At 54.8% G+C, this 57413-nt stretch carries 59 protein-coding genes, 3 tRNA genes, 1 other RNA gene and 1 pseudogene (1 of these 64 running past the window's edge); 18 read left to right on the forward strand and 46 right to left on the reverse strand.

The genetic code is table 11. The annotated features are described in order from the left end of the window. Nucleotides 1-685 carry the 3' portion of a pyridoxal phosphate-dependent aminotransferase gene (locus THEVEDRAFT_RS05235; RefSeq protein ID WP_006583669.1) on the forward strand. It extends 479 nt beyond the left edge of the window, so only the last 685 of its 1164 coding nucleotides appear in the window; its start codon lies beyond the left edge, outside the window; the stop codon is at nt 683-685. 318 nt (nt 686-1003) lie between these two features. Here the strand turns inward: THEVEDRAFT_RS05235 and frr are convergent, their stop codons facing one another. The 4 genes from frr to rpsB all read right to left on the reverse strand — a co-directional run bounded on the left by frr (nt 1004) and on the right by rpsB (nt 3871). Then, nucleotides 1004-1561: a ribosome recycling factor gene (frr, locus tag THEVEDRAFT_RS05240; protein ID WP_006583670.1), complete on the reverse strand. Its 558-nt coding sequence runs from the start codon at nt 1559-1561 to the stop codon at nt 1004-1006. 29 nt (nt 1562-1590) lie between these two features. Then, entirely contained in the window at nt 1591-2319 is a 729-nt protein-coding gene (gene pyrH / locus THEVEDRAFT_RS05245; protein ID WP_006583671.1) for a UMP kinase, read from the reverse strand. A 113-nt stretch (nt 2320-2432) separates the two neighbouring features. Further along, nucleotides 2433-3026 (reverse strand): translation elongation factor Ts, encoded by a 594-nt coding sequence (gene tsf / locus THEVEDRAFT_RS05250; protein ID WP_006583672.1) that lies wholly within the window; start codon nt 3024-3026, stop codon nt 2433-2435. A 2-nt stretch (nt 3027-3028) separates the two neighbouring features. Further along, nucleotides 3029-3871, reverse strand: coding sequence for a 30S ribosomal protein S2 (rpsB, locus tag THEVEDRAFT_RS05255; RefSeq protein WP_006583673.1), 843 nt, complete (start codon nt 3869-3871; stop codon nt 3029-3031). Nucleotides 3872-4099: 228 nt separating this feature from the next. Between rpsB and THEVEDRAFT_RS05260 the strand changes: the two genes are divergently transcribed. Further along, entirely contained in the window at nt 4100-4405 is a 306-nt protein-coding gene (locus THEVEDRAFT_RS05260; RefSeq protein WP_006583674.1) for a metal-sensitive transcriptional regulator, read from the forward strand. On the opposite strand, the gene THEVEDRAFT_RS05265 is transcribed toward THEVEDRAFT_RS05260, so the two are convergent. The 7 genes from THEVEDRAFT_RS05265 to speD all read right to left on the reverse strand — a co-directional run bounded on the left by THEVEDRAFT_RS05265 (nt 4380) and on the right by speD (nt 7436). Next, nucleotides 4380-4754 (reverse strand): hypothetical protein, encoded by a 375-nt coding sequence (locus tag THEVEDRAFT_RS05265; protein ID WP_156787122.1) that lies wholly within the window; start codon nt 4752-4754, stop codon nt 4380-4382. The two genes, THEVEDRAFT_RS05260 and THEVEDRAFT_RS05265, sit on opposite strands and share 26 nt — an antisense overlap. A 148-nt stretch (nt 4755-4902) precedes the next feature. Continuing rightward, nucleotides 4903-5001, reverse strand: an RNA gene (ffs, locus tag THEVEDRAFT_RS09355) — signal recognition particle sRNA small type. A gap of 88 nt (nt 5002-5089) precedes the next feature. Further along, nucleotides 5090-5183, reverse strand: a tRNA-Ser gene (locus THEVEDRAFT_RS05270). Between the two features lie 101 nt (nt 5184-5284). Next, entirely contained in the window at nt 5285-5563 is a 279-nt protein-coding gene (locus tag THEVEDRAFT_RS05275) for a hypothetical protein (protein ID WP_006583676.1), read from the reverse strand. A 428-nt stretch (nt 5564-5991) separates the two neighbouring features. Next, nucleotides 5992-6084: transfer RNA gene (locus THEVEDRAFT_RS05280), tRNA-Ser, on the reverse strand. A gap of 39 nt (nt 6085-6123) precedes the next feature. Continuing rightward, nucleotides 6124-6582, reverse strand: a complete 459-nt coding sequence (locus THEVEDRAFT_RS05285) for a nucleoside deaminase (RefSeq protein WP_006583677.1) — start codon at nt 6580-6582, stop codon at nt 6124-6126. A 23-nt stretch (nt 6583-6605) separates the two neighbouring features. Further along, nucleotides 6606-7436, reverse strand: a complete 831-nt coding sequence (speD, locus tag THEVEDRAFT_RS05290) for an adenosylmethionine decarboxylase (RefSeq protein ID WP_040825784.1) — start codon at nt 7434-7436, stop codon at nt 6606-6608. A 153-nt stretch (nt 7437-7589) separates the two neighbouring features. Here speD and THEVEDRAFT_RS05295 point away from each other — a divergent pair, with 153 nt between their 5' ends. Further along, nucleotides 7590-8810, forward strand: coding sequence for an ArsB/NhaD family transporter (locus tag THEVEDRAFT_RS05295; RefSeq protein WP_425358275.1), 1221 nt, complete (start codon nt 7590-7592; stop codon nt 8808-8810). A gap of 64 nt (nt 8811-8874) precedes the next feature. Continuing rightward, complete coding sequence (locus THEVEDRAFT_RS05300; protein ID WP_006583680.1) at nt 8875-9351, forward strand: methylated-DNA--[protein]-cysteine S-methyltransferase; 477 nt, start codon at nt 8875-8877, stop codon at nt 9349-9351. A 173-nt stretch (nt 9352-9524) separates the two neighbouring features. On the opposite strand, the gene THEVEDRAFT_RS05305 is transcribed toward THEVEDRAFT_RS05300, so the two are convergent. The 14 genes from THEVEDRAFT_RS05305 to thrS form a co-directional block, all read right to left on the reverse strand. Then, nucleotides 9525-9601: transfer RNA gene (locus THEVEDRAFT_RS05305), tRNA-Arg, on the reverse strand. Between the two features lie 68 nt (nt 9602-9669). After that, on the reverse strand, nt 9670-12012 hold the full coding sequence (locus tag THEVEDRAFT_RS05310; protein ID WP_006583681.1) for an endonuclease MutS2: 2343 nt from the start codon (nt 12010-12012) through the stop codon (nt 9670-9672). Nucleotides 12013-12055: 43 nt separating this feature from the next. After that, nucleotides 12056-12574 carry a CvpA family protein gene (locus THEVEDRAFT_RS05315; RefSeq protein ID WP_245522771.1) on the reverse strand — a complete coding sequence of 173 codons (519 nt, stop codon included), beginning with the start codon at nt 12572-12574 and terminating at the stop codon, nt 12056-12058. 5 nt (nt 12575-12579) lie between these two features. Then, the gene (locus tag THEVEDRAFT_RS05320; RefSeq protein ID WP_006583683.1) at nt 12580-12810 is read right to left on the reverse strand and encodes a hypothetical protein; all 231 of its coding nucleotides are present in this window, start codon (nt 12808-12810) and stop codon (nt 12580-12582) included. Nucleotides 12811-12825: 15 nt separating this feature from the next. Continuing rightward, the gene (locus THEVEDRAFT_RS05325) at nt 12826-13122 is read right to left on the reverse strand and encodes a hypothetical protein (RefSeq protein WP_006583684.1); all 297 of its coding nucleotides are present in this window, start codon (nt 13120-13122) and stop codon (nt 12826-12828) included. Between the two features lie 25 nt (nt 13123-13147). Beyond that, on the reverse strand, nt 13148-13264 hold the full coding sequence (locus tag THEVEDRAFT_RS10115; RefSeq protein WP_281054532.1) for a hypothetical protein: 117 nt from the start codon (nt 13262-13264) through the stop codon (nt 13148-13150). A 13-nt stretch (nt 13265-13277) separates the two neighbouring features. Continuing rightward, nucleotides 13278-15518 carry a phenylalanine--tRNA ligase subunit beta gene (gene pheT, locus THEVEDRAFT_RS05330; RefSeq protein WP_281054533.1) on the reverse strand — a complete coding sequence of 747 codons (2241 nt, stop codon included), beginning with the start codon at nt 15516-15518 and terminating at the stop codon, nt 13278-13280. Then, complete coding sequence (gene pheS, locus THEVEDRAFT_RS05335) at nt 15515-16564, reverse strand: phenylalanine--tRNA ligase subunit alpha (protein ID WP_006583686.1); 1050 nt, start codon at nt 16562-16564, stop codon at nt 15515-15517. Before pheS ends, pheT begins: the two co-directional genes overlap by 4 nt. Then, nucleotides 16561-17223 carry a potassium channel family protein gene (locus THEVEDRAFT_RS05340; protein WP_006583687.1) on the reverse strand — a complete coding sequence of 221 codons (663 nt, stop codon included), beginning with the start codon at nt 17221-17223 and terminating at the stop codon, nt 16561-16563. Before THEVEDRAFT_RS05340 ends, pheS begins: the two co-directional genes overlap by 4 nt. A gap of 14 nt (nt 17224-17237) precedes the next feature. Continuing rightward, nucleotides 17238-18560, reverse strand: a complete 1323-nt coding sequence (locus tag THEVEDRAFT_RS05345) for a TrkH family potassium uptake protein (RefSeq protein ID WP_006583688.1) — start codon at nt 18558-18560, stop codon at nt 17238-17240. Between the two features lie 15 nt (nt 18561-18575). Next, nucleotides 18576-18932: a 50S ribosomal protein L20 gene (gene rplT, locus THEVEDRAFT_RS05350; protein WP_006583689.1), complete on the reverse strand. Its 357-nt coding sequence runs from the start codon at nt 18930-18932 to the stop codon at nt 18576-18578. Nucleotides 18933-18963: 31 nt separating this feature from the next. After that, nucleotides 18964-19161 (reverse strand): 50S ribosomal protein L35, encoded by a 198-nt coding sequence (gene rpmI / locus THEVEDRAFT_RS05355; RefSeq protein ID WP_006583690.1) that lies wholly within the window; start codon nt 19159-19161, stop codon nt 18964-18966. A gap of 12 nt (nt 19162-19173) precedes the next feature. After that, nucleotides 19174-20001: a translation initiation factor IF-3 gene (infC, locus tag THEVEDRAFT_RS05360; RefSeq protein WP_006583691.1), complete on the reverse strand. Its 828-nt coding sequence runs from the start codon at nt 19999-20001 to the stop codon at nt 19174-19176. 46 nt (nt 20002-20047) lie between these two features. Next, the gene (thrS, locus tag THEVEDRAFT_RS05365; RefSeq protein WP_245522609.1) at nt 20048-21892 is read right to left on the reverse strand and encodes a threonine--tRNA ligase; all 1845 of its coding nucleotides are present in this window, start codon (nt 21890-21892) and stop codon (nt 20048-20050) included. 345 nt (nt 21893-22237) lie between these two features. Between thrS and THEVEDRAFT_RS05370 the strand changes: the two genes are divergently transcribed. Next, nucleotides 22238-23716, forward strand: a complete 1479-nt coding sequence (locus tag THEVEDRAFT_RS05370) for a sodium-dependent transporter (protein ID WP_006583693.1) — start codon at nt 22238-22240, stop codon at nt 23714-23716. Nucleotides 23717-24023: 307 nt separating this feature from the next. Here THEVEDRAFT_RS05370 and dut read toward each other — a convergent pair whose 3' ends face one another. The 3 genes and pseudogenes from dut to rpsO all read right to left on the reverse strand — a co-directional run bounded on the left by dut (nt 24024) and on the right by rpsO (nt 27044). Beyond that, entirely contained in the window at nt 24024-24377 is a 354-nt protein-coding gene (gene dut, locus THEVEDRAFT_RS05375; protein WP_342610150.1) for a dUTP diphosphatase, read from the reverse strand. A gap of 29 nt (nt 24378-24406) precedes the next feature. Beyond that, a pseudogene (locus THEVEDRAFT_RS05380) lies at nt 24407-26669 on the reverse strand (polyribonucleotide nucleotidyltransferase). Nucleotides 26670-26777: 108 nt separating this feature from the next. Further along, nucleotides 26778-27044, reverse strand: a complete 267-nt coding sequence (gene rpsO / locus THEVEDRAFT_RS05385; protein ID WP_006583697.1) for a 30S ribosomal protein S15 — start codon at nt 27042-27044, stop codon at nt 26778-26780. 223 nt (nt 27045-27267) lie between these two features. Here rpsO and THEVEDRAFT_RS05390 point away from each other — a divergent pair, with 223 nt between their 5' ends. Both THEVEDRAFT_RS05390 and THEVEDRAFT_RS05395 read left to right on the forward strand, forming a co-directional pair. Beyond that, complete coding sequence (locus THEVEDRAFT_RS05390; protein ID WP_006583698.1) at nt 27268-27948, forward strand: response regulator transcription factor; 681 nt, start codon at nt 27268-27270, stop codon at nt 27946-27948. 29 nt (nt 27949-27977) lie between these two features. Next, entirely contained in the window at nt 27978-29096 is a 1119-nt protein-coding gene (locus tag THEVEDRAFT_RS05395) for a sensor histidine kinase (protein WP_006583699.1), read from the forward strand. Between the two features lie 97 nt (nt 29097-29193). On the opposite strand, the gene THEVEDRAFT_RS05400 is transcribed toward THEVEDRAFT_RS05395, so the two are convergent. Then, nucleotides 29194-30714: a Do family serine endopeptidase gene (locus THEVEDRAFT_RS05400; RefSeq protein WP_006583700.1), complete on the reverse strand. Its 1521-nt coding sequence runs from the start codon at nt 30712-30714 to the stop codon at nt 29194-29196. A gap of 181 nt (nt 30715-30895) precedes the next feature. On the opposite strand from THEVEDRAFT_RS05400, the gene THEVEDRAFT_RS05405 reads away from it, so the two are divergent. The 9 genes from THEVEDRAFT_RS05405 (at nt 30896) to THEVEDRAFT_RS05445 (ending at nt 41211) form a co-directional block, all read left to right on the forward strand. Continuing rightward, a complete protein-coding gene (locus THEVEDRAFT_RS05405) occupies nt 30896-32344 on the forward strand; it encodes a sodium:solute symporter family protein (protein ID WP_172634033.1) in 1449 nt (482 codons plus the stop codon). A 20-nt stretch (nt 32345-32364) separates the two neighbouring features. Next, the gene (locus THEVEDRAFT_RS05410) at nt 32365-33615 is read left to right on the forward strand and encodes a sensor histidine kinase (RefSeq protein WP_172634034.1); all 1251 of its coding nucleotides are present in this window, start codon (nt 32365-32367) and stop codon (nt 33613-33615) included. A 2-nt stretch (nt 33616-33617) separates the two neighbouring features. Beyond that, nucleotides 33618-34964 carry a sigma-54-dependent transcriptional regulator gene (locus THEVEDRAFT_RS05415; RefSeq protein ID WP_006583703.1) on the forward strand — a complete coding sequence of 449 codons (1347 nt, stop codon included), beginning with the start codon at nt 33618-33620 and terminating at the stop codon, nt 34962-34964. Then, nucleotides 34951-36132, forward strand: a complete 1182-nt coding sequence (locus THEVEDRAFT_RS05420; protein WP_006583704.1) for an RNA polymerase factor sigma-54 — start codon at nt 34951-34953, stop codon at nt 36130-36132. The genes THEVEDRAFT_RS05415 and THEVEDRAFT_RS05420 overlap by 14 nt, the downstream gene beginning before the upstream one ends. A 288-nt stretch (nt 36133-36420) precedes the next feature. After that, a complete protein-coding gene (locus THEVEDRAFT_RS05425; RefSeq protein WP_006583705.1) occupies nt 36421-37638 on the forward strand; it encodes an NRAMP family divalent metal transporter in 1218 nt (405 codons plus the stop codon). 116 nt (nt 37639-37754) lie between these two features. Continuing rightward, a complete protein-coding gene (pxpB, locus tag THEVEDRAFT_RS05430; RefSeq protein ID WP_006583706.1) occupies nt 37755-38507 on the forward strand; it encodes a 5-oxoprolinase subunit PxpB in 753 nt (250 codons plus the stop codon). Next, nucleotides 38482-39582, forward strand: a complete 1101-nt coding sequence (locus THEVEDRAFT_RS05435) for a 5-oxoprolinase subunit C family protein (protein ID WP_425358252.1) — start codon at nt 38482-38484, stop codon at nt 39580-39582. Before pxpB ends, THEVEDRAFT_RS05435 begins: the two co-directional genes overlap by 26 nt. 34 nt (nt 39583-39616) lie before the next feature. Next, nucleotides 39617-40402, forward strand: a complete 786-nt coding sequence (locus THEVEDRAFT_RS05440) for a LamB/YcsF family protein (protein ID WP_006583708.1) — start codon at nt 39617-39619, stop codon at nt 40400-40402. Beyond that, a complete protein-coding gene (locus tag THEVEDRAFT_RS05445; protein WP_006583709.1) occupies nt 40399-41211 on the forward strand; it encodes a putative hydro-lyase in 813 nt (270 codons plus the stop codon). Before THEVEDRAFT_RS05440 ends, THEVEDRAFT_RS05445 begins: the two co-directional genes overlap by 4 nt. 107 nt (nt 41212-41318) lie before the next feature. On the opposite strand, the gene jag is transcribed toward THEVEDRAFT_RS05445, so the two are convergent. The 5 genes from jag to rpmH form a co-directional block, all read right to left on the reverse strand. Beyond that, on the reverse strand, nt 41319-41990 hold the full coding sequence (jag, locus tag THEVEDRAFT_RS05450; RefSeq protein WP_006583710.1) for an RNA-binding cell elongation regulator Jag/EloR: 672 nt from the start codon (nt 41988-41990) through the stop codon (nt 41319-41321). An 86-nt stretch (nt 41991-42076) separates the two neighbouring features. Beyond that, nucleotides 42077-42880: a YidC/Oxa1 family membrane protein insertase gene (locus tag THEVEDRAFT_RS05455; RefSeq protein WP_006583711.1), complete on the reverse strand. Its 804-nt coding sequence runs from the start codon at nt 42878-42880 to the stop codon at nt 42077-42079. 130 nt (nt 42881-43010) lie between these two features. Beyond that, nucleotides 43011-43268: a membrane protein insertion efficiency factor YidD gene (yidD, locus tag THEVEDRAFT_RS09360; RefSeq protein ID WP_425358253.1), complete on the reverse strand. Its 258-nt coding sequence runs from the start codon at nt 43266-43268 to the stop codon at nt 43011-43013. Then, nucleotides 43234-43662 carry a ribonuclease P protein component gene (rnpA, locus tag THEVEDRAFT_RS05460; RefSeq protein ID WP_006583713.1) on the reverse strand — a complete coding sequence of 143 codons (429 nt, stop codon included), beginning with the start codon at nt 43660-43662 and terminating at the stop codon, nt 43234-43236. The genes yidD and rnpA overlap by 35 nt, the downstream gene beginning before the upstream one ends. Before the next feature lie 6 nt (nt 43663-43668). Continuing rightward, nucleotides 43669-43803 (reverse strand): 50S ribosomal protein L34, encoded by a 135-nt coding sequence (rpmH, locus tag THEVEDRAFT_RS09365; protein WP_006583714.1) that lies wholly within the window; start codon nt 43801-43803, stop codon nt 43669-43671. Between the two features lie 167 nt (nt 43804-43970). On the opposite strand from rpmH, the gene rpsT reads away from it, so the two are divergent. Next, nucleotides 43971-44249, forward strand: coding sequence for a 30S ribosomal protein S20 (rpsT, locus tag THEVEDRAFT_RS05465; RefSeq protein ID WP_006583715.1), 279 nt, complete (start codon nt 43971-43973; stop codon nt 44247-44249). 148 nt (nt 44250-44397) lie between these two features. On the opposite strand, the gene THEVEDRAFT_RS05470 is transcribed toward rpsT, so the two are convergent. From THEVEDRAFT_RS05470 to THEVEDRAFT_RS05520, 11 genes are all read right to left on the reverse strand, one after another. Next, a complete protein-coding gene (locus THEVEDRAFT_RS05470) occupies nt 44398-45300 on the reverse strand; it encodes a DNA polymerase III subunit delta (protein ID WP_245522774.1) in 903 nt (300 codons plus the stop codon). 14 nt (nt 45301-45314) lie between these two features. Then, nucleotides 45315-47804: a leucine--tRNA ligase gene (gene leuS / locus THEVEDRAFT_RS05475; RefSeq protein ID WP_006583717.1), complete on the reverse strand. Its 2490-nt coding sequence runs from the start codon at nt 47802-47804 to the stop codon at nt 45315-45317. 227 nt (nt 47805-48031) lie between these two features. Further along, nucleotides 48032-48778 (reverse strand): slipin family protein, encoded by a 747-nt coding sequence (locus THEVEDRAFT_RS05480; RefSeq protein ID WP_040825792.1) that lies wholly within the window; start codon nt 48776-48778, stop codon nt 48032-48034. Nucleotides 48779-48808: 30 nt separating this feature from the next. Next, nucleotides 48809-49144 carry an NfeD family protein gene (locus THEVEDRAFT_RS05485; protein WP_245522610.1) on the reverse strand — a complete coding sequence of 112 codons (336 nt, stop codon included), beginning with the start codon at nt 49142-49144 and terminating at the stop codon, nt 48809-48811. 38 nt (nt 49145-49182) lie between these two features. Then, nucleotides 49183-50550, reverse strand: a complete 1368-nt coding sequence (radA, locus tag THEVEDRAFT_RS05490; RefSeq protein WP_006583720.1) for a DNA repair protein RadA — start codon at nt 50548-50550, stop codon at nt 49183-49185. Beyond that, nucleotides 50550-51350, reverse strand: coding sequence for a PHP domain-containing protein (locus THEVEDRAFT_RS05495; RefSeq protein WP_006583721.1), 801 nt, complete (start codon nt 51348-51350; stop codon nt 50550-50552). Before THEVEDRAFT_RS05495 ends, radA begins: the two co-directional genes overlap by 1 nt. Next, nucleotides 51350-51685: a hypothetical protein gene (locus THEVEDRAFT_RS05500; protein WP_006583722.1), complete on the reverse strand. Its 336-nt coding sequence runs from the start codon at nt 51683-51685 to the stop codon at nt 51350-51352. The genes THEVEDRAFT_RS05495 and THEVEDRAFT_RS05500 overlap by 1 nt, the downstream gene beginning before the upstream one ends. A gap of 7 nt (nt 51686-51692) precedes the next feature. Further along, nucleotides 51693-52997: a [Fe-Fe] hydrogenase large subunit C-terminal domain-containing protein gene (locus tag THEVEDRAFT_RS05505; protein WP_006583723.1), complete on the reverse strand. Its 1305-nt coding sequence runs from the start codon at nt 52995-52997 to the stop codon at nt 51693-51695. A 47-nt stretch (nt 52998-53044) separates the two neighbouring features. Next, nucleotides 53045-53479: an ATP-binding protein gene (locus THEVEDRAFT_RS05510; protein WP_006583724.1), complete on the reverse strand. Its 435-nt coding sequence runs from the start codon at nt 53477-53479 to the stop codon at nt 53045-53047. 6 nt (nt 53480-53485) lie between these two features. Further along, entirely contained in the window at nt 53486-53848 is a 363-nt protein-coding gene (locus tag THEVEDRAFT_RS05515; protein ID WP_006583725.1) for a DRTGG domain-containing protein, read from the reverse strand. A gap of 89 nt (nt 53849-53937) precedes the next feature. Next, nucleotides 53938-55161: an ABC transporter substrate-binding protein gene (locus THEVEDRAFT_RS05520; protein ID WP_006583726.1), complete on the reverse strand. Its 1224-nt coding sequence runs from the start codon at nt 55159-55161 to the stop codon at nt 53938-53940. A gap of 67 nt (nt 55162-55228) precedes the next feature. On the opposite strand from THEVEDRAFT_RS05520, the gene THEVEDRAFT_RS05525 reads away from it, so the two are divergent. After that, nucleotides 55229-56626, forward strand: a complete 1398-nt coding sequence (locus THEVEDRAFT_RS05525; RefSeq protein WP_006583727.1) for a sodium:solute symporter family protein — start codon at nt 55229-55231, stop codon at nt 56624-56626. Here the strand turns inward: THEVEDRAFT_RS05525 and THEVEDRAFT_RS05530 are convergent. Then, nucleotides 56614-57108: an adenosine-specific kinase gene (locus THEVEDRAFT_RS05530; protein WP_040825794.1), complete on the reverse strand. Its 495-nt coding sequence runs from the start codon at nt 57106-57108 to the stop codon at nt 56614-56616. The genes THEVEDRAFT_RS05525 and THEVEDRAFT_RS05530 overlap by 13 nt on opposite strands. Nucleotides 57109-57413 lie beyond the last annotated feature (305 nt).

Consider the following 57413-nt stretch of genomic DNA (forward strand, 5'->3'; position numbering starts at 1 on the left):
CCCCAACACCAAGGGGATGATCATCAACACCCCCTGCAATCCCACAGGGGCGGTTTGGGACTCCAAGGTGCTGGAGATGTTGGCTCAGGTAGCAAGAGAAAGGGATCTATGGATAATATTCGACGAGATGTATGAGCGGCTCGTCTACGGGGACGCAAAACACGTAAACATCCTCCAGGTGGCACCGGACATTAAGGACAGGACGCTAATCGTAAACGGGGCAAGCAAGGCCTATGCAATGACCGGATGGCGAATAGGTTACGCACTTGGCCCCTCCCAGTGGATAAGCGACATAAACGCCCTACAGGGACACCTGAACTCCAACGCCAGCTCCATAGCTCAATGGGCCGCCCTTGGGGCCATAAAGGACGGGGATGAGGCGGTTGAGTTCATGCGAAAGGCCTTCGAATCCAGAAGGAATAGAATGGTGGAGCTGCTAAACGATATGCCCCACGTCTCCTTCCACGTACCAGAGGGGGCTTTCTACGTCTTCCTTAACATATCCAACTCCCCTCTGAAGGACGATCAGGAGTTCTCATCAAGGCTGCTCGAGGAAAAATGGGTTGCAGCAGTTCCTGGCAGCGCATTCTTCGCCCCCGGATACATCAGGCTTTCCTACTCCAACTCCATGGAAGAGATCGAGGAAGGCATGGGACGTCTCAAGGAGTTCCTCTCCTCCATTTAGCCTCCTCCCAAAGCGCTTCAGCTCTTAAAAGATCGCTGGGGTAAGAAAAACAGCAAAACCACCCGATCCCGCCGGGGCCTTATCCCTGGCGGGATCTAACTTTTAAAAACCACGGCACCTATCCAGGGTTTCCGTACCAACGAATACACAACAAGACAACGGCACAGCCCCCAGCCCTTCTTTCAGCCATTTAAAAAAGGGGGGTTCAAAGAACTCAAACCTACGCATGGAGATGAAACAAACGGGGGACCCCAGGTCCCCCTCCTACCAAAACGCTCAAACTCACAAGGCAACGCCAAAGGGCAATTTAACAAAAGGTCAATCGTTAAGAATCTCTTTCTCCTTCTCCTGAGCCATCTGATCCACCTTTTTGATAGCCCCGTCTATGTGATCCTGAACTTCCTTCTGGAGCTTCTTGTGCTCATCCTCGCTTATGTCCCCCGCCTTCTCCATCTTCTTGAAGGCCTCCAGCACGTCCCTCCTTATGTTCCTTATGGCCACCCTGGCCTCCTCGGCGTACTTGTTAACGAGCTTAGAGAGCTCCTGACGGCGCTCCTTGGTCAGCTCCGGCAGGGTAACCCTAACCGAGTCCCCATCGGTCTTGGGGGTGACGCCAAGGGAGGAAGACTGTATGGCCTTTTCAATGGCCTTAAGGGCGGTCTTATCCCAAGGGGTGATGACCAGCTGGCGGGACTCAGGCACGGTTACCGTGGCCATCTGTTTGATTGGGGTAAGAGTACCGAAGTAGTCTACCTTTATATCCTCCACAAGGGCAGGATGGGCCCTACCGGTCCTTATGCCCTGCAAGGTGCCCCTAAGGTGTTCAATGGATTTCTCCGTCTTCTGCTTCATCTCCTTGATCTGGTTCTGCGGCATAGAAAGATCACTCCTTTCCCGTTTCTGCCCTAACAACCCACTGGATTAGAACAAACCACCGAACCCACAGGCTTATCGTCCACTAAGAGGGACCTTAGGTTACCCCTCTTAAGCACATCAAATACTATTATAGGAATGTTGTTCTCCTGGCAAAGCGCAAAGGCCGCGGCGTCCATGATCTTGAGGCCCTTTGTAAGGGCTTCCCTATAACTGACGGAAGACAACCTTTTGGCTTGCGGGTTTTTAGCGGGGTCGTCGTCGTATATGCCATCCACCTTGGTGGCCTTCAAAAGGCATGAGGCCCCTATCTCCGAGGCCCTGAGGGCCGCTGCGGTATCGGTAGAGAAATACGGCGAACCGGTGCCGGCGGCGAAGATTACGATTCGCCCCTTTTCCAAATGCCTTATGGCCCTCCGGCGGATGAACGGCTCAGCCACCTGCCTCATCTCCACCGCAGTCTGAACCCTTGTGCTCATCCCCATTCTCTCTAAAGAATCCTGAAGGGCCAAGGCATTTATGACCGTGGCGAGCATGCCCATGCTGTCCGCCTGAGCACGTTCCATTCCCTTCTGGACCGCCTGCTGTCCCCTCATTATGTTACCGCCGCCGACCACCATGGCCACCTGGATGCCCTCACGGGCCACATCAGCGATCTCGGCGCAGATGTTGCTCACTTCCTCCAGGTCAAGCCCAAATCCGCTTTTGCCAGCCAATATCTCGCCAGACAGCTTGAGAAGTACCCTATTGTATCGCCCCATGGCAAGCCTCCTGATGTCCACAGTTATAACAGACGTGCATTTTTACAACGGCCCGTTTAAGCCCAAGAAAAAGGCGAGGGACCATCCCTCGCCTCATAGATTCTGAGATCCTCTTACTCGGAGATGGCATACCTGGTGAACCTACGAACCACTATGTTCTCCCCTATCTTGGCTATGTTCTCCATCACCAGGTCCTTTATCTTCTTCTCCGGGTCCCTTATGTAGGGCTGCTCGAGCAGGCAGGTTTCCTCGTAAAACTTATTGACCCTGCCCTCTGCGATCTTGTCCACTATATGGGCCGGCTTGCCCTCTTCTAGGGCCTGCTTCCGATAGATCTCCTTCTCCCTTTCAAGGTCCTCAGAGGGGACATCCTCGGGGGATACGTATTGAGGATTGGCGGCGGCAATGTGCATGGCTATCTCATGCCCGAGCTTCTTAAACTCGTCGGTCCTGGCCACAAAATCGGTCTCACAGTTGATCTCCAACAGAACGCCTATCTTGCCGTTGGTATGGATGTAGCTGAAGACCAACCCCTCGGCGGCGGTACGACCAACCTTCTTGGCCGCCTTGGCAAGACCCTTCTCCCGAAGGTAGTCCACTGCCTTCTCGATGTTCCCTCCACACTCCGCCAACGCCTTCTTGCAATCCAAAACTCCAGCTCCGGTACGAGCCCTAAGGTCCTTCACCGCTTCCATATCCACAGACATCACTAGGCCTCCTTCCAGCCCTTGCGCTCCTCAAGCTCCTGGTTGACCAGTACCTCTGCGACATCCGAGTACTCATCGTGAAGCTTCTCCCGGACCTCGATGACGTCCTCCACCGACTCCTCCTCCGCAACGGCCTCGGCGGCAGGAGCAGGCATGCCGTCAACTCCCTGACGTCCCTCTATAAAGGCATTGGCCATCAGACCAGTGATGAGCTCAATAGCCCTTATGGCATCGTCGTTCCCGGGGATCGGATAATCGATGAGCTCGGGGTCACAGTTGGTATCAACTATGGCAACCACAGGGATTCCAAGCTTGGCAGCCTCAAGGACCGCTATGTTCTCCCTCCTGGGGTCGATCACGAAAAGCGCATCCGGCATATCCCTCATGTCCCTTATGCCGGAGAGGTACTTCTCCAGCTTCTCCCGCTCCTTGCGAAGCTGGATGATCTCCTTCTTGGGATAGCGGTTAATGGAACCATCCGCCTCCATCTTCTGAAGCTCGATCATGCGATTGATCCGGCGCCTTATGGTAGCAAAGTTGGTGAGAAGCCCGCCAAGCCAGCGCTGGTTTATGTAAAACTGGCCACAGCGAAGGGCCTCGTTCCGTATGGGCTCCTGGGCCTGCCGCTTGGTGCCCACGAAGAGCATGCTGCCCCCCTCCTTGGCCACCTCCCGAACGAAGCTGTAAGCCCTCTCAAGACCCTTCACCGTCTTCTGAAGATCAATGATGTAGATCCCGTTCCGCTCGGTGAATATGTATGGCTTCATCTTCGGGTTCCAGCGCCTGGTCTGGTGACCGAAGTGAACCCCACACTCCAACAACTGCTTCATGCTCACTACCGCCATGTGGTTTCCCTCCTTGTTTTTACCTCCACGGGCGTCATATCCCATGGGAACCCCGTACGTTCACAGGGCAACACCCAATAGATCCGCCCGTGTGCGGACTACCGCTGGGCAGTATATCACGATAGTCGTTGACCTTCAAGGCATGTCGGTATAGGATACATACCTACGGGGGGCATTAACCCCTGAGTTCTACGAGCATACCATATCGTTAGGAGCTGAAGAGTTGAAATGAACTCTAAGAAGACCAAGAACACCACAGGGAAAACCGCAGTGCTTAACCGGTTAAAGCGCTTAGAGGGACAGATACGAGGCATACAGAAGATGATAGAGGATGAAAAGCCCTGCAAAGATATACTTATCCAGCTGAACGCCGCGAGGAAGGCAATGCAGAACGCGTCCATCGCGGTGCTCAAGAACTACCTTAACCAGTGCATAAGCCAAGCGGCCTCAGAAGTCCCCAAGGAAAAAATGGACGAGCTGGAGAGGCTCATCAAGGCCATGATAGACCTCACCCCTCTGGACGGGGAGCAATGAACCCGAGGAGCAGCGGATCCGTACATTCTGCTCCGCAGAAGGGATCAAAGAGCTTGCCGTCTTCGATGCAATACTGCGCATAAAAGGGGGTGGTGGAAACGCTAGCCCCCTGTGTGACCGCTGCAAGCTTACCCCAAAACCCCACGTCAGAGATGGCCGCAAAAACCCTCCGTTCGGCCTCGTCCGGAGCAATGCGGAAGTCTAATACATGCTTAGCACCTGAAGCTTGGAGGGCCCCCTCCTCAAGCTCCAGCGGGCGCTTCGGGGCAACCTCCTCGAGGGAGCCGAATAGGCCGTTCAAGAGCCATAAACCTCTTACGTAGGATGGCCTAGCAAACATCCTACGCACCAAGTACTCCCCCCGAATCAAGTAAAAGGGGATCCACAGAGCCTCATCGCAACCCCGTCGATGGACGTCCAAGTATAACAAGGGCATAACACACACCCCCTAACCCATAAAGGGGACACACAGAAAAAAACGGGTGCGGCCCCCAGCGGGAGACCCAGCTTGCCGTGGCACCCGCAGCTCATCGTTTACCGTTGCTTCCTTCCGGACCTGGCGGGGTTCACGAGGCTGCGCCGCACGGGGCTAGGCCTCCCGCTGGAGGCCGCAACACTACCGATGGGCAAAAGTCCCAACACAAACGCGGGGCCCGTAGGGCCCCACACAACTCGCACAAACCATGGCGGAGAGGGAGGGATTTGAACCCTCGGGGCGGCTTTTATACCGCCCACTCGCTCTCCAGGCGAGCGCCTTCGACCACTCAGCCACCTCTCCGCATCCTCGATCGGTCACGCGGGGAATAATACCTAATCACAAGGAATATTTCAAGCCCCCTAGGGCATTTTCTTTATCATACACATCAATTCCGGGAGATGTTAGTCCTTGCCCATAAGCCTCCTCACAAACTGAAGCGCATAATCTTGCTCGGATATTATCCTACTGGACTCCGATGAATCCAGAGAAGAAAGGTCTTTCCCAACCGCCTTGAGAAAAGCATACCCCAGCGCCATTACCGTTTCCTGGTTTTTCTTCATCAGTCGCTTTTCAAGTTTTGCACGGCGCCTTTCAAGATCTGCCAAAAGCTCCTCAGGACTCCTTCTTGGCCTCCTGGCCCTTTTAGGCTTATCAGATCCAGAAGCGGACTTATCTACCACAATACAACACCTCCAAATATGAAGACTATGATTCAGGAAAACTATATCATTCAATAGAATATGTCAAGCACCACAAAAACAATAAAGCTACCAAATCCTCGAACTCCCGCAACTTTTAGGCTATTACGCCCCCTAAAATACACCAGATCTCATAAGAGGTTAGTCTAATCGCCAAGGCCAACGTTACAGGAGCTCAAAAGCGCGTGCACATCCTGATCCAAACAAGCAAGAGCACTATGTATAAAGATTAGGACCTCAACTTATGACTAAATAACCAAGGCAAGCAGGACATGCCGATTAAAAATGGCTGAATTGAGCTAGCAGCTCTAGAATGGAAATCGGTGAATCAAAGGCAGGGAATGACAAAAACACGCTAAAAACGACAACAAAAAAGCAGGGCCTAAGAATGGCCCTGCTGCTTACCCAAATGGCGGAGAGGGTGGGATTTGAACCCACGAGACGGCTCAGCACCGCCTAGACGATTTCGAGTCGCCCGCCTTCGACCACTCGGCCACCCCTCCACGCAAAACAACACAACGGAGAAACGATGAGAATTATATTCAACCCTCCGCGGATTGTCCAGCTCTAACACCCCTGCGGGATTTGAAAAAGGCCCACAGTAAACGCCGCGATTCCTCCGCCTTCTCTCCCTCGAACACCCTACATCGAAGAGGCTGCCTGGGATCCCTAAGGACATCATACAGGGATCCACATGCCCCAGCCTTGGGATCCCTTAGCGAAAAATGTACCTCCCCTATGCGGCTCTGCAATATGGCACCCGCACACATAACACAGGGCTCCAACGTCACATAGATGGAGGCCCCATCAAGCCGCCAGCGACCAAGCCGGGAACATGCATCCCTTATAGCCACCATTTCCGCATGCCCTAAAGGATCTTGGTCAACCTCCCTGACATTCCTGCCCCTACCTACAACCCGGCCCGCCACGACGATAACCGCCCCCACCGGCACGTCACCAGCCTCAAAGGCAGCTCGGGCCTCACTAAGGGCTTCTTCCATAAAGATACTGCTCATTCAGCCCCTTAAAACGATGGCAGGTTCCGGCCGGCGAAAATCTCCGCCATCTCCTTCTTGATCTCCTGCTTTATCCTCTTCTTCTCCCCAGGAAGAAGCGACTTCTTACCGGTACCAAAGAGATAGTTGTCCAGGTCGAAGTCCTTTATTATCATCTTTGTATTGAATATGTTCTCCTGATATATGTTAACATCAATGAACTGATAAAGTTCACGGGTATCCTTTGATATGAAGTTTTGTATGGAGTTTATCTTGTGGTCCAGGAAGAACTTCTCCCCCGATATGTCCCTCGTAAAGCCCCTCACCCTGTAGTCTATGATGGCGATGTCAGGCGAGAAAGTATGCAACAGGTAGTTAAGGGCCTTAAGTGGCGATATCCTGCCGCAGGTTGATACGTCTATATCAGCCCTGAAAGTACATACCCCTCGGTCCGGGTGGCTTTCCGGGTAGGTATGAACAGTTATATGGCTCTTATCCAAATGTGCGAGATACGTCTGGGGAAGGGGTCCGGGGCTCTCCCCTTCATCCTGCTCCTGACAGTGATCTGCCTGGCTCTCTCCTACCTTCTCCTCCGATATAAGCAGCGCCACGCTTGCCCCTTGGGGATCGTAATCCTGATAGGCTACGTTCAATATATTAGCTCCTATGATGTTGGCCACCTCCGTGAGTATGGTGGTCAACCTCGTGGCGTTGTACTCCTCGTCTATGTAGTCTATGTACGCGTTACGATGCTCAGGAGTCTTGGCGTAACATATATCGTAAAGATTGAAGCTCAAGGACTTAGTTAGGTTGTTGAAGCCATAAAGCTTCAGCTTCTTAAGCTTCTTGATCTTCTTCATCGGCTTGATTTCCAATGATCCATCCCCTTCCTGCAAAGCTCGTTTCCTGATAATCTAGAACCCAGAGAGTAAGAATAGCACATCTGCCAAGGGGCGCAAGGAGATTCATGATTAATTATCAAAAAAATACCCCCAAAGCAGTTGGACAAGGCGGTGCACCAGTTGGAACCATCGGTTTTGATATTCGCTGTTTCATATCTCATCCTAGCCATAGGACAGCCTCCCATCCTTCGCATAGACCGGACAGGGGCGGTCATAATCGGTGCCTCCCTTATGGTCTTCGTAGGAGCCATATCCATGGAGGATGCGTACAAATCCATAGATTACAGGACCTTGGCCACCCTCTTCGGTCTTATGGTCCTGGTGGCACACTTCAGACTCTCCGGGGCGGTAAACCTTCTATCCGCCTGGGTCCTGAAACGGGCAGGCACGCCTAACGGGCTTCTCATCTTCGTCATCGCCGCAGCGGGCGTACTTTCAGCCCTGTTCGTGAACGATACCATATGCCTCCTGTTCACACCGATGCTGCTGAGGTTGACCTACTCCATGGGCACCGACCCACGACCACACCTGCTGGCCCTTTGCATGGCGGCCAACGTGGGCAGCGCTGCCACGATAACCGGAAACCCCCAGAACCTGATAATAGGAATGGCTTCAGGGATCAATTATGGAAAGTTCTTCATAAACATGCTGGTCCCATCAGCAGCGGGGCTCCTTTTTACTTACGTGGCCATCAGGATCTTCTACAGGCACCAGTTGACCACACCAACGACACAGCACAAGGATTCCGGGAACTTCCCATATCACAAAGCCATGGTCATCAAGTTCATCTTTTTAAGCACCGCTTGCCTCGCGGGCTTCTTCTCCGGTTTACCCATAGAAGTGGTTGCAATGGCCATAGCCTCTTGTTTCCTTATTACAAGAAGGGTAAAGCCAGAAAAGGTGTACCAAATGATAGACTTCAAACTTCTCCTCCTTTTCATCGGATTGTTCGTGATAATGGGCGGCTTCCAGGGATCCAAGGCTTTTACCTGGCTATCCGACCTCAGCACCATTGCCTTAAGGGGGAGCATCTCCCTTTCTTTCGTGTCCGCAGGTCTTTCCAACTTGGTAAGCAACGTCCCTGCGGTGATGCTCCTTAAACCCCTCGTGAAAACCCTCGGGTTGGGTGACAGGGGATGGCTAATCCTTGCCATGAGCTCCACCTTCGCAGGGAACCTGACCATACTGGGATCCATAGCGAACATAATAGTCGTAGAAGGAGCATCCGGGAGGGTCAGGATATCATTCATGGAACACCTTAAGGTGGGCCTTCCTGTAACCCTCACCAGCATATCGTTCGGAATCTGGTGGCTAAACAACTTCTACATCTAAATTTCAATAGCTCACCCAGATCTAATTGATCGCTCAAAAACGCCTTTGTAATGGGGGGACGCCCATGTGCGGCAAATCCATCGGAACGATCTCAACCCCGATAGGCCCCATCATGGTGACGGCAGAGGGGGATGCGATCACAGGGATCAAGGTCATAGTAGGACAGGAGCCCAAAGGTTGTTGCCCATCTCCTGTGGTTCAAAACGCCATGGAACAACTTATCGAGTACTTTGAAGGGAAAAGAAGGGAATTTCATCTTAGGGTAGAGCCCAGGGGAACGACCTTCCAACGCCAAGTCTTTAATGCCTTGACAGGGATACCCTACGGTCAAACCCAAAGCTATGGAGACATCGCAAAATCCATGGGATCCCCAATGGCGGCAAGGGCCGTGGGAAGAGCCTGTGCCGCCAACCCAATAATCATAGTGATCCCATGCCATAGGGTCGTGGGACGCAACGGGCTCGGGGGATTCTCTGCTCCAGGCGGATCTGAGACCAAGGTGTTTCTCATAAACCTGGAGAGATCCAATCCGACTAAATAAGCTAAACAAAACAGCAACTACGGACTCCACTGGGCCGCCTTAAGCCCATAAGAAGCCGCAGGAGGGAAAAGCTAACCATACTTAAGCCCCTCTTCAAGAAGAAGTAGTAGAAAGAGGAAGGAAACGACAGGGCCGGATAAAACAAAAAAAGGCCCCTAAGGGCCTAAAAATCATGGCGTGCCCGCCGGGATTCGAACCCGGGACCTTTGGCTCCGGAGGCCAACACTCTATCCAGCTGAGCTACGGACACGCTTGACGGTGCATATATTACCACGGAGAAGGACGAAGCGCAACCTTATCCAGGCTTTAACTTTTAGATCACCTGGCGAAACGAACCACCGTTACGCCATGTCCCCCTTCTCCTGGCCCCCCAAGACGGAAGGACTCCACGAACGGCAGGCGCCTAAGCAGGTCATGGACCGCCCTTCTCAGTATGCCCTCACCGCGTCCGTGTATTATCTCCACTTCTCCGTAACCCACGCGGTAGGCTTGGTCTATATACCTCTCCACCAGGGGCATCGCTTCATCCAACGTCATGCCCCTTATCATGATAGAGCTCAAGACCTTCTCGGGGGTAGATACCGTAACCTTGGACTGGGGCACCTTGAGCGGAGATGCCGATAGGACCAGGTTTTTGAGGGGGACTCTTATCCTCATGGCCCCCGATACCACAACCCCATGATCTCCATCTATCTCCGCCAGCTCCCCCTTCACCGCACTCCCTCTTATCTCCACCACATCGCCCACCGACAATCCTCGATCCGAAACAGGAGACGGCAGATCAAGCACATCAGATCCAAGCTGATCCAGGGTGGCGGCGGCACGCCTGACCTTCTCCCTTCCCCTTTGGTAGGCCCTCTGGGCCTCCGCATGGGACTTGCTGCGAAGCTCCACCAAAAGGGCCTTGGCCTCTTCCTCCGCCCGATGCACCAACTGCTCCGCTTTAACCTTGGCTTCTCTTATTATCGACTCCGAATCCGACAGGACCTTGCCATACTTGGCCAAGTAATCCCGCTTCATCGCATCTAGCTCTGCTCTCAAGGCCTCCACTTCCTTAAGCCTCAAGTCTAAATCCCTTTGTCGATCCTCCAGCCCCTTTAGAAGGAGATCCACTCCCGTCGGAGACCTGCCCATCTCGTCCTTTGCCCTTCTTATAACCTCAGGGGGCATCTTAAGCCTCTCCGCTATGAGTATCGCATTGCTGCTGCCGGGTATACCCATAAGAAGCCTGTAAGTAGGGGACAACGTTACAGGGTCGAACTCCATAGACGCAGCCTCAACACGAGGCGTGGTCATGGCAAAATGTTTTATCCTGTTATGATGTGTCGTGGCTATCAGAAGGCACCGACGACCTAGGAAGTACTCCAACACCGCAACTCCCAGCGCAGAACCCTCCTCAGGATCCGTACCGGCTCCTAGCTCGTCCAGCAAGACCAATGACCTATCGGTCACCCGTTCCATTATGTTCCTAAGCTGATTTATATGGCCGCTGAACGTGGATAGGTTCTGTTCTATGCTCTGCTCATCCCCTATGTCGGCAAAGAGCTCCCCTATATCCCCCACCTTAGTGCCCTCGGAACAAGGAACCGGGAAACCCAACCAGGCGAGGTACACCACCACCCCCGAGGTCTTAAGCGCCACGGTCTTGCCTCCCGTGTTGGGACCGGTTATCACGAGCATCCTAAACCTTTCACCACAGGAGATATCCAGCGGCACCGCTCTATCATCCAAGAGGGGATGCTTCGCACCCTTAAGGCAAAAGCTTCTTTCCCCTGTTACCTCCGGTACCGTCCACTTTTTAGACCTCATCATGTCCACCTGGGCCCAGAGTAGATCAACGGTACCCAAGGCCTCATCGGTGTTCAACAAAGCCCCCTCTCGGGCCAGCAACATCTCCGTGAGCTCCTTAAGGATCCTCTCCTCCTCTTCCCGCTCATCATTGGTGAGCAATGACATGCGGTTGTTCAAGGGCAAAAGCTGAGAGGGTTCCACGTAGACGCTGTTACCAGAGGCAGACCGTTCGGTAACGATACCGGGAAATGTCCCGGCCATATCAGACCTCACCAGGGCACAAAACCTACCGTTCCGAAGAACGAGAACCTTGTCCTGCAGCATCGACGCCAAGTGAGAGCTGGACAATATGTCGTTCCATCGGCTCCTAACCTGATGGCGGAGGTCCCTCATCTTTTGGCGTATATCCTTAAGCCTGTCGGAAGCTCGATCATAGAGCCCCCCGTCATCGTCCAAAACGTCCAGGCTAGAGAGCTCCTCCTCCCAGTCCGGGAAGCACCGCATAAGATCCCGCAATGCCTCGTGCTCCGAAGCATCCTCCTTAAGCCTGGCCTTCACCCTTTGGGCCAACCAAAGGTTGATCCTAAAGCGAACCAGCTCTGCCCCACTCAACCAGCCATACGATTTTGCCTCCCTTATAAGACCATCAAGAGGGGCAGCCCTGTAGTCCCACGGGTAGTCACCTCTCCTTATAACCGAGGATTCAAAGGCCCTTAGGACCTCAAACCTCCTCTTGAGAGCCCCTACATCCCCCGCTGGAGGCAAGGACAACGCTCGCCTGACGCCAAGCTCCCCTCGGCAAAACCCGCTCACGATACCCAGGACCTTGTCTACCTCAAGGACCCTGTACGTATTGGCGTCACATATCAAAACATCTCACCTCTAAACTCTCTAGGAGAGCATCTGCGATCGATTAGCGATGTAACCCCGGCAACAAACCCCCATGCGGGACGATCTCAACGGCATCGAAAAGCCCCATAAGGAGATCCCGATGGGATGACACCAGGCTAAAAAACAAGCTCCGCTCCTCCCAACCAGGGGCTAGAAATGGAGACAAAGCCCTCCCAATTGCAAAAAATAGCAACACCAGGATGAGCAGTTTGGCAGCTCCAAATGCACCGCCAAGGAGCCTATCCAACAAGGACAGCTTGGCCTTGGAAACTATGGATCTAACAAGCCCCCCCAAGACCCGGCAAACCAAAACACATAAACCTACAACCCCGATGAAGGATAGGACCGGGCACACAAAAGGCGGGATGTCAAAACTAACCAACAGGGACACAACGGGTTTGGAAAAGCGAACCGCCAGGACAAAACCCAACAGCCATCCCAACAGCGAAGCCAGCTCCGCCACAAACCCCCTAAAAACACCCCTAAGTATCCAAAACCCCCCTACCAAGGCGAGGGCCCAGTCCAGGGGGGATGATAACATCACGGTCACTCCAAGTCCCCCTCCACCAACCTTTCAAGATCACCCAGAAGCTTCAACAGCTGGCTTGAAAGGGACATGGAGGCCAAGAAAAGCCTCTCGTCCTGACTAAGGGAGGGATCCAACGAGTCCACCAAGGATCTCACAAGCCCTGCCGCCTCCTGGACCTCCTCCTCTTCCAAGGACGTAACTATAGGGTACGACTTCTTTCCCACCAACAGGACGAGACGACGCTCCATGGTACCCCCTTGGGGCTACTGACGACCCGCAGGATCCTCGGGGAGCAAGGATCTTATCTTGCCGAACAAGTCACCCATCCTCTGCTCCTGCTGCTGAAGCTCCTTCTGAAGTGCCGTCTTTTCCCTTTCCAGCTGTTCTACCGTCCTCTGCATCTCCTTTTTAACCCTGATCAACTCAAGGTCCTTCTCCTGAAGCTGAGACTTAAGGGATGCCACCTCCGACAAAGCGGAATCCCTCTCCTTCTGCAGAAGGGATATCTTCGCCCCCAGGCGATCTACCAAACGCTCTATCTGCTCAAACTGCTGGCTCATGGCGAATAGTCCTCCTCCTTCCACTTTACCTCAGTGTATATCCCCTGTCCTGGAGCTTCTGCCTTAAGGTAAAATGAACCTGGTCTACCTCATCATCCCGCAGGGTACGCTCGGGGTGACGATAAACCACGGAAAAAGCCAAGCTCTTAGCCCCCTCAGGCCAACCCCTTACCCATGTAGACATCGAAAAGCTCCACCGCAACCGCCAGCTGAGGATCCATAAGCTGGCGGATCGCATTCTCAACCTGAACCGCTGGGACATCGGAGGCCACCATTATCGCCATATCCCTGCTAACCGAAGGGAACCTGGAGGAACCGCCAAACTTAGGCAGCTGGCCATTTAAAATGCCGTCCATGTTAAGCTCGAAGACAAAGGCCCCTTCATCCACCCCAAGCTCCCTTTCAATTGAGGGCTTCAACCTGCACAGGAAGCCCACCTTCACGCCGCCTACGATGATGTGAGCGGTCTGCCCAGCATGCCCAAACGGTTCCCTTCCCCTGATCCAACTCGCCTCTACCCCGCACAACTCCAGCATAGCAGCCACGTCGGACTTGACGGTAAAGAAATCCTCTCGAACCCTTTCCCCATGGACAGACCGGGTGTCCTTCCCCACAAACACCAAACCAGCTATGTGGTGATCCTCTCCCTGTGAAGAGAACACGTTACCCGTCTCAAACATCCTTATGGGTTTCCTCCACCCAGAGCTTAGGTTCCCCTTAAGGCCTCTTATCAAACCCACGACGATGAGCGGCCTCATCATTAGATGCTCCCTGCTTATAGGATTGACTATGCACGGAGATCCCTCGTGGGGAACACCCAACGCTCCCAACTCTTCAGGAGATGTAAAGCTGTACGTCACAACCTCTACATATCCCCTCGATATGGCTAACCTCCGCAGGGAGTTGGACAGCTCAAAATCCCGGGGGATAACACCCCTGCCCCTTAGGTTGCCGGGGATCCTGGGCTCCACCAAGTGGTACCCCCTAACTCTACCGACCTCCTCGATTAGATCTTCCTCCCCCTCCACATCGCTCCTCCAGGAGGGAACAGAGAAGACGGCGTGAGAGGGCGACAACTCCTCCCCTTTAAAACCAAGGGCCTCCAAGATGTCACAGGCCTGCTCCAGTGAATCCATAAGGAGAACCCTTTTAAGCGACGAAAGCCTAAGGGATATGCGGCGATCGATACGGAAATCCTCCTGGTGCTTAAGGAAGCCTCTCCCCACTACCACAGCCCCTCCCTGGGACATCTTCCCCAAAGCGTACAGGGCTGCAGCCTCGCTGGCTCCCCAGTCAACCGACCGGCTGTACCGAAACGCCGCCTGGCTGGTTATACCAAGCCTCCTGGATGTCACGCTGACCCGGGCAGGATCGAAGACCGCCGATTCCAGCAAGATCATCTTGGTGTCATGCTTAACCTCCGTCTCCTCCCCTCCCATGACACCGGCGATGGCGATGGGAATTCGGTTGCTGCAAATAAGGATGTCCTTATCCTGAAGCTCCCGATCCCTGCCATCCAGGGTCCTTATGGTTTCTCCGGAAACTGCTCCCCTCACTTCGACGGAGTTGGAGGGCAGACGGCCCGCATCGAAGGCGTGAAGCGGATGGCCGAACAACAACATCGCCAGGTTGGTGGGATCCACCACGTTGTTGAGGGGCCTCATGCCCGCCAGAACCAACTTGAGCCTGTCAAAGAACGGAGACTCCCCAACGAACTTGACTTCCCCAAAACCCAAAAGATACTTCCAGCAACCATCGTCAGAGACCTTGAGTTGAAACCTATTAGTCCAATCATCATCGGACCAGTTTATATCCGGCATCTCAACGGGCAAGAGATCAGCCCCTGTAAGGGCCGAAACCTCTCGGGCAACCCCAAGCATGGAACACAGGTCCCCCCTGTTAGGGGTTATAGAAAGGTCTAAGACCGGCTGATCCAGCTCGGCCCAATTGAGGAAATCCTCTCCCACCGGGGCATCCGAGGGCAGCCTAAGCAGCCCCCCTGATGAATCAAGCCCATCCAGCCCAAGCTCCTGGCAGGACAGCAACATCCCATGGCTATCAACCCCACCAAAGGGCCTGACCGAAAGCTCAGCCCCATCGAATATCCTAGCTCCAGGAGGGGCATAGGGGAAAAGCCCTCCAACCTCCACGTTGCGGGCACCCGTTACCACCGTGGCCTTACCAGAGCGATAGTTAACCGTCACCACCGAGAGGTTAGGCTTAGCTGGATGCGGCAAAACATCCTCCGCTTGAGCTATAAGGATACCGCTGGAAGCCCCTGCGGGGGCTATGACCTCCTCCACCTCCGTGCCAGTCATGGTGAGGCGATCCATCAGCATGTCCAGCGAAACGTCTATCCCCACAAGTTTTCTAAGCCATCCAAGATGTACTCTCATCGAACCATTCCCCCGCTTAAGTAAGAAAGATCCGCCTCAAAAAGGGGCCTCAAATCGGATAGGCCGTACTTCAGCATGGCTATCCTATCAACCCCCATGCCCCAGGCGAAACCACCGAACCTATCAGGGTCTACCCCACCACTCCTTAGAACGTTAGGATGGACCATGCCAGCACCCAGGATCTCAAGCCAACCGGTCCCCTTACAGACCCGGCATGACGGATTAGCTCCACCACAAACGACGCATTCCACGTCCATCTCTATAGATGGTTCAGTGAAGGGGAAATAACTGCCCCTGAATCGAGATTTAAGGGGCTTCCCAAATATGGAGTCCACGAATACCTGAAGGCACCCCTTTAGGTCCGCCACTGATACGTCCTCGTCAAGCAGGAGACCTTCAACCTGGTGGAACATGGGGGAGTGGGTAGGATCGCTATCCCTTCGGTAAACCCTTCCTGGTATCACTATCCTGAGGGGGGCTCCCATAGACAACATGGAGCGAACCTGCACCGGCGAGGTATGGGTTCGAAGAAGTCTGTTGTCCTCAAGGAAGAACGTATCCTGCATGTCCCTTGCGGGATGGTGAGCCTTAAAGTTGAGGGCTTCAAAGTTATAGAAGTCCGTCTCTATCTCCGGCCCCGTGGCCACCGAGAAACCAAGGGACACGAATATGGAGACGATCTCCTCCATAGTCTGAGCCACAGGATGGAACCGGCCAAAAGGACGTCCAGCACCAGGGAGGGAGACATCTAGGACGTTGCTCCCCTCTTCCTGAACTTCCCTTATCCTAACGAGGTCCTCCAGCCTCTCCTTAGCCTGGAGTTCGCACTTGTCCTTAATTACGTTTAACTCCCTACCAACTCTAGGCCTTTCATCCTTAGGCACATCCCCAAGGGACCTCATCAGAAGCGTGAGAGCACCCTTGCGCCCAAGGTACTTAACCATAACAGCCTCCACATCCTCTGGGGCCCTTGCTAAGGCCAGCTCATCTTCCAAGGCCATTTTAATCTCAAAGGCCTCGGCCACAAGATCCCTCACATCCCTCACCCTTCCCTGCTTAACGTGTTCATGAAACGGGCGACATCAGCATCCTTGCCAGCTATCCAAAGCTTGTCCATGGCTAGGACCTCGGTGTCTCCCCTTGGGACGTATCTCTTGCCATCCCGTTCAGCGAATAATACCAGAACTCCGTAGCGTTTTGTAAGGTCTAGGTCCCTCAAAGACTTTCCGGCCAGACGGGCTCCTTCGATCTGGGCTATGGTTATCTCCGAGTCACCCCCTACGTGGAAGTAGCTCATCCAAGGGCGTACTATCTGATCCGCTATGACTATACCCATCTCCTTCTCCGGGTAAAAGACCCTGGCCGCTCCTACCCTTTCCAATACCTTGGCGTGAAGTGCATTGGTCGCCCTGGCCCAAACCGGCACCCCGAGGTCCTTTAATATGGCAGTGGTTAGAACGCTGGCCTCAAGTCCCTCTCCTATTGCTACCACTGCAAGGTCCACTTCCTTGGCTCCGACCTTCATCAAGGCCTCTTCATCGGAGGAATCTAACTGGGCCACGTACTCCAGATCGTCTGCCAAGGCCTCAACCCTGGCCCGAACGCGGTCAACCCCTATGACCTTATGTCCTAGCTCAGTAAGCCTAAGGCACAGGGACTGCCCAAAACGTCCAAGCCCCACGACAAGAACTGTTTTCTTCTCCACCACAAGACCTCCCCTCAACCTATTGGCATGTTAATCCCAGGCAAAAGGACTCTGCCGGGGACATGCCGTCTAAAAAGGGAGTACATGAAGGTTACGATACCAACTCTACCCCAATACATCAGCAATATCAAAATAAGCTTCCCCTCCGGAGTTAGCTTTGATGTGATCCCAAGAGAGAGGCCCACTGTGCCCATGGCGGAGAACGCCTCGAAGATGAGGGTCGACGTGGGAAGCGGCTCAAAAACGGTCAGCAGGCACACTGCAATAAATATTGCCAATGTATAGAGCATTGATACGGTGAGGGCCTTCCTTTGAAGCCTCGAGTCCACGCTTCGCCCCTCCAGTCTCACCTCTCCAAGACCCCTTACCTCGGAAACGCAACTGGCCCATAGCACCGCCAAAGTAGTGGTCTTAACTCCACCTCCCGTGGAAGACGGACTAGCTCCCACCCACATGAGGAAAACGGTGAAAACCAAGGACAAACCGGAAAGGGACGTCATGGGCAACGAGTTAAACCCCGCAGTTCTTGGGGTCACGCTGTGAAAGACCGCGTTCATAACCTTCTCAGAGAAGGGCATCCCCCTCATGGCACCATTAAACTCACTCAAAAACAGCAAAAGGGATCCAAGGACTATGAGCCAAAAGGTGGACTTTAGCACCACCCTAGAGTAGGGGGATGGCCGCCATCTTCGGAGCTTTACGCACATTATGACATCATCAACCACGGGGAAGCCCATCCCCCCTACAACTATAAGCAAGGTTATTGGTATCATCACAAGGAAGTTGCTGGAGAAGTCCACAAGGCTGTTCGAATAAGGGGAGAAACCGGCATTACAGAAGGCGCTTATCGAATGAAACACCGCCATATAGGCAGCTCGGCCCACAGGCTCTGTTTGAAGAAACCCCAGGAACAGCGGAACGCTCATCAAGGCTTCAGCAAACAGGGATATCACAAACACCCTTATGAGCAGCTTGACCGCCCCTTGCGGTGTATCAAGGCCCATGCTGCCAGCCCATATCAACCTCCCCTTGATGCTTATCCTGGCCCCTAAAACCACGGCAAAGGCGGTGGTGGCGGTCATCACTCCAAGACCGCCTATCTGGATGAGCATCAATAAAACCACCTGGGAGGCCGTTGGAAGATCCCTCCCAATATCTATGGTAGAGAGTCCCGTAACACATACCGCAGACGTGGATGTAAAAAGGGCATCCAAAAAATCTATCGGCATGGACTTTAAAATGCCTATGCTCCAAAGAGCAAGGGCTCCTGCCGCTATAAGCGACAGGAACCCAAACACAAGCCACAGCTCTGGTCTGAAAGAGCTATAAGATCTCATAGCAAAAGACCGTCTTTAACGGCCCAACGCCTCCTTAGCCTTGGAAACCAAAGCACCGAAAGCGTTAGCATCGTTAACTGCAAGGTCCGCCAGCATCTTGCGGTTAATCTCAATGCCACCCTTCTTCAGACCCGCTATCAAGGAGTTATAGCTCATGCCATGCATCCTGGCAGCCGCGTTGATACGAATTATCCACAGCCTGCGGAAATCCCGCTTCTTCGCCCTGCGGTCATGGTAGGCCTTGGAAAGGGCGTGCAGGAACGCCTCCCTGGCCCTGCGATATACGTTCTTCTTCCTTCCCCAAAAACCCTTGGTTATGCTGAAAAGCTTCTTCTGCTTCCTGCGGCTTGCGCTGGAGCCTTTAACCCTCATTTAGAGTTCACCTCTTCCCGGATTTCTTAGCTTACGCGTAGGGGAGCAGCTTCTTGACGTTCTCTCCCAGGGTTCCGCCCAACACGCCCTTCTGACGAAGCCGACGGCGACGCTTGGCGTTCTTACACTCCAGAAGATGGCTCCTGCCACTCTTCTTGAACACAAGCTTCCCGGATCCACTTACGGAAAACCGCTTCTTCGCACCCGAATGAGTCTTAACCTTAGGCACCTTAGTCCCTCCTCAAGATTCTTCGGACGAAACGTCCGTTGAACTGGAATCAACGTTCTTTGGGTCCCGGGGGCGGACGGACTTAGAACCTTCGAGATCCTTAGATGAAGCCTGGGCCAACGGGGCTATCATCATCCTCATGTAGGATCCCTCCATCCTGGGCTCCATCTCAACCTTGCCCAGGTCTGCCACGTCCTTTCGGACCCTGTCAAGCACCTCACGCCCCTTGTCCAGAAAGGCCATCTCCCTGCCCCTAAAGAAAACCGAGACCTTAACCCTATGTCCATCCTCAAGAAAGTCCCTTACGGCCCTAACTTTAAAGGAGTAGTCATGGACGTCGATCTTCGGCCTCATCTTTATCTCCTTGAGGGCCTGGCTCTTTTGCTTCTTACGGGCGTCCTTGTCCCTCTTCTGCTGCTGGAACCGATACTTGCCGTAGTCCATGATCTTGCAGACCGGCGGCTTCGCAAGGGGGGCCACCTCCACCAAATCCAGCTCCCTCTCCTCTGCCATCCGCAAGGCCTCCTGGAGAGGTACCACCCCCACTTTCACGTTCTGATCATCGATCAGAAGCACCTCTGCCGCACGTATCTCCAGATTGACGCGGGGTTCATCATCCTTGAAGCTTATAGCACTCCACCTCCCGTGATTTAAACTGCTCTTCTCACCCAACAAAAAAAGCTGGGCGCAGACGGCGCCCAGCCCAAAAGGAATCTCCACTCCGAAACAGGCAACCCGACGCCTTTGGCGGCAGGTGAGAGGGCGCACATCCTCTTCTTGAAGACAGGCCGAAGGGTCTTTACCCACGGCCTCGAGAGCATACCACACCCTCACCGCCATTGCAAGGGATCCTACGGGACATCACCTATCCCCTGCATTCCGCCTACTACCTTGGGCGAAATTCCCGATCTAAAACCGCCTTTAGGGACTCAAGGGACATGGCCCCAAGATCTCCATTGACCCTATGTCGCACCGCCACCGTGGAGGATTCCGCCTCCTTACCGCCTATGACCAACATGTAGGGCACTTTTGAGACCTGGGCATCCCTTATCTTCCTGCCCAGCTTCTCGTCCCTCCAATCCATCTCGGTCCTTATACCCCACCCCTTGAGGACCTGATCCACGTTAGAGGCATAGTCCCCCAGCTCCGGCTTTACCGGGAGAATCTTCACCTGCACCGGGGCGAGCCAGAAAGGGAAGGCCCCGGCATAATGCTCTATAAGGATGCCGAGGAACCTTTCGAGGCTTCCAAAAACCGTGCGGTGGATCATGACAGGCCTATGCTCCATGCCATCAGCCCCCACGTAGGAAACGTCGAACTTCTCCGGCATCTGGAAGTCCAGCTGTATGGTGCCGCACTGCCAGGTCCTGCCTATGGAATCCTCAAGGTGAAAATCTATCTTGGGCCCGTAAAAAGCGCCATCCCCGGGGTTGACCTTGTACTCCGTCCCCGTAGCCTCCAGGGTCTCCCGGAGCTTATCCTCCGCAAGGTTCCACATATCCAGGCTCCCCATGTAGTTGTCAGGCCGAGTGGAAAGCTCAACCTTGTAGGGGAAGCCAAAAACGTCTTTGTAGACGTACCTCATAAGGTCTATTACCCCTGCGATCTCCTCCCCAACTTGCTCAGGAGTGCAGTATATATGGGCATCATCCTGCGTAAAGCACCGAACCCGCATGAGCCCATGAAGCACACCGGATCTCTCGTGCCGGTGGACCACACCCAGCTCTGACATCCTAAGGGGAAGGTCCCGGTAACTCCTGGTGGAGCTCTTAAAGACCAGTATGCCCCCCGGACAATTCATGGGCTTCACCGCAAAAGGCCTTTCATCAATGCTGGTAAAGTACATGTTCTCCCTGTAGTGATCCCAGTGCCCGGACCTCTCCCACAGGCTCCTATCAAGGATCAGGGGAGTGCGAATCTCAAGATATCCCCTGCGCTTGTGCTCCCTCTTCCAGAAGTCAACCAGCTCATTCAGGATCACCATACCCTTGGGGTGGAAAAAGGGGAAACCCGGCCCCTCTGGTTGAATGCTAAAGATGTCGAGCTCCCGGCCCAGCTTGCGATGATCCCGCTGCCTGGCCTCTTCTAACCTTGCAAGATAAAGATCAAGAGCCTCCTTGCTATGAAATGCAGTGCCGTATATGCGGGTAAGCATTACATTTTTCTCGTCCCCCCGCCAGTAGGCCCCCGCAAGGGAAAGCAGCTTAAAGTTTCTGAGAACCCCTGTGGACCTGACATGTGGGCCCCGGCAAAGATCAACGAACTCCCCCTGCCTATAGATCGATACGGTATCGTCTTGAATCTCCCCTATTAGCTCCACCTTGAACCGCTCTCCCCTATTGGAGAACAGCTCCACAGCTTCCCCCCTGGGGAGAACAACTCGCTCAACCGGCAGGTCCTCCTGGGATATACGGCGCATCTCTTCCTCTATTCGAGGCAGGTCTTCGTCGGTTATGGGAGATGGGAACAGGATGTCGTAGTAGAACCCGTCCTTTATGGCGGGGCCCACCCCAAGCTTAGCGCCCGGGAAAAGGCGCAAAACCGCCTGGGCCATCAGATGCGACGCAGAATGCCTTATGACCTCCAACCCCTCAGGGGAATCAGCCGTTATTGGCTCCACCACCCCGCCGCTCACCGTAGCCTCAAGGTCCACCGAAACGCCGTCCACCTTAGCGGCCACCACTCCATCGAGGGAAAAACCGAGGGCTTGAAGGGCCTCAAGGGCCTTCATAGGGGCTCCCTCCACACGCTTTTCGCCGGACACATCTACAAAAAATGTCATTTCAATCCCCCCGTAAAAGGGCCTACGCCCTATCCTTGCATCCTTAACCTGCATTGTACCACGCGATCCGTCACCAACAATAAAACAACGGAAACTAAAATAAACATAATGCATAAAAGTCGCAACTTTTGGTCTTGCGCTGAACATTGGTATGTATTATCCTGTATTCCGTAACCCCCATGGCGTCACCAAGGCGCCCATTTTTCTCTTTACCGAGAAGAAGGGAGGTGCTAGGGCGAGTTCCCCTAAGACCCTTACTTTCAACCACACCAGAGAAAAAGGAGGTTAAGGAGCATGGCGGAACAGATCAAGGGACAGAACGAACAATGGTCTAGCAGGTGGGGACTGGTCTTCGCTGCCATAGGAATGGCGGTGGGCACGGGGAACATATGGAGGTTCCCCCGAGTGGCCGCCACAAACGGCGGAGGGGCTTTCTACATAGCCTACTTCTTGGCTTTGTTCCTCTGGGCAATACCCCTCCTGTGCGCAGAGGCAGTTTGGGGGAAGGCCTCCAGGATGGGAGTTATAGGGTCTTGGAAGGAGATGCTTGGACGCAAATGGACCTGGGTGGGAGGCTTCATCGCCTGGGTGTGTCTAGCCATAACCTTTTATTACGCGGTAGTCATAGGCTGGTGCATTAGATACTTCATATACGCTGTGTCAGGGGTCATAAAACCCGGTTTGGACACGGAAGCCCTCTGGAAGAACTTCATCAACGACCCCATGGCGGGGCTCATATTCTTCGCCATAGCAGTGGCCATGTCCCTTTTCATCTGCCTTGCGGGGGTCCAGAACGGCCTTGAGAGGGCCAACAAGATAATGATACCCTCTATCTTCGTCCTCCTGATATTCCTAGCTGTAAGGGCGAACTTCCTCCCGAACTCCTGGAAGGGGCTTGAGTACCTCTTCACCATAAGGATGGAGGACGTGCTGAAAGCCAAGACATACCTGGAGGCTTTCACCCAGGTGGCTTGGTCCACCGGTGCGGGATGGGGGCTTTTCTTGACCTACTACGTCTACGCGGGCAAGAAAGAGGACATCCTTCTTAATTCCATAACCACCGGCTTTGCGGACACCACCGCAGCCTCGCTGGCCGCCCTGTGCGTCATACCAACCATCTTTGCCTTCTCTCCGGATCCCATGGCGGCGGTAAAATCCGGCAACAATGGAATAGCCTTCATCCACCTGACCAAGCTCTTCGCTGAGATACCCGGTGGGGTCATAATGGCCATAGCGTTCTTCCTAGCACTCATCATGGCAGCGCTGAGCTCCGAGATATCCATGATGGAGTTGGGTTGTCGTATACTGGCAGATGCAGGATGGGACAGGAAAAAGGCCGCGTGGACCGTGGGCATCGCATGTCTAATCTGCGGAGCTCCCTCTGCCATGAACAACAACTTCTTTGAGAACCAGGACTGGGTATGGGGAGTCGGGCTGCTCATATCTGGGCTTCTCTTCTCCATAGGAGCCATGAAGGTAGGGGTCAAGAAGCTCTGGGTGGAGTGGATCGAGCCCTGTTCGGACGTTAAGGTGGAGTGGATGTGGAACTTGGTTAAGCTCTTCCCCCTGTGGTTCGTGATAATCTTCGGTTGGTGGCTCAAGCAGTCCATAAGCTGGTACCCCGGCGAGTGGTACAAGTTCCTGCCGATATCAAAGTACACCTATACCCCTGGCACCATGTTCGTCCAGTGGGCTATCGCAGCGGCGGTATTCTTCGTTCTCAATAACTGGCTGGCAGACACCATGAAGTATAAGCTCCAGGCCAAGGACTAGGGGGGATTTGAAAATGTGGAAGCTCACCATGGTTGTTATACTAGGCCTTGTCTTTGGAGGGTTCGTATGGTGTCTTTGGTCTGCCATGAAGGCAGAGGAGAGGAAGAAGGGAGCATAGATCACAGGAGCTCCATTCCCTGAACCACGAAGGGCGCCGGGGTATTCCCTCGGCGCCCTTCGCTTTCCGCTACCTCAGCCCTCGCAAGTTACCCTGACATAAGCGAGCGGCTACTTAACCCCGGTGCTCCCAAAACCACCGGAGCTGCGATCCGTGTCAGAAAGATCATCCACCTCTAGGAAGACGGGCCTAAAAACCGGGACACAGCACCATCTGAGCTATCCTGTCTCCCCTTTTAACCTCGAACGGCTCAGACCCTGCGTTATAAAGGATCACCCTTATCTCTCCTCGGTAGTCCGCATCCACCGTTCCAGGGGAGTTGAGGACCATGACATGGTTCTTGAGCGCCAAGCCGCTCCTGCTGCGAACCTGGAACTCATATCCCGGGGGTATCTCCACAAAAAGCCCAGTACCAAAGGACCGAACTTCCCCGGGCATCAACACCCCCTCTTCAACGGAACGCAGATCCACCCCGGACGAATGGGGAGTACCCTGGGACGGGAGGGGCAGATCCTCCGCACCGTTGCCCCTCCTTATCCTCACCTCAACGGAAGGCATGTTCATGATGATCATCACCTATGGTGCTTGTCTCTCCGATCACCGGAGGGGGCACGCCTATCCCCTTCACGGCGCCCCCCTTGAGCGGGCCTCTGGGCATTACCATCGGACTTCAAGGCACCGTACCGGATCTCCCTGGCCCGTTCGACCTCCACCTGGGCAGAGAGAGCGGGATCCTTGGCAAGCTGGTCGTAGCGCTCTATCAGACGACGTCTGGACAGGTTGATCCTGTTCATGTCGTCTATCTCCCGCACCACCACCAACACCTCATCTCCTATGGAGAATGCGTCCTCTATCTTCGGTATGTGGTGTGTGCTTATCTCGCTCACGTGCAGCAAACCCTCTTTGCCCGGGAGAACCTCTATGAAGTAACCAAAACCCAGCATCCTAGTGACCTTGCCCACAAAGATCTCCCCCGCCTGAACCTCCCTGGTGAGGTCCGAGATCAGCTTTATGGCATGGCTGGCGGCCTCTTCAGTCTGGGCGGCCACACAAACCCTTCCGTCGTCCTGAACGTCAACCTTCGCTCCCGTCTGGGCTATTATGGACCTTATGGTCTTACCGCCAGGACCTATGACGTCTCTTATCTTGTCAGGATCTATGCTGATCGTCATTATCCTAGGAGCATTGGGGGAAATCTGGTCCCTGGGACTCTTTATAGCGGAGTCCATTATGTCCAATATCCGCATCCTCCCATCCCTAGCTTGCCCCAATGCCCGCTGCAGGATCTCCCTGGTTATCCCCCCCGCCTTATTGTCCATCTGCAGGGCGGTAACCCCATCCTTGGTCCCCGCCACCTTAAAGTCCATATCTCCATAGTGATCCTCGAGGCCCTGGATGTCCGTGAGTATGCAGACCCTGGAACCGTCGGTTACAAGCCCCATTGCCACACCCGCAACAGCCTTCTTTATGGGAACCCCAGCATCCATCATGGACAGGCTTCCACCGCATACGCTTGCCATAGAGCTGGAACCGTTGGATTCCAATATGTCAGACACGACCCTAACCACATAGGGGAAATCCTCTTCCGAGGGCAGAAGGGGCCTCAACGCCCTCTCCGCCAAGGCACCATGGCCTATCTCCCGGCGCCCCGGGCCGCGCATGGGGCGCACCTCCCCCACAGAATAGGGGGGGAAGTTGTAATGCAGGAGGAACCTCTTTGCGGGCTCATCGTGCTTCAGCCCATCCAATATCTGGTCATCCTCCCCCATCATGCCCAAGGTGGTAACCGCCAAGGCCTGGGTCTCTCCCCTGGTAAACAAGGCGGAACCATGAACCTTGGGCAGTATGCCTACCTCGCAGGTTATAGGTCGAAGCTGATCCATGGCCCGGCCGTCCGCCCTCTTCCCCTCGTCCAGGAGCAAACGGCGCAGACCCTTCTTGACCCACTCCTCCACGACCGATGACACGTAGGCACTACAATCTGGATAGACAGGCTCAAAATGCTCTACCGCCCTCTTGGTTAACTCTGCCAAGGCATCCTTACGCTCCACCTTACCGTGGATCTGAACTGCCCTATATATGTCCTCCCTAAGCTCCTGCTCTATCCAACGGTCTATCTCTTCGATCCTCAAGGGCTCAGGTATCTCCACCTTGGGTTTCCCAACCTGCTCCCTAAGCTCCCTTATGAAGGCCACTATTCGCTTGATCTCCTGATGAGCGAGCTCCATGGCATCCACCAGGAGATCCTCGGAAACCTCGTTGGCCCCGGCCTCCACCATAGTTATGCCACCGTCGTGTCCAGCCACCAGGAGGTCCAATGCGCTAACGCTCATCTGTGACTCCGTGGGGTTTACCACCAGCTCTCCATCGATAAACCCTATCCGGACCGCCCCTATGGGGCCATCCCAAGGGATGTCCGATATTGAGAGGGCTGCGGATGCGGCATTTATGGCGAGCACATTGGGGGGAGTTCTGCTGGTCCACCGATAAGACCGTGGCCACCACGTGCACATCGTTCCTCATGTGTTCCGGGAAGAGAGATCTTATGGACCTGTCCACCATTCTGCCGCTCAGTATGGCGGTCTCAGAAGGACGTCCCTCACGCTTTATGAACCCCCCGGGTATCTTCCCCGCCGAGTAAAACCTTTCCTCGTAGTCCACCAACAAGGGGAAGAAATCTAGTCCCTCCCTGGGCTTTTCCGACATGACGGAAGTCACCAGCACAACCGTATCTCCATAACGGGCAAGAACAGACCCGTTGGCCTGTTTGGCCATCCTGCCGGTTTCGAACGACAGGACCCGTCCCCCTATTTCCATTTCTGCAATCTTTGACATAAATAATCCTCCCTGTCTTCCCACTCAGTCTATGACGGTTAAGGATAGCACAAAATAAAAGGCGAGGCCAATTGGCCCCGCCTTAATCGCCAAGCTATAACACCCGGCTTAATGCCTAAGACCCAACCTCTGGACAAGACTCTTGTAACGGCCGAAGTCCTTCTCCTTCAGGTAGGCAAGCAGCTTGCGCCTCTTCCCAACCATAGCCAGAAGCCCCCTCCTGGAATGGAAGTCCTTCGGATGCTCCCGCATGTGCTCCGTGAGCTCCCTTATCCGGTGGGTTAAAATGGCCACCTGGACCTCCGGAGAACCGGTATCCGCCCCGTGAACCTTGAACTCCTCGATTATCTTCTGCTTCACTTCCTTGGATATCACGTACGCTCACTCCCCAATATATCGTCCCATAACCCAGGCCCAGGCTTATAACCTAGGTCCGCGTAAAGGGCATTGGTAAGTATATACCAGCAGTCCATGGTCATCAAGGCGGAGGCAAGGAATTTAATACTGGGACTCGACAAAGCCCACAGGGGTGTGCTAAGTTAATGAACAAGGTATAATTAAAAAACCAAGCGCCAAGGCGCAATAGGAGGTAACGAAGATGAGGCTTCTAATCGTTGAGGATAATGAGGACCTCTGTCAGCTTCTCAAAGAGGGCTTCGAGGAGGAAGGCCATTCGGTTGATACCGCAGGGGATGGTAAGACCGCGTTTGAAATGGCGGTAAACGGCGGTTACGACTGCATAGTCCTTGACGTGATGCTTCCGGAGATGGATGGATTTCAGGTGTTGGACCGGTTGCGGGACGAGGGTTGCAATACCCCAGTGATCATGCTTACCGCAAAGGATTCCATAGAGGACCGGGTTAGGGGATTGGAGCAGGGAGCGGATGATTACCTCACCAAGCCCTTTGATTTTAAGGAGCTCATGGCCAGGGTGAACGCATTGGTAAGGCGCAGTTCCGACCAGCGGAGGTCCATGCTAAAGTGCGGTCCGCTGACCTTGGATCCGGTGGCTAGGGAGTGCCGGGTGGGGGACATACGGATACCCCTTCGTCGCAGGGAGTTCGACATATTGGAGCTTCTGATGCGATACGAGAACCAAGTATTCAGCAGGGACAAGATAATATCCCACGTATGGCAGAAAGAGTACGACGGGACCAGCAATGTGGTGGACGTACACATAAAGTACCTCAGGGACAAGCTGCGTCCTTTCAACTTGGACATGATGGTGGTGACCGTGCGGGGAGTTGGTTACAAGGTCACCAATCCAGATGGTGATTAAACACCTAGCAAATCCCACAGAAGGGCCTAATGTTCGACAAGCTAGCCAGGTTTAATCCGTTAAAATCCCTCTCGGCGGTTCAGATCCGGTCCGCAGTCCTAAAAACCATCTTGGGCACTGCGCTGTTGTTGATGTTCTCAACCCTTCTCCTCCTGTTGGCATCTTTTATGTGGCAGAAGGAGACCGCCTTTCTCTCCATCGATCGGGTTGTGGTTTTCACCTTCTCCCAACCCGGGGTGGTAAGGGCAATCCTAGCCTCCATTGGGTTCTGCGTTCCGGTGATGTTCGTCTTAGCGGTCCTCGATGAGCTCCTATACGAAAACCGAATCAAACGGCTTTTCTGGGTGCTCAGGGACTTGGCAGATGGGGCTCGATCGAAGATGCCCTCACACATGTTGGGAGGATATGAGGAAGAGATCGGGGACCTGGTCCGCCGCTGCGCAGTGATAGCCAGAGAGAGCGGGGCAAGCTTGAGCAGCAGGTTTCTATCCGATGCGGGGCACGAGATCAGAACCCCCCTATCGATAATCAAGGGGCGCATAGAGTTGGCGCTGATGAAAGACCGCAACGCTTCCTACTATAAGGAGAAGCTGGAGGATGTCCTAAGGCAGGTGGGCTTCCTGGAAACCCTCGTGAAGGGGTTGATGGAGTTGTCCCGACTCGAGGGCACCGATGTGATAGATTTGCGGCCCACGGACCTGTCAATGGTGGCAGAGGAGGCCATAGATTCCCTATCGTCCCTCATATCCTCCAAATCTATGCGGATAAGAAGGTCCATGGAAGGGGCTCCTGTGATGGGGGATGCGGACCTATTGGTCAGTATGTGCCGTCAAATGATCGAGAACGCTTGCAGATACAGTCCTCCAGGTTCTTTCGTTGACGTCTCGGTAAGGATGGACCGAAGGGGAGGCAGGGCCATCGTATCCGTGAAAGATTACGGGATAGGGATGGACGAGGAGACCAGCATAAACTGCTTCCAGCCCTTTTGGAGAGCGGACGAATCGCGATCAACTGGGGGGCACGGCCTTGGGTTGACCATAGCTAAAAGGATAGCCTCTTTACATTCCGGCTACATATCTGTAAAGTCCGTTCCGGGCAAGGGTAGCACGTTCACCTTTTCAATGCCTCTGGATGACACCCTCATCTAAGTCGTTTGCTGTCCTGCCCCAGATCGGCTAAAAGCAAGGGAGAGATCAAGAGGCAGGGATCAGGCACACCCCCTCCCAGATCCCTGCCTCTTGATCATCAGCTCAGCGAAAGGAAAATCGTACTTCCCCTTCTCCAAACGAGCACTGCAACTGATTTAGGATCCCCTTTAGCGGCCATCTCAACGTCTGACGGGGAGTTTACCTTAACGCCGTTGAACTCCATTATCACGTCCCCCTTAGAAAGCCCAAGATATGCCGCCCGGGACTTGGGGTTTACATTGAGGACGATGACCCCTTGGATATCCGCCGGTACGCCAAAGTTCGAACGGAGGTCCGAATCTAGATCTCTGATCTCCGCCCCCATCACGTTAACCGCCGCGGACTTCTTGCCCGATGGAAGCAACTTGGGGATCCAAGACCTTCCAGACGAGGTGTCCCCAAGCACCACATCTGCCGACATCTTCTTATCCCGCCTGTAAAACTCTATCTTGACCTTTGTGCCAGCGCTGAAAGATCGAACCAGGAAGGTCAGTGATTTGTCGTTCAAAACCTTCTTCCCATCTATAGATACGATCACGTCTCCCCTGCGAAGACCCGCTGCGTCCGCTGGGGAACCGGGTTTTACATCCGCCACTATGGCGCCTTCTGAGGTGGGAACTTTATATGCCTTGGCAAAGGCAGGGCCATTGGGCTGAGCCATTACCCCCAACCATCCCCTCCGGACCTCCCCGTGCTTTATGAGGTCATCAAGCACCTGCTTGGCCATGTTTATGGGTACCGCAAAACCTATCCCCTGGGCGTAGGGCACTATGGCGGTGTTTATCCCCACCACCTCACCCCTTAGGTTGATGAGGGGACCTCCGCTGTTACCGGGGTTTATGGCCGCATCGGTCTGCAGGAAACCCTGGAAGTTCATGTTCTCCGCCTGTATGGTCCTGTTCTTCGCGGATATTACACCCACCGTGACGCTGTTCTCCAGTCCAAAGGGGTTACCTATTGCCACAACCCATTCCCCCACCTCCACGGTGTCCGAGTCTCCAAGCTTAAGGGCCGCTGCATCCTTGAGATCCACCTTTATTACCGCCAGGTCAAAGGTGGGATCACGCCCCACGAGCTTAGCGGGAAGCTGACGTCCGTCCAGCATGGTCACCGTTATCCTGTCAGCCCCCTCAACCACATGGTTGTTGGTTAGGATATACCCATCCTTGGTGACGATGAACCCGGACCCCTTCCCCTTCATTGGAACCACCCGGGTGAACTGCTTGAAGTGCTCCCCGAAGAAATGGTTGAAGAACGGATCATCCATCAGCTCATCCGGGAAGGGGCTGAACGACTGCTTAACCAACTTCTCGGTGTCTATGTTCACCACCGACGGGGCAGAGCTCTTGACCAAGGGTACTATTGGATTGCCAGTATACGGGTTAGATGGCCCGGACGACACATCCGCAGACGCCACAGAGACCCCCACCGGTGGATGTGCCGGATCGTTCAGAAGAGAATAGAGATACCCCCCAGCCATCCCTGCGCAGAACAGAACCGAAAGGGCAAGCATCGACATCATGAGTCTCTTAAGCCTGTCACGGGGCAACAAACTCCTTAAATATACTTTGGTCCTCATGTTCCACACCTCCCATTTGAGTTTCACGCTATCATCTCCCATGACGGGGCAAGGCTAACACGTTTGACAAATACTGACATCGTCAATTATACCTAAAATCCTACTTATGGGCACTAGGGAGGCAGGGTGATAAAATGTGGGCTAATCTTATCGTGTTCTGCATTCTCTTGGTAATACCTTTTTGCATGAGCATCATCCTAATAAGGCGGAGGAGAAAGACAAAATGCCCCCTTTAGCAATAAACCTCATCGCCTTTAGTGGGTACACTTTGGCAATAATCCTACTCACCGGGCAAACCTTCCCCTGGCGGGATAGCATTAGGAACTTCTACATAGGCGGGAGGAACATAGGTATATTCATGAGCACCATGACCTTCTGCGCCACCTGGTTAAGCGCCGCATCCATCGTTGGCTTCACTACCTGGATGGTATACGACGGGGCGGCAGCCTTTGCGGGTTCCGTGAACGGTTGGCTGCTGGGGCTCATACCTATGCCGCTGGCGGTCCTAAGGCTAAGGGCCTCAAAATGCGTAAGCGTACCAGAGTTTGTAGGCAAGTTTTATGGAGACAGCAGGTTGATGAGACTTGGCGGGGCGGTTTTACTCGCGTCGTACGTGCCATACATAGCGATACAGTTTAAAGCCTTTGGGCTGGTGGCGTCTCACATGCTAGGAATCCCCTACGGCTTCAGCTCCACCGCACTGGTGTATCTCTTCGTCCTCTACACCACCTTCGGGGGCTATCGATCGGTTGCAAAGAGCGATGCATTGAACCTTATAGTAATCCTGATCGGGGTCTTGGTGGCCGCATTAGAGTTAAATATAAATTTAAAGCCTATTTGGACCGCCATAAGGGATATCTCCACTTACTCCCCAAGCAAGCTCAACCTATCGAGATCCCCTGCCGAGTCACTTCAGATAATCAGCTCCGCGTTGGCATGGGGGCTTGGGGTTGCCGCCAACCCTCAATACGGGATAAGGATTATAGCATGCAGAAAACATAACGATGCTTTTGCCGTTCTTTCCATATCCCCCTTTCTGATAGGATTGGTATACCTGTTGCTATCCTCCATGGCCCTCATAATTTCGTCCATACCATCCATGTCGCTTCAAGGCGCAAATCCTGAAGGGCTGCTGAACCTTTTAGATTCCCAGTGTTCTAGTTTGGTTGCAAGTCTTTTCTCCGTATCGGTGATGGCCGCAGCGGTCAGCACTGCTAACTCTCAACTTCTACTAGCCGCATCTGCCATATGCCACGACATAGGAGGACTAGGCAGAGATAGCATATCTTCAATCCCAACAAAGGGTACCAACCAGGATCACTGGATGTTGTGGAACCGAGGAGCAATACTGATCATTGCCACAACAGCGCTTGTTATGAGTCATATCCCAAACTACGACATAATGTTCGTAGGCCGCCTAAGCTGGACCTTTGTGGCAGTTTCCTTCCTAACCCCCATATATCTCCCGAGAAAGCTTGGGAATAGAATGTCCTTCGCCATAATCAGCTGGTCGTTGATAATTCACACCATCCTTTGCGGGTTAAGGATACCACCGGAAGTGAGCATGCTCATTACCATGGGATTCCAGGGAATCGCGATAATTCCATGGGGGGAGATCCGAATACGATGAAAAACCCAAATAAGCCTTCCGTGGAGACGGTTTTAAAAACCATAGTTACCCTGGCGGTTGTTGGCGTGGCAGGGACCCTACTCGCCCTACAGATTAAAATCAGCACGGAGAAGGAAATCAAAAGGGCCTTTGATGACATCCGCCTAACCAGTGAGATAACCAGGAATCTGCAGTTCCATGAGGCCTTGGAGATAGCTAGGCGTCTTGCTCCAACGGTTATCCCATACCCCCAAGGAGAAATCATACTGAGGTCCAAGGATGGGGGCGTGATAAAGCTAGGTATAAATCGTTATGCAGTCATGAACAAGGTGGTAGAAGAAAACAGGATCCTCTTAGTGTGGGGGATAATAGCACTGCTAGTCTCGCTGGAACTGGCAATAATCCTAGCGTATATGATTACGTACCCAATAAGACGGCTATCCTGGGCTATGGAGGCCATCGCAAAGGGGGACCACCAAATTAAGGTCCCGATAAAAGGGGCTTTCGTGTGCGAACTGGAAAACCTCATAAGGGCATTCAATAATATGGCCATACAACTTCAGCAGTGGCGAAGGCTACAATCTCAAATAAGCCGGATGGACAGGCTGGCATCCATGGGAGAGATGGTCTCAGGAGTGGCCCATGAGATTCGCAATCCCCTTGCCGCCATGAGGATCCACTTGGAGCTGCTTATGGAGATGAGAGATAGTTTGCCAGCGGAGGCCCAAGAAAACCTGGAGTTCTTGTCGGGGGAGATTGACAGGATCACCGATACGGTGGAGCGATTCTTACTCTTCGCAAGACCTCACAGAGGAAGGATTGAGAACCTGCCCATCGGTCAAGTGATATCCTGGGCAACCCAGATGATTCGGTCCCTGGCTCCTTCTGGAGTAATTCATCTGGAAACTCGAGTTCAAAACCCTGATCAGTTGGTCGAGGCAGACCCAGGTAAGCTACGACAAGTTCTTCTAAACCTTATATCAAACGGGATTGATGCCATGCCTAACGGTGGCAAGCTCGTTATCTGGACTAAGATTGAGGGGGATAGGCTGGCAATAGGGGTAGATGACACTGGGGAACCCATACCGCTCGACATGGTGGACCGTATCTTTGAGCCCTTTGTCACCACCAAACCCAACGGAACCGGATTAGGGCTGGCCATCGTCAAAAAGCTGGTGGAAGAGATGGGGGGGTATATATCCCTTTCAACTGGAGATGGGGTTACCTCATTCAAGATATCGCTAAATACGGCGCCAAAAGGGACATCGTCCGTTTACGAGGAGGCCCATTGATCATGGCTGACATATGGATAGCAGAGGACGAATCAGCTCTTGCGGAGGGACTTAGGCGGGCATTTGAGAAGGATGGTCACCGGGTTATCACCTTCGGAACGCTGAAATCCCTGCTGTACTCCGCCCGGTCATTTTCACAAGTTCCACAGGTTATAATCCTTGATCACAAGTTACCAGACGGCCTTGGGGGAGACGCGATACCTCAAATCCTATCTGTAATCCCCCACGGAAGGATAATACTCATGACCGCGTACGGGGAAAGCCCGTTGATAGTAAAAGCAATAAGAAACGGGGCATTTGACTACATCGACAAACCGTTCTCTCTGGAGGCCTTAAGGAAAATGGTTCAGCGGGCCCTACTCCGCTACTCCGTAGAGGTAGCAGCCCGCGATGCCGCCATGGGGAACGCCCAACTCATAGGATCTTCCGCCCCAATGATGAGGTTAAGGGACACGGTAGATCGACTTAAGGGCCAAAGGGACCTTAACATACTGCTTACCGGAGAGAGCGGCACTGGCAAGGAGGTTGTATCAAGGATGATTCACGAGGTCACCTCTTGCGAAGGCAGCTTCGTGGCTATAAACTGCGGAGCAATCCCTGAAAACCTCCTGGAGGCGGAACTTTTCGGATATAAGAGAGGGGCCTACACAGGAGCTGCGGATGACAAGAAAGGCCTCTTGGAGTTAGGACACGGTGGCACCGTCATGCTAGATGAGATAGGAGATCTACCCCTGTCCCTTCAATCTAAACTTCTACGGTTTCTAGACAGCAGGCGCTTTAGACGGCTGGGTGACACGGCGGAACGGGAGGTATCCCTAAACTTGATATGCGCCACTCACAAGGACCTTAAAGAGATGTCCACACAAGGCTTGTTCAGGGAGGACCTCTTATACAGGATATCCACGATACCGATCAAGGTCCCCCCCTTAAGGGAGCGGGGATCCGACGTGATAGAACTGGCAGAATTCTTCTTAAAGACCTTCTCCATAAAGAGGGGACGGCCCCCTAAGGAATTGTCCCCCGAGGTGGAAGACCTTTTCCTAAACTACCATTGGCCGGGCAACGTGAGGGAGCTTAAGAACTTGATAGAGAGACTGGTTATACTCTCTGACCCGGGATCTCACGTAATATCCTTAAAGGACCTGCCGGAGGAGATGTTAACCTTACCGTTGGATGGGGAAGGCACCGTCACACCGAACTCCTTGGATGCCAAGCTGGCCAACAAGGAGCTTGAGCTGATCACGGAGGCCTTGGAAAGATGCGGGGACAACAAAACCCAAGCAGCAAAAGAACTCGGCATATCAAGGTTTTCCCTGTTAAGACGGCTTCAGCGCCATGGCCTTTCTTGAGGTAATTCTTTCAAACACTCCCAATGTAGCCCTAGGAGTTAAACCGTATCTGCTAAATGGTAAGAATTGGCTTTTCATATCCCCTGACGAGCTTGCGGAAGAGTTGCACAAAGCCTGTGAGGATCTGCCCTCTGTGAGCATAAAGCGCCCCGGTGGGAGATTGGAGCTGCCTTTGGACGAAAACCCGTGGGAAGAGGAATCAGACGATATAAGAGAGATAGAGTTCCAGCTAAGCCTTATAAAGGATCTTCCACAAGGCACGACCCCAGCGGACTGGGTAAGCTTGCTTGGTCCAAGGGGATATCTGAACGGGTCTACGGAAGAATGCGCTACCAGCCTTGGGATTTCTCAAGTACAGTTTCTTAAAACTCTTAAGGAGATCCAGGATCAGCTGGATCCCCCTGGGGTGTTTGCTCAGGACTTGCGAGACTGCCTCCTCATACAGTTAAGACGTCTTTCTATGGATAATTCCGATGGGGCAAGACTGCTCAAGGATTTTCACCGGGAGCTCGAATCATCAAGGCTAGACCTCATATCCAAAGCCACTGGATGGGACCTCAACCGCGTAAAGGAAGCCATAATGAGCTTGCGAAAGCTTGACCCATCCCCACTTGGGATAGTGTCAAAACCGGTAAGGCCGGAGATCTCCATGATCCCATATAAAGACGGGATCTCATTCAAGATATTAAGGGAAAACATGCCCTCCCTATCCTTAACCTATCCGTCAAAAATAAAGGGAAAGCTTCGCTCCATCCTGATGAGGATGTCTGGGCGGTACAGGACGCTGGCCACCATCGGGCTTGCGATAACCATGACCCAGCGGAACTTCCTATCCGGTAAGACCGAATACCTGGAACCACTTACGGTAAAAGATCTGGCGAGGATCACCAATTTATCACCCTCCACCGTTTCAAGGTGCACAAGGGGGACGTATGCTGTAACCCGATACGGTACGATAAGCCTAAGCCGTCTCCTATCAAAACCCCTTAGGTCAAACCCTAACCTTTCGATACATCGTCTAACCCTTGAAATATCAAAGTTAAAGTCCATGGGCCTGTCAGATCTTGAGATATCAAAAAGGCTAGGAGTTCCCCGGAGAACCCTGGCTTACCATAGGGAACGCCGAGATTTCACCTATCCAAAGCCATCATTGGCATCATTGGAATGACCAGAGGCATTAACCTTGGCAAAAACGGGACAACATCGCCACCGTAGAGAGTAGTAAAAAAACCCCGACACTACTTTCGCTCCTCCACACCGCGGAAGCGACTTAACAAGCAGACAGACAAAAGGCCTGCTATAAAGTCTCCGCACAGGACCGTGCGAGGAACGCACACATCATGGCGTGAAGTTGAAGGTATTTTTTGATGTTTCCAAAGCTTTCCAAGGGACAGTCTTTGGCAATTTTATTGCATGTATTTCCATCGAAGAAGATCTCACTTGGGAGGTGGCGCGTTTGAAGTCCAACGGTACAAACAGCAACGGAAGGTCCATCGGCATTAGCGGTAGTGTGTTGCTTGGGGCCGCATTCCTCATGGCAACATCCGCGATAGGGCCTGGTTTTCTGACCCAGACCGCGGTCTTCACCAACAAGCTCAAGGCGGCCTTCGGTTTTGCCATCTTGGCATCAGTCCTAATCGATGTAGTAGTTCAGCTCAACATATGGAGGATATTAGGCGTATCCGGCATGAGAGGACAAGACGTGGCAAACCGGGTACTACCCGGGTTAGGTTATTTCCTGGCCTTTGCGGTAGCCATGGGAGGTCTCGTCTTTAACGTAGGCAACGTGGCAGGGGCAGCCATGGGGCTTAACGTTATTTGCGGAGTGCCGATGACACCTGGTGCCATAATTTCCGCCGGCATAGCCATAGCCCTGTTCCTTAGCAAGGAAATGGGACGAGCCATGGACAACTTCACAAAAGTCCTAGGCATCCTAATGATCGCACTGGTACTCTTTGTGGCGGTTAAGACACACCCCCCCATAGGGCTCGCCCTTAAGGAGACCATCCTGCCTTCTACGATAGACTGGTTGACCGTTCTAACCCTGGTGGGTGGCACCGTGGGAGGATACATAACGTTTGCGGGGGCACACAGGATAATAGACGCGGGCATAACTGGGCAAGAACACATCGGAGAGATAAGCCGGGGATCGATAAATGCCATAGGGATAACCGCACTGATGAGGTATCTCCTGTTCCTTGCAATACTAGGAGTGGTGGCAGCAGGCAAACAACTAGACCCTAACAACCCTCCGGCATCTGCGTTCCTGCTAGGAGCAGGTAATTTGGGTTACCGCTTCTTTGGGGTTGTGCTATGGTCTGCAGCAGTTACATCCGTGGTGGGGGCCTCATACACATCCATATCATTCCTCAAGACCCTCTTCAAGTCCATTGAATCCAATCAGCGCTACTGGATAATCGGTTTCATCACCGTGTCCGCCTTGATATTCACCACCATAGGCAAGCCGGTGAAGCTGCTCATACTGGCAGGGGCGGTTAACGGACTTATACTGCCGCTGTCTCTAATCTCCATGCTGCTCGCGGCGCATAGGAAGGACGTGGTTGGAGACTACAAGCACCCAATGTTGCTAACCATTTTTGGATACGTGATGGTGGTGTTCACCGGATGGATGGGTATCAGCTCCCTCAGCAAGATCGCCGACCTGTTTAGATGATGCAGTATACTGCAAGTTAAGCAGAGCCCACGAGGGTCATGGGGCTCCATAAGATCTCTCTTCCTCGGGTTTCAAGGGGGACGAAGGGAAATAGGGGAACAAAGGGGGGACGTGCGTTGAGCTTCGCACCCAAGATATCCGCCCTGGGAGAAGGGGCAGTTCTGCTGGAACTGGGGGACAAGATAGACCGGGACGTCAATCTGCGGCTGCACCGGTTCAAAAAGATGCTATCGCAGGAAAGGACAACCGGAATTAAAGAGTGCATCGTGGCGTATTCCTCTATGGCGGTGTACTTCGATCCAATAACCGTGGACCACCAAAAGGTGATCCTCAAACTAAGGAGACTACTGGCAAGCGATCTGGACGCATCCCCGAAGCCACAGGACCTGGTTTTGATACCGGTGGCATACGGAGGTTCCATGGGGCCAGACCTTGGGAACGTGGCATCCCACGCGGGGATATCCGAGGAGGAGGTGATAAGGCGCCACTCCTCTAGGGACTATCACTGCTACATGTTGGGGTTTACACCTGGCTTCCCATACCTAGGCGGAATGGATGAGTCGATTGCGGCTCCAAGGTTATCCACCCCAAGGAAGGCTATACCCGCGGGAAGCGTTGGGATAGCGGGAAGTCAGACCGGCATATACCCCATAGAGAGTCCTGGAGGCTGGCAGCTTATAGGCAGGACCCCCCTTGCCTTGTTCGACCCCTCCAAGGAGGAAGACCCCACCTTAATAAAGGCCGGGGATCTGGTGCGATTCGTCCCCATAAGGGAGGATGAATTTCAGGACATCGCGGAACGATGGCGTAAGGGGACCTACGGTCCGGTAAGGATAAAAGGGGGTGGCGAGGTTGAAGCTGCTCGTTAAAGCCCCGGGCCTTTTGACCACCGTGCAGGACCTGGGCCGATGGGGGCATCAGGACAAAGGCGTCTCCGTAGGAGGGGCCATGGATCCATTCTCCCTCAGATTGGGCAATGTCATGTTGGGTAACTCACAAGAGGCCTCGGCCCTAGAGGTTACGATCTTAGGACCCTCACTGGATGTGCTGGAAGAGGGAGGTGCAATGCTCTTTGCCGGACCTGATTTGGGAATGATGGTAAGCGGTGAAATAATCCCCCCGTGGAAGATCGTCACACCCCGCAAGGGGGACGTGATCTCCTTCAGAGGACCGATTGGCCCCGGATGCAGGGGATACATATGCGTCAGCGGCGGCATCCAGGTCCCCCTCGTGATGGGCAGCCGTTCAACCCATGTAAGATCCAGGCTTGGCGGATTGGAAGGACGTCCATTGAAGGCGGGGGATATCATACCGTCCGGGGAAATGGATCCCCTATGGGAATCTGGTAAGGGGCTGGTGTTCAATGGCCCCACCCATTTGGATCAAATGCTGGGGGAACGGGTTCTGGAGGTCATCCCAGGCCCTCAGGAACACATGTTCACCCCGAAGGGGCTTGAGACGTTCTACTCCTCCGAGTACAGGGTATCCGACGAGGCAGACCGGATGGGGTATCGGCTAGAAGGCCCGGCGATCGAACATGCGGGCGGGGCAGACATCATATCGGATCCCATACCGCTTGGGGCAATACAGGTACCAGGAAACGGGACACCCATCGTAATGATGGCAGACCGACAGACCAGCGGGGGCTACACTAAAATAGGGGTTTTGACCACCTGGTCCTGCGCAAGGCTTTCCCAGGCGCTGCCAGGCGAGTCCTTCCGCTTCCGCCCCGTCAGGGTAGAAGAAGCCGTGGATCGTTTGAAGAAGTTTAATGAACTATTAAGGTATGCCAACCATCTTAGGGCACGATATCGAAGCAGACCTTACGAAGGTGGGTGTCATGAACTGGCTCGGCATCCTATTGAGCCTGTTTCATTCAAGATCCGAGTTCAGGAGAACTCTTTTTTGGTGACCGTGACCGAGGGAGCCAGGGAGAAGGGTTAGCATTTCTCAAAATAGCGATGGGGGGTTGATCACGTTGTCTTTGCAGATAGACCTTAACAGCGACCTTGGGGAGTCCTTCGGGGCCTACAAGATGGGTGACGACGAAGCGCTTCTCAAAGTTGTTAGTTCCGCCAACGTGGCCTGCGGATTTCATGGAGGGGATCCGTCGGTTATGAGGCAAACCGTTGGGCTGTGCTCAAATATGGCGGTAGCGGTCGGAGCCCACCCCTCCTACCAGGATCTTCAGGGGTTCGGACGTAGAAACGTTTCCATGACCCCCGACGAGGTTTACGAGATATGCATATATCAGGTGGGGGCCCTAATGGGGTTCTGTAAGGCCGCCGGCGTCCCCCTTGAGCATGTCAAACCCCACGGTGCCCTCTACAACCAGGCGGCAAAGGACCTCGACCTTGCGAAGGCCATAGCTGCGGCAATCAAAGACCTGAGCAAGGGAGACAGGGATCTTATACTGCTGGGGCTTGCGAACTCCAAGCTCCAAGAAGCCGCGGAGGAGTTATCGGTACCATTCGCTGGGGAGGCCTTTGCCGATCGGGCATACCAGCCGGATGGGACCCTGGTACCCCGCTCTCAAAAGGGGGCGGTGATACACGACCCAGCCATGGCATCCCAAAGGGCACTGGAGATGGCCCTTCACGGGAAGGTGGTCGCCCATGACGGCTCCGAGGTGGTGATAAACGCCCAATCCATATGTGTACACGGGGACACAAGGGGAGCGGTGGAGATGGCAGTTAAGATCAGGGAAGGCCTCCTTACCGCGGGGGTTAGGATAAGGCCCATAAGGGAGGTGCTTGGCCTATGACGAAAGACGAGATCCACTTGGAGGGACTCCGGGGGCTCTCCCCCAAAGAGGTACGGGGTATAATCCGGGCCGGGAGATGGGAAGGGCCCACCGCGGGGCTATGTGAGGGCTACGCCCAGGCAAATCTCGTGGCGTTACCCAAGGAATACGCCCTTGACTTCATGATCTTCTGTCAGCGCAACCCTAAGGCATGTCCCGTCTTGGACGTGACGGAGCCGGGCAAGCTGGAACCCACCTTGATGGCACCGGGGGCAGACGTGAGCACCGACATACCCCGTTACAGGGTCTATGAAAACGGGGGCTTGGCAAGGGAGGTAACGGACGCATCTCCTTTTTGGCGGGAGGACCTAGTGGCGTTTCTCCTTGGCTGCTCGTTCTCCTTTGAATGGGCCCTTATTGAGCAGGGGATACCGATAAGACATATCGAGGAGAACGTAAACGTGAGCATGTACGTTACCAACATCCCATGCAAGCCCGCCGGCCCGTTCAAAGGACCCATGGTGGTGAGCATGAGGCCTATACCGCACCATATGGTATCAAGGGCGGTTTTGTGCACAGGCCGCTTCCCCTCCGTTCACGGTTCTCCTGTGCACATAGGGGATCCTTGGGCCATCGGGATAAAAGACCTAGCTAAACCGGACTTTGGGGACCCGGTGACCATAAAGGACGGTGAGATCCCCGTCTTTTGGCCTTGCGGGGTAACTCCCCAGGCGGTAGCCATGGCCAGCGGCATACCCTTCATGATATCCCACTCCCCCGGTCACATGTTCATATGCGACGTTAAAAACTCGGAGCTAGCGACCTTCTAAGGGCTTTGCAACAAGGCATGGAGGGGACCTTAAAGCATTGAGGGCTCGGAACGCAGCAACCGAGCCCTCATGCTATTTTTTGATCGCGTAAATAAATAAACTATATCCTACTCCCTATTTCTACGGGATCTACCTGACCCAAGGGATCCCCTTCTATCCAAGCGCTTAGGCCAAACCACGACCTTGCGGAACGGTTCTTCCCCCACCGACTTCGTCTCCACTTGATCGTTCTCCTTAAGGGCCATGTGGATGACCCGTCTTTCCCAGCTGGACATGGGTTCCAGGCTAACGGGTCTGCCGCGCCTCACGGCGCTGGCCGCGGCAGACCTGGCGAGCCGTACGAGGTTAGCCTCCCGCTTCTCCCTGTAACCGCCGCAATCAAACCTCACCCTGGGGGAACCCGGTTGGTTATTGACCATCAGGTTGCAGAGATGCTCCAAGGCCCTAAGGGTTTCCCCGTAGCGGCCTATCACTATCCCTGAGTCGGGGCCTTCTAAATTAACAAGTCCTTCCTCCGAGATCGAAGCTTTTATATCCAGGTTCATCAGAGCCAACATATCCAAAGCACAACGCCTAACCCGGAGGATCTCCAACGGTCCCTTGGGGGCGACTTTTATCTTAAGCTTCTTGCCCAAAAGCCCGAAAAGACGCTTCTCCTCTCCCAGCACTTCAACATCCAGATCCGACGGATCCAGGCCCAACCTGACTGCCCCCTGCACCCTGGCCTCTTCGGTTGATGAGGCCTCCACCAGCAAGGAATCCTCCAAATCCAGGCTCACAAGAGATCACCTCACCATTCAAAAGAACCCCTATAGCGCAATCCATAAATCCAGCTAAGACATGCGGCGATACGGCGCTCTAACTCCTACCCCTGCTTTTCCACCTCGTGAACATCTTTGTGTTCCGGCTTGTTCTTGTGAAGCACCGGCTTTACCTTCATCTCCTCCTCGGTCCTCATCAAAACCCATTTCTGCTGGGCCACGCTTATCAGGGAAGAAGCACCCCAATATATCATGACCCCGCCGGGCAGGCTCAAGCATATGAAGGACATGAAGAGCGGCATGAACCAGTTCATGAAGGCCATCTGCGGATTGTTACCGGAGCTAAGCTTCTGCTGATACCAGGTAAGGAATCCGACCACCGCTATGAGTATCACCGATGCCCCATACAGGTCAACCCTTGCAAGTCCCGCAGGGTTGGTAATTATAGCTCCCAGGACGGCGGTAAAGGTTGGCTTGGATGCCCCCATCCCAAGAGCGGCTCCCAAGGCCCCAAGGGCAGAAGTGCTCAATGGGACCCCAAGGAAAGAGGTGTTGGAGAAGTCATAGTTCATCAGGACCCGGTAGAGCAGGATGAAGATCGGCAGCTGCACGAGAAGCGGGAGACATCCCGCCGCCGGGTTAACCCCATGCTCCTTGTAGAGCTGCATCATCTCCTGGTTCATCTTCTCCTTGTCGTTGGCGTACTTCTCCTGTATCACCTTCAACCTGGGCTGTATCTTCTGCATCCTCTGCATGCTGACCATCTGTTTGTGGGAGAGGGGATGCAAAAGTATCCTCACCACAACGGTGAGAAGTATTATGGACAGCCCGTAGGAACGGGTTATGGAATAGAAGAAATTCAGGGTGCCCAACATCAAATCACCCGCGGCATTCCAAAGGGAACCCACTAATCTCAGCCTCCTTAGGGGATCTTAGTCTGATAATACTAGCCTCTTAAGACCAACTACCCATGTCCTCGATGCCTAAACAAGCCGGTGCTGAACCGTTATTATATAAGGAACCAAAGGAAACAGCCCCTTATTTTTTTAATGGAACTGGATCGTATCCCCCCGGATGCCAGGGGCCGCAGCGGAGGATACGTCTTAACGCAAGCCATGTGCCCCTCACGAGTCCGAACCTCGACAGCGCCTCGTACGCATACTGGGAGCAGGTAGGATAAAAGCGACAGTTTTTGCCCAGCATAGGGGAAAGGAACACCTGATACGCCCTTATTAACGACAAGCAGAGGAGGACCAGCGGGTTACGGATCCCCCTGGTCCACCTCCCAATTCTCACCAGGCCACTGATCTGTAAGGAGACCGTTCTTCTCCATGAGCAAGGCCATTTCCCAATAGATGTCCCTCGCCGTGACGCTAAGGGCCCTTTCCCTGAGAGATACCGCAAGCCAAACCCCTTTCTTCGTCCACGGAAGTAGCCGTCTTAAGGCCTCCCTGGCACATCGGCGTCCCCGAACCCGCCTGGCGGCCTTGGCTACCCGTTTCCCCACGGTGACCCCCACCTTAAGGGTTTCATCGGGGGAGTCCACGAAGAACAGCCGCACCAGCTCGCCGCATGACCGGCGGCCGGTGCGGAACACGAAGTCGAACTCCCATCCGCTCTTAAGGCGAATCTCCCTTGGAAAGGAGAACAGCCCCCTAGGCCTACCGGGACACAACCCCCTACCCGACACGGCCCCTTAAACGGCCAGACGCTTGCGCCCCTTGCGGCGCCTGTTGCGGAGCACGCGGCGACCGCTGGCGGAAGCGGAGCGCACCAAGAAACCCATGCTGCGCTTCCTGGGCGTGTTATGCGGCTGATAAGTGCGCTTCAAAGTCTACACCCCCCCGTTTGGTCTTGGTGGGCCCTAAAGCCTCTTCAAGGCATGCTTTGGTACTATAACACAGCCACGCCTTGGGGGCAACAATGCTCTCCAAGGTTGCCCTTGGTGGGATTATTGTGATATGATGCTTCTCGTTTGAGAAAAAGGAGGTGACGGCAGTGCCGAACAAGAAGTCCGCAGCTAAGAGGGTTCTGGTGGCCGAGAGGAACAGGCTCTACAACCGTTTCTGGAAGACCCGCTGCAAGAACGCCATCAAGAAGGTACTTGAGGCGGTCAGCGAGAAGGACGTTGAGATGGCCCAGAAGCGTCTTAACGAGGCTCAGTGCATCTTGGACAAGGCGGTGGTTAAGGGAGTCATCCACCGGAACACCGCGGCCCGGCGGAAGTCGGGCGTCGCCGCCAAGGTACACGCCCTGCTCAAGGGCGCTCAGGCCTAGCGACGATAGGGCCGGGCACCTCTCAATACCGCCAAGACAAGGTCCCCTTAACGCCTCCGCTGGAAGCCAGGGGACCTTTTTGTTACCTTTACCTCTCCAACCCTCCAGCTCAGCCCACGGAAGCTCAAGAGGGGTGGCGTTCCATCTTTCATCGCCTCATCCCAGCCAAGAGGGAAAACACCGCAAGGTCAAGCCTGGCCCAACCGGAGCCCAAGCCCATCTTCTCCATCAAGTTGACCTCTATTACATCCCGGAGGAAGCGGGCCAATACCCCCTTAGCATAGACTTGGGAGGCCTTAACCGCCATCTTGAGCGCATAGGGCCTGGGATAAAACGCCCCTTGAACCCATCTTTCCCCAAAGCGGGCGGCGTAAAAGGCCAACCGAAACCGGTTATGAAGGGCGGTTATCACGGGGAACAGGTCGTCACGACGCTTCAGGAACTCAAGCCCCTCAATGGCCTGCGAAGGCTTCCCGAGGCAAAGGTCGTCCAGGAACGACACCAGCCGCCTCTCCCCGTCCCCCACGCAGAGCTCCGCCACGTCCTCAATCGAAACCTCCCGCCTTAACAGGGCCAACTTCCTAAGTTCCCCGCATATCTCCTCCCGGTCCTCAAAGGACTCGGATACGAACGCCAAGGCATCCCTAGATAGCAAAACCCCATCCATCCTGGCCCTATCGGAGATCCAGCGGAGCCGTTCCGCACCGAACCTGGGGATCGGCTGGTCCAGGTACATGGATACCTTCCGGGAACCACTGGATACCAGCTCCTCAAGCCCTTTGGGGACCTGTTCGGCGGCGATCATTATCACTGCAGGAGCTTCGGGCCCCTCCAGCATGGGCAACAAGGCCTCCGGAAAGGGGGAAAGGTCCTTCCCCACCTCCACAAGGGTAAAGGACCTCTCCGCGAAGAGCCCTCCGGAGGCGCTATCCGCCAAAATCTCCGCCCAACCCTCGTAGTTTCTGCGGATCACGTCAGCGGTGGAGAAGCCCATTTTCTTGGAAGCCGCATGGAGGAGCCCCCGCCAAGAGGAGGGCTCCCCCACCAACACGACCAAGTGGGGCACTAGGGCTTCACCACCACGTTGACCAGCTTATCGGGCACCGCTATGACCTTCACTACATCCTTGCCCTCCAGCCGCTTTATCACTCGAGGATCCTCCATGACCACCTTTTGGAGCTCCTCTTTTGACAGCCCCGCCTGGACCGTGAGCTCCTCGCGGACCTTTCCGTTTATCTGGAAGACCACTGTGACATCCTCAAGCTTAAGGCACTCCAGGTCAGGCTTCGGCCAGCTGGCCAGGGATATCATCCCCTGATTACCCATCATCTCCCAGAGCTCCTCGCATACGTGGGGAGTGAAGGGAGCAAGGCATAGCAGCAGGGTCTCGACTCCCTCCCGCAGGACGCTCATGGCCTCCGGGGTGCGGGACTTAAGAGCCCCCAAAGCGTTGCTCAGCTCCATGAGGCTCGCCACGGCGGTGTTGAACTGCTTCTCCTCCTCTATATCCCTGGTAACCTTATCCACGGTCCTGTGGATCAAGCGCTTAAGGTCCCTCAACGCCTTGTCCTCTATGGAACCGATCTCCATGGGCTTAGGAGCAGATCTAAGCGCATCCAGATTATCCTCCACGAGACGGAAGACCCTTCCAAGGAAACGATGAGCCCCCTCCACCCCCTTGTCGGACCAGTCCAAGTCTTTCTCCGGGGGAGCGGCGAAGAGGATGAAGAGCCTTGCGGTGTCCGCCCCATAACGGCTTATTATCTCGTCGGGATCCACCACGTTGCCCTTCGACTTAGACATCTTGGATCCATCCTTTATGACCATCCCCTGGGTCAAAAGGTTGGTGAAGGGTTCCCTGCAGTCAGGCGGCAGGAGCCCAAGATCTGAGCAGACCTTGGTGAAGAACCTTGCGTATATGAGGTGCAAGCATGCGTGCTCTATGCCACCTATGTATTGGTCAACCGGCATCCAGTAGGACACATCCTCCATCTTGAAGGGGGCATCGCTGCTACAAGGTGAGGTATACCGCAGGAAATACCAAGAGGAGCATATGAAAGTATCCATGGTATCGGTCTCCCGCCTGGCGGGTCCTCCGCATGCGGGGCACTTGGTGTTAACCCAATTGGCGGCCTCCGGCAAGGGGGAACCGCCTCCCTCAAGGACCGTTACGTCCATGGGAAGGGTGACCGGCAGCTCCTCCTCCGGGACCGGGACTATCCCGCACCTATCACAATAGACCACTGGGATAGGTGCTCCCCAGTACCGTTGGCGGGATATAAGCCAATCCCGCAAACGATAGTTGACCTCTCTGCGTCCCCATCCCTTATCCTCAAACCATTGGGCCATCCTTGATATGGCCTCCCTCGTGGGAAGGCCGTCGAACTCACCGGAGTTGCACTGGATCCCATCGTCCTCAAAAGCCGCCTCCATGGAGTCCCCATTGGGGATCTCACCATCCGCTGGCCTTATCACGGGGATGACCTTAAGACAATACTTCCTGGCAAACTCAAAATCCCTCTGGTCGTGGGCTGGGACGCCCATGATCGCCCCGGTGCCGTAATCCATGAGAATGTAGTTGGCTATCCATATGGGTATCCTGCGGCCGTCAACGGGGTTCACGGCGAAGAATCCGGTATCAAGCCCCTCCTTCTCGGCCCCCAGGGAGCTCCTCTCTATCTCGCTCTGGCGCATCACCTTAGATGCAAAGTCCAGTATCTCCTGCCCCTTGGGGGACAGCGCCGCAAGGCGTCTTACCAAAGGGTTTTCCGCCGCCAACGCCACGAAGGTAACCCCATAGATAGTATCTATCCGGGTGGTAAAGGCCTCTATCTCAAGGTCCGTACCTTCAACGGAGAAGCTAAGGCGAACCCCTTCGGACCTGCCTATCCAATTTCGCTGCATCATCCGGACCCTCTCGGGCCAGCCGACGAGGGAATCAAGGCAATCCAGGAGCTCCTGAGCGTAGTCGGTTATCCTCAAGAACCACTGCTCCAGGTTCCTCTTGGTGACTGCGGTGCCACACCTCCAACAGTGGCCCCCGTCCACCACCTGCTCGTTGGCCAGGACGGTCTTACATGACTCGCACCAGTTCACCGGGGCCTCCTTACGGTAGGCCAGTCCCTTTTTAAAGAACTGAAGGAACAGCCACTGGGTCCAGCGGTAATAGTTGGGGTTGCATGTCTCCACCCGCCTCCGCCAGTCATAGCTGCACCCCATTCGCTTCAGCTGGCTGGTCATATGCTCTATGTTCTTCCACGTCCAATCCGCAGGCTGGACACCGAACTTAAGGGCCGCGTTCTCCGCGGGCAATCCGAAGGCGTCAAACCCTATGGGATACAGCACGTTGTAACCCCTCATCCGGAGGAACCGGGCCATAAGATCCCCTATCGAGTAGTTCCTGAGGTGTCCCATGTGAAGGGCTCCGCTCGGATAGGGGAACATCTCAAGGCAGTAGAACTTCGGCTTCTCTCCGCCGGTCTCGACGTGAAAGGCTCCGCTATCCTCCCATGCCCTCTGCCACTTAGGCTCTATGCTTCCAAAATCGTAAGCCATACCCCTCGCCTCCATGACGTAGACTTTACATTCATAATGGGCCACATTATAACCACCAAACAGGCCTATAGCAAAACGGAGGGGCTTCAAGCCCCTCCAAAATATATGCCACTGAGATTCCCAAGCACCATTTCTACCTATATCGCAGCTCCCAGGTGGTGCATCCAGAGGGAACTACAGCCCTGTGGTTCCCAATTCCTAAGGATCCTAGCCCTCTTGCCGCAACCTCAGGACCCCTTCTTCTCCAAGAAGGGCCGTATAAGGTCTATGGGGAGAGGGAACAGGGTGGTGGAGTTCTTCTCGCTGGCCACCTCCCGCAAGGTCTGAAGATATCTTAGCTGGAGCGTTATTGGGGAGCTCTCCATGACCGTCGCGGCCTCTGAAAGCGCCCTGGCGGCCTGGAGTTCCCCTTCTGCGGCTATGACCTTAGCGCGGCGCTCCCTCTCCGCCTCCGCCTGTCGCGCCATGGCCCGCTTCATCCCCTCTGGCAGCTCTAGCTCCTTGACCTCAACCGCGCTGACCTTGATCCCCCAGGGGTCGGTCCTCTCGTCTATTATCTGCTGAAGCTCCATGTTTATCTTGTCCCTGGCGGAGAGCACCTCGTCCAGCTCGGACCGGCCTATAACGGACCTCAATGTGGTCTGGGAGAGCTGGCTTGTGGCCATTATGTGGTTCTCAACCTCAACGACCGAACGGGACGGATCCATCACCCTGAAGTAGACCACCGCGTTAACCTTTATGGGGACGTTGTCCTTGGTTATGACCTCCTGCACTGGGACATCCAGCGTCACCACCCTAAGGTCCACCTTGAGGACCCGGTCTATGAAGGGTATGACCACGATCAGTCCCGGCCCCTTTGCCTTTATAAGGCGGCCCAGGCGGAACACCACCGCTCGCTGATACTCCGGCACCACCTTTATCGAGGACGAAAGGATCAGCAATATGAAGAGCAATCCGAAGATGCTCCCCCCCATATCCAGTATAAACCACAGCAAATCGAACACCTAAAACCCCCTCCTTCCTTCCCCCGCCCCCGCTTCATCGATTTCATCAACGGGGCGCACCAAAAGGACCAGGCCATCCACCCGTTCGACCATCACTGAAACCCCCTTAGGCAACTCTCCTGAAAGGGATCTAGCCTTCCAAATCTCCCCGTGACAGAACACGGTTCCGGAGGGAGACAGGTCGGTCAAAGTAACCGCTCTTGCCCCCTCCATGCCCTCAAGGCCGAAAGAAGGCTTCTGGCGGAGGGCCCTGACGGAAAGAATGGTCACCAAGACCACCGCCGCTAACAGGATTAGCCAAACTCCCAAGGGGTAATCCATCAGCCATGGACTCAACAAGCCTATCCCCCCTAAGCACAAGCAGAAGACTGATGTCAGCGAAAGACCAGATCCGCCGCTTCCCTCACGTTCTTTATCGGTATGATACCACCTGAAGCGATCTCTTTAGCCCCTTTGTAACTAACGAAAAATCGGTTGCACCCAAAACGTTCGGCTTCCCGGATCCTGTTCGCCAGTCTCGGCACCGGTCTCACCTCGCCGGCGAGCCCCACCTCACCTATAAAACAGGTCTTTAGGTCAAGGGGCACATCCTTGGCGGCGCTCAAGAGGGACATGAATACCGCCAGGTCGACCGCGGGATCCTGCAGGGTAAGTCCCCCTGCCACGTTAAGGTAAACGTCGCTGGTCCTAAGGGAGATCCCGCAACGCCTATCCATTACCGCCAGCATAAGCTGAAGCCGGTTCAGCTCAACCCCCTTAGAGGCCCGCTTGGGATAGGGGAACGGGGATTGGGATACCAGGGCCTGAATCTCAGAGAGTATGGGCCTTGAACCCTCCATGGAGACCCCCATGGCAACCCCTGAGACCCCGTCCTCATCGCCCCAGAACAGGGCGCTTGGATCGAGCACGGGACGCAGGCCGGCCTCCCCCATCTCGAATATACCAAGCTCGTCGGTGCTCCCAAAGCGGTTCTTCTCCGCCCTTAGAAGCCTGTTCCTGGAGGTCCTCTCCCCAAAGAACAGGAGCACCACGTCAACCAGGTGCTCCAGCACCTTGGGCCCCGCTATAGCACCTTGCTTGGTGATGTGGCCTATCATCACTGCGGAGGCCATCGTGCGCTTGGCGAAGCCGATCACGTTCTCCGCCACCGCTCTCACCTGGTTGGGGGAACCGGGCCAACCGGTGGCCTCCGGGTGTCTAAGGGCCTGCACGCTGTCCAACACTAAGAACTGGCATTTAAAGTCCTCCGCCGCCGCAACCGCCTTCAGGACGTCCTGACATACCAAGATCTTGAGGTTTTCCGATGCATCAAGCCCAAGCCGTCTTGCCCTCATGGCTATCTGCGAGGCGGTCTCCTCGCCGGAGACGTACATCACCCTGCCGCCGGAGGCGGCTACGGCGGCGCAGGATTGAAGGAGAAGCGTAGATTTACCAACCCCCGGCTCGCCGCCGAGCAGCACCACCCCCCCGGGAAGCCATCCGCCGCCGAGCACAAGGTCCAGGTCCTCAAGGCCGCTCGATATCCTCTCCTCTGGGACTACTTGATCCAACGTAACCGCTTCGGGGGTGGGATCCGCCGAAGCCGCCGATGATACCGGAAGGATCTCCTCCTTCTCCATGGTACCCCAGGCACCGCAGGAGGGGCAGCGGCCCACGAGGGTGAGACTAACGAAATCACAGGAAGAACACCGGTAGCGAGATGAGATCTTGGAACTGGAAGGCTTGGATTGATTTGAAGGCATCATTCAACCCCCGCTCCACCAATGGGGATATCAGGGGGAAAGCGCCAGGGTTCCAGGATCCCCCTGCCTCCTTCGCCGCGGAAAGCCAGTCTCAGCTCCTCGAAGGACGGCTTATCCAGCAGGAACTTGGTACACCTCTCTAAGGATATCTGAGAAAGGTTATGGGCATCGGATGATCTGATGAATGGGAACCTGCCCTCGGGCAGGGATGTCATCAAATCCGCGGCCTGCTGATCCGATGCCCTTGAGGATATCTCTATGGCATCCACGTCCAGGTCCTCCGGTATGGGCCCCAAGACAGCGGTGTAGGAGAACGAGGGCCGGTCCACGTGGGACAGGATCGAGATGCCGTTACGGGTTCTTATCTCGTGGAGAACCCTGTCCACGTCGGCGGAAATCCCCTGCACAAGGAGTTTTTCAACCTGGTCAAGTATGTTGCCATCCTTATCAACCACCAGCTGGTACCCGAAAACATCCGGATCGTTCATCACCGGTCCCAGGCGTTCAAAGAGCCAGTCCTGGAAGTCCATGGCAGCATCCACCTGGTCGAACAGGGCCACCACGTGTATGTCCTCCTCGGTCTGAACTTCGCAGCCCGGGATGATCCAAAGGGGTGTATCTAGCGCCTCCGCGGCGTCCATAAGGCCCCTTACGTTGGCACAGCTGTTGTGGTCCGTGAGGGCAAGCCCGTCAAGCCCCACCTCCGCCGCCCTCCGGGCTATGTCCCCCAGCCCCATCTCAAGGTCGCCGCAGGGGGACAGCACGGAGTGCATGTGAAGATCCAGGTTGAAAACCCTCATCAACCCTTAAGCCCCAAGGATCCCAGCAGGGAGCAGGCCCCGAAGGCAGACAGGGGGGTTGAGACCAGGCATATCCCCTCCTTGCCGCACCGGTCCACCAGGTCCGGTGATGGCTCCCTGCCGCAAGCCAGTATTATCATGGGCATCTCCTTCAACACCGCCACCGCCGCCACGTTAACGTGGGTTTGGATGGTCACCCAGGCGGCGGACTCTGGAGCGGTACCCATGACGTGGCTGAGGAGGTCCCCGACTATACCGTTAAGGACTTCCGCATTCTGATTTCCCTGAGAGTACACGGTGCCCATTAGGGCATTTGCTAAATCCTTGACTTTCAAGGAGGGGTCAACTCCTTCCCTTCATCGTATGAGGCACGCTCTTGGAGAGCAGGACTATCCGGTTAGCCAGGTCGGATATCTCGTCCCTTAGCTTGAATATGCAGTCCGTGATCTCCCCCTCGCCCCTTACTATATCCTCCGCCATGGCGTTGCAGGAGGGTCTGCCGCAGGATCCGCAGTCTATGTGCGGGAGCTCCGCGTATATGGCCTTCATCTCCTTAAGCTTTGCCATCGCCTCGGTGAGGTTCTCCGACAGGGGTATGCGGGGACGGGGAGGCACGGGTTTCTCAAGAGCCCATATGCCGCTTTCGTACATCGCCGCCAGCTCTTCCCTCTCGGAGGGCTCTATCTCCCATGGGGCCGGCAGGGGCTGCAGCCGGAGGCTCGCCAAAAAGCGGGACTCCGCGTTGGCGATCCCGCCTATGCACCCCAAGTCGCATATGCGGCACTCCACGAAGTCGACCCCCGCAAGCCGTCCGAGCTCAAGGTCCTGAAGAAGGTCGAGGGTGTTCCTAAGTCCCGACACCGCCAATGTCACTATGGGTTTGGGGGAGAAGGCCCTTACGTGTCTCGCCTCTCCTCCCCTTAGGGCCCATTTCAGCCACCGCTTGTTAACGGGATCCGGCAGGTTGTCCGCCACCTGAGGGCCCGCAGCCAGAAGCTGTCTCGTCACCTTTCTCACGGACACCACGTGCTGGAAGGGGCTGGAGGATCGGGACACGGGGTTCCTTACGAGGGTGATCTTGGAGGGGCATGGGGAGAGCAAGGTTATGGGGTCATCCCTGAGGGTCTCACGGCGCCAAAGATCGCCCATTATGTCAAGCGGGTTTTGGACCGGGACCAGACGGCCCAGGAGCTCCGGGAAACGAACCTGGATGAGCCTCACCACCGACGGGCAATAGGTGGATATGAGGGGGAGCTGCTCCCTAGAGGCGGTGTCTATCGCGGCGGCCACCGCATAGGCCGCCAGATCGAAGGCCTTCGGGGCCTGGGTGGTTATCATCTCCAGTCCCCACTCCCTAAGGCATTCTATAACCATGGAGGGATGCCAATAGGCTCCGAACTGGGCGAAGAAGGTGGGATCCACCGCCAGCACTCCGGGGGTGTGGGATCTTATCAGGTCCCAATCATCCTCCTCAAGCCCAAGGGCCTTCTTGCCGCAGGTCCTCAAGCACTCCCCGCAGTCTATGCAAAGATCGGGAAGTATCCTTATGGAGCCGTCAACCACCCGGATGGCCTCGGTGGGACACGATTTAAGGCAATTGACACAGCCCTTGCAGGCGGACTCGAATATCCTAACGCTGTGAGACAACAGGACCACCCCTTGACCTTTTTCTTTATTAACCTAGCCGGCAGCCCCTACGAACTAGGCGGAAAGACTATAACAGACTTCACTGCGGTGCCCTTCCCAACCTCGGTTTCTATGTTGAACTCATCGGAGTTCTTACGAATGTTGGGCAGTCCCATGCCGGCACCGAATCCCATCTCCCTTATGTGATCAGGGGCGGTGGACCACCCCTCTTGGAGGGCTTTCTCCACATCCGGTATGCCAGGCCCTTGGTCCACCGCCAGGATCTCCAATTTATCCGGGTATATCATGGCCTTAAGGGTCCCGCCACCGGCGTGTATGACCAAGTTCATCTCCATTTCATAGGTTACCACCGCAGCCCTCCTGCATATGGCAGAGGGAACACCCAGCATCTTCAGGGTCTCCTTTATGTTGTTGGATGCCTCACCAGCAGCCAGAAAGTCATCTCCTTCAACCTTGTACTCCAAACTGACCGGCACATCCACCGCTCATCATTCCCCCTCGCTGGGAAGGTGACAGGCGGGAACCCCCATTTTGTACAGCTCTCCGCAAACCTTGTACATGCTGTGCCCGCAAAGTATTATGGGGATCCCGCTCCCCTGGGCCAGCTTAACCGTATCCTCCTGGGGTGTCTTCCCCCTGACGAAAAGGATGGACGACAGATCCAGCATTTGGGCAGTCCTGACTATCTGGATGTTGGTCAGCCCCGTTATCAGCATGGACCCGGGGGTACAGAACGCTAGGACATCGCTCATGAGATCCGAGGCGTAGGCGGAGCGGACCTCCTCGCCTAGTTTATCCTCACAACAGAGCACCCTACCGTCAATGGCTTCGACTATCTCCCTAAGATTCATCGTCTAACAACTCCCTCCCAGTAGTGATCCCCGGTTAGAAAAACAACTTGAGAAAAGATTAACAAAAGATCCGAGGATACACAAGCACATCACTTTTCCGCAACAGAACCGGAGCTCACCGGAGCCACCTCTTCCAGGAAGGTGGACTTGCCCTTAACCCTTATCACTCCGAAGGACCTTTTTACGGGCCTATGGGTTATGGGGCTTATGGCCAGCATCTCCCCCGCAAGGGGTATATCCCTGGTGGAGCTAAGCGAGGCAGCCAGCTTAGCGGGGTCCGCAGAGCCTGTGGATTCATAGGCCTTTATGACCCAAACGCCAATGGCGTAGGCCTTAGCGGCGGCGACCAGATTGGTTACGTCCCTCTTCACGGTTCTTATTATGTTCCAGCGTATCCTTTGGAGTTCCTTTTGCCTCAGTGAAAGCAGGTGATCCGCGTCCACGTACAACAGCCCGTCAGCCTCTTTAAGCAGCTTTTGATCCGGATATGCCCCATGCCAGACCTCCAGGGGCATTCGATAGGTATAGGCGGTCTTCCAAAGGGAAATGGAGCCCATGGAATCAAGCCAGCTCACCACTACGTTTGCCCCTTCCGCCGAGGCCTCTGCCAGGCGGTACCTGTACCCCGCGTCCCCGGACCCCATAAGCCAGAATAGCCGCGCACCGGGCTGTCGTTTCGCCAGGAGAGAAAGGGTAACCTGAGCTCCTTGGACCATGGCAGGGTCATATCTGTCTGATATAACCGCTCCTTTTAGGGCGCGCTTGGCCATAAGCTGAGACAATACGTTAGCCCGATAGTTGCGAAAGAAACCGAGGGCAAAAAGGTAAGGGTGGGGTTTGCCGGAAGGTCCCCGGAGTGATAGGTCTTCTCCGTCCGAAAGGATCAACGAAGGACCGGAATCCCTGCACGCCTTGACCAAGGCCTCCATTACGGGTCCATCATCAAAGCAGACTATGACCCCCACCTTCATTGAACGCCAAATTTTAAGACGTTTTAACGCGTCCTCCGGGTCGGATATATCGGGGTATAAAAAGACCACGTCCCTTCCATGGACCCCGCTGTGAGCCTTGGAGACCTCCATCTCCGCGGTCCTAAGGGCCCATTTGAGCGACTGGCCCTCAGGGGATCCCCAGCCCTCCTTCGGGGGTATGACCACCACAGGCCACCCCCAACCCTCTTTCAGGGCGGACAAGTTCTCTCCCTGGGCGGTCCAGCCCCCGTTTGGCCGGAATGGAGCCGGTTCCACCAGACAAAGGAGGGCGATGGTGAGGGATGCTAAAAACCTTTTAGAGGGCAAAAAGTTCCGCAACATGGCAATATCTCCCCATTCCTTGCTTCGATATGGTGCTCATGGGGTATGATACCCCATGAGGTGAGATATGGTGACCATGCTTTTCTTCTTCGGGGTAGCGCTGGTGTTAATTTCGTTCGCTCTTCTGGGGATGATGCCCAGGGGCGGGGTCAAGGGTGCGGAGGATTTCACCGTTGCGGGCCGCAGGTCATCCCCCTTATCGGTGGTGGGGGTTCTTCTCGGGGCCTTGGTTGGGGGGGCTTCCACCATAGGGACCGCCCAGATGGCCTACATGTGGGGCATATCCGCCATATGGTTCACCCTGGGGGCCGGAATAGGCTGTCTGCTTCTGGCGTTGACCATGGCGGGGCCGTTAAGGCGGGGCAGGAAGGAGACCATCATACAGATAATACGAGAGGCCTTTGGTCAGAAGGTGGCAGCCACGGTGCTCATATCGTCCCTGGCGGGGACGTTTCTGTCCGTGGTGGCCCAGTTTTTGTCCGGCGCGGCCCTCATAGGAACGGTGGCCAAGGTTAGGACGCCTGTGGCGCTTGGTCTGATGGCGCTCATGGTCTTCGCATTCATAGCCTCGGGGGGGTTGAAAAGCTACGGGGTTCTGGGGAAGGCGAAGCTGCTCATGCTCTACGTTTTGATGGGCCTTTGCGCTTTCAAGGCCATGAGCATAGGGGAGACGCCGCTCAAAATAGCCTCTACCCTGCCGTTTCATCCCTATCTTAACCCCTTTGGGCGGGGTTTTTTCAAGGACATCGGGGCGTGCGTGGCGCTCATAGTTGGGGTCTTTTCCACCCAGATATACCTGCAGTCCATATTCGCCGCCAAGGATGAGGCTACGGCCAAGAAAGGGGCTTTCCTTTCGGCGCTGCTCATGCCTCCGCTGGGTCTTATGGGGATATGGGTTGGGCTGTCCCTTCGGAGCGCCGGGGTGGAGATCGAGCCGTCTCACGCGCTTCCGTGGTTCGTGGTGCATCACTTCAATCCAATGGTGGGGGGCATCCTCTGGGCATCGTTGTTCATAACCACTGTGGGCTGCGCGGCGGGGCTTTCCTTGGGGATGGCCACAAACCTGGCGCGGGATTTCGTGTCCCCCGCCATCGAGGGTTTCATGTCCTCCAAGGGCATAAACCCCAGGGGGACGGAGATGCTGGTCCTAAGGACATCCGTGGCGGCGGTGGTCTTGTCGGCCCTCTTGGTGGCTTTAAACGGGAAGGACGGCACGATACTCAACTGGGGTTACATGAGCATGGGGCTCAGGGGTTCTGGGACCTTCTTCCCCATGATAGGGGCGGTTCTCTTCCCTGGGAGGATCGGTCCCAAGTGGGCCCTTGGGGCTTCACTTGCGGGCCTAGTAGGAACGCTGGGTTGGAAGGCCCTTGGATACGAGGGCGAGCCCCTTTATTTTGGGCTCGCCCTGTCAATGGTCATCTTCCTCTTGGGTCTAAGGTCATCGGATCATCAGCGTTTGTAGCCTATTATGTCCCGAAGGAGTGACCTCCTGGCCCTCACGTGTTCCTCCGTCTCCACCCCCTTGGGTGGGAAGCCATCCACAACTCCGAGGATGCCCCTTCCTTGCTGGGTTACCGCCACCACCACCTGCAGAGGGTTGGCGGTGGCGGCGTAGATGGAGCAGACCTCCTGGACGGACTTTATTCGATCAAGCACGTTGATCGGATATCCGTTCCTCAGGAGGATGACGAACAGGTGTCCTGCCCCTATGGCAAGGGCGTTTGACACCGCCGCTTCAACAAGATCCTCTCTGTTCCCGTCCTTCCTCACCAGGCAGTCCCCGGAGGCCTCGCAAAAGGCTATCCCGAACTCAAGGGAGGGAGATGAGGTAACCAGGGCCTCATAAAGATCCTCCACGGTCTTTATGAAGTGGCTCTGTCCAAGGATAACGTTGCAACCCTCCGGTATCTTGACCGGCACCAAAGAAAGGCTAACCTCTGACATGACATCACCTCCTAGCAGCATATTATCACCCTCCTTACCACCGAACGACTGGCTCAAAATCCATAGAATTGCGAAAAAAGATACCATGCCCAGGGGCAACAACAAAAAATAAACGACAAACACCACTTATAATTATTCTTTTAAACAATTATCAAAAAATACTTACCAATAAAACAGATAGCGCCTCCAGCACCTTGAGGAGGTCGATTAGTTCATGCCATGTCAATAAAGACTAAGTGAACTAATTTTCTGATACAATTTACCCGTGCGGCATCCGCACCACACAAAGGCGGGAGGTGGTCTTT

Source organism: Thermanaerovibrio velox DSM 12556 (assembly GCF_000237825.1).
Lineage (GTDB): Bacteria > Synergistota > Synergistia > Synergistales > Synergistaceae > Thermanaerovibrio > Thermanaerovibrio velox.

What these genes read in the sequence shown, in the direction of transcription:
- frr (WP_006583670.1), bottom strand. Translation starts at nt 1,561, where the DNA reads ATGCCGCAGAACCAGATCAAGGAGATGAAGCAGAAGACGGAGAAATCC.
- pyrH (WP_006583671.1), bottom strand. Translation starts at nt 2,319, where the DNA reads ATGGGGCGATACAATAGGGTACTTCTCAAGCTGTCTGGCGAGATATTG.
- tsf (WP_006583672.1), bottom strand. Translation starts at nt 3,026, where the DNA reads ATGTCTGTGGATATGGAAGCGGTGAAGGACCTTAGGGCTCGTACCGGA.
- rpsB (WP_006583673.1), bottom strand. Translation starts at nt 3,871, where the DNA reads ATGGCGGTAGTGAGCATGAAGCAGTTGTTGGAGTGTGGGGTTCACTTC.
- THEVEDRAFT_RS05260 (WP_006583674.1), top strand. Translation starts at nt 4,100, where the DNA reads ATGAACTCTAAGAAGACCAAGAACACCACAGGGAAAACCGCAGTGCTT.
- THEVEDRAFT_RS05285 (WP_006583677.1), bottom strand. Translation starts at nt 6,582, where the DNA reads ATGGAAGAAGCCCTTAGTGAGGCCCGAGCTGCCTTTGAGGCTGGTGAC.
- speD (WP_040825784.1), bottom strand. Translation starts at nt 7,436, where the DNA reads ATGAAGAAGATCAAGAAGCTTAAGAAGCTGAAGCTTTATGGCTTCAAC.
- THEVEDRAFT_RS05300 (WP_006583680.1), top strand. Translation starts at nt 8,875, where the DNA reads ATGTGCGGCAAATCCATCGGAACGATCTCAACCCCGATAGGCCCCATC.
- THEVEDRAFT_RS05315 (WP_245522771.1), bottom strand. Translation starts at nt 12,574, where the DNA reads ATGTTATCATCCCCCCTGGACTGGGCCCTCGCCTTGGTAGGGGGGTTT.
- THEVEDRAFT_RS05320 (WP_006583683.1), bottom strand. Translation starts at nt 12,810, where the DNA reads ATGGAGCGTCGTCTCGTCCTGTTGGTGGGAAAGAAGTCGTACCCTATA.
- THEVEDRAFT_RS05325 (WP_006583684.1), bottom strand. Translation starts at nt 13,122, where the DNA reads ATGAGCCAGCAGTTTGAGCAGATAGAGCGTTTGGTAGATCGCCTGGGG.
- pheT (WP_281054533.1), bottom strand. Translation starts at nt 15,518, where the DNA reads ATGAGAGTACATCTTGGATGGCTTAGAAAACTTGTGGGGATAGACGTT.
- THEVEDRAFT_RS05345 (WP_006583688.1), bottom strand. Translation starts at nt 18,560, where the DNA reads ATGAGATCTTATAGCTCTTTCAGACCAGAGCTGTGGCTTGTGTTTGGG.
- rplT (WP_006583689.1), bottom strand. Translation starts at nt 18,932, where the DNA reads ATGAGGGTTAAAGGCTCCAGCGCAAGCCGCAGGAAGCAGAAGAAGCTT.
- infC (WP_006583691.1), bottom strand. Translation starts at nt 20,001, where the DNA reads ATGGCGGTGAGGGTGTGGTATGCTCTCGAGGCCGTGGGTAAAGACCCT.
- thrS (WP_245522609.1), bottom strand. Translation starts at nt 21,892, where the DNA reads ATGAAGGCCCTTGAGGCCCTTCAAGCCCTCGGTTTTTCCCTCGATGGA.
- THEVEDRAFT_RS05370 (WP_006583693.1), top strand. Translation starts at nt 22,238, where the DNA reads ATGGCGGAACAGATCAAGGGACAGAACGAACAATGGTCTAGCAGGTGG.
- THEVEDRAFT_RS05390 (WP_006583698.1), top strand. Translation starts at nt 27,268, where the DNA reads ATGAGGCTTCTAATCGTTGAGGATAATGAGGACCTCTGTCAGCTTCTC.
- THEVEDRAFT_RS05395 (WP_006583699.1), top strand. Translation starts at nt 27,978, where the DNA reads ATGTTCGACAAGCTAGCCAGGTTTAATCCGTTAAAATCCCTCTCGGCG.
- THEVEDRAFT_RS05400 (WP_006583700.1), bottom strand. Translation starts at nt 30,714, where the DNA reads ATGAGGACCAAAGTATATTTAAGGAGTTTGTTGCCCCGTGACAGGCTT.
- THEVEDRAFT_RS05415 (WP_006583703.1), top strand. Translation starts at nt 33,618, where the DNA reads ATGGCTGACATATGGATAGCAGAGGACGAATCAGCTCTTGCGGAGGGA.
- THEVEDRAFT_RS05420 (WP_006583704.1), top strand. Translation starts at nt 34,951, where the DNA reads ATGGCCTTTCTTGAGGTAATTCTTTCAAACACTCCCAATGTAGCCCTA.
- THEVEDRAFT_RS05445 (WP_006583709.1), top strand. Translation starts at nt 40,399, where the DNA reads ATGACGAAAGACGAGATCCACTTGGAGGGACTCCGGGGGCTCTCCCCC.
- leuS (WP_006583717.1), bottom strand. Translation starts at nt 47,804, where the DNA reads ATGGCTTACGATTTTGGAAGCATAGAGCCTAAGTGGCAGAGGGCATGG.
- THEVEDRAFT_RS05480 (WP_040825792.1), bottom strand. Translation starts at nt 48,778, where the DNA reads ATGGGGGGGAGCATCTTCGGATTGCTCTTCATATTGCTGATCCTTTCG.
- radA (WP_006583720.1), bottom strand. Translation starts at nt 50,550, where the DNA reads ATGCCTTCAAATCAATCCAAGCCTTCCAGTTCCAAGATCTCATCTCGC.
- THEVEDRAFT_RS05495 (WP_006583721.1), bottom strand. Translation starts at nt 51,350, where the DNA reads ATGAGGGTTTTCAACCTGGATCTTCACATGCACTCCGTGCTGTCCCCC.
- THEVEDRAFT_RS05515 (WP_006583725.1), bottom strand. Translation starts at nt 53,848, where the DNA reads ATGAATCTTAGGGAGATAGTCGAAGCCATTGACGGTAGGGTGCTCTGT.
- THEVEDRAFT_RS05520 (WP_006583726.1), bottom strand. Translation starts at nt 55,161, where the DNA reads ATGTTGCGGAACTTTTTGCCCTCTAAAAGGTTTTTAGCATCCCTCACC.
- THEVEDRAFT_RS05525 (WP_006583727.1), top strand. Translation starts at nt 55,229, where the DNA reads ATGGTGACCATGCTTTTCTTCTTCGGGGTAGCGCTGGTGTTAATTTCG.
- THEVEDRAFT_RS05530 (WP_040825794.1), bottom strand. Translation starts at nt 57,108, where the DNA reads ATGTCAGAGGTTAGCCTTTCTTTGGTGCCGGTCAAGATACCGGAGGGT.